The organism is Brenneria roseae subsp. roseae, from assembly GCF_003115845.1.
Lineage (GTDB): Bacteria > Pseudomonadota > Gammaproteobacteria > Enterobacterales > Enterobacteriaceae > Brenneria > Brenneria roseae.
Map to the genome: position 1 here is coordinate 115,343 of NZ_KZ819030.1, position 57,671 is coordinate 173,013.

The following is a 57,671-nucleotide window of genomic DNA, read 5'->3' on the forward strand; positions in this document are numbered from 1 at the left end:
TGCCGCGCGGGCGTCTGCGGCAGTTGCAAAACCCGCGTGCTGTCCGGAAATTACACCACGACCAGTATGATGACCTTAACGCCTGCGGAGATCGCTCAGGGCTATGTACTGGCCTGTAGCTGTCAACTACAGGGTGATACCGTTCTGGCCTGATCGTCGCCGCGAGCCATGATGGTGGTAGTGCCGCCATCATGCACATCCAAATCGCGTTGCTGCTGTTTTTCCCGTTCCCGGCTATAGTAATAAACCGCATCGTTATATGTACCGTGGAGCCTATCCGTGATGACATCCCAATCCGCTCCGATTCTGATTCTGGGCGCCAGTGGCTATATTGGCCGCCACCTGACCGAACGTTTCAGTCAGCAAGGACAGCCCGTGATTGCCGCGGCGCGTCAGGTAGAAGCCATTGACGAGCAACATTGGCCGGGGGTCGACTGTCGGCAGGTTGATTTGTGCCAACCGGATACGCTGGCAGAAGGACTCTGGGGCGCGGAAACGCTCTATTATCTGGTCCACAGTATGGGGGACGGTGAAAATTTCATCGCCAAAGAACGCATAGCAGCCATGAACCTGTTACTGGCGCTGTCCGCCAGCCGGATAAAGCAGATTATCTATCTGGGTTCGCTACAGGCGAAAAATGACAGTTCGCCCCACATGGCGGCCCGAAAAATCACCGGAGATATTCTGCGCAGCAGCGGCATTCCGGTAACAGAGCTGCGTGCCGGCATTATTATTGGCGCGGGTTCAGCCGCTTTCGAGATCATGCGTGATATGGTGTACAACTTGCCAGTGCTGACGCCGCCACGCTGGGTCCGCTCCAAATCCGCGCCTATTGCGCTGGAAAACCTGTTGGTTTATCTGACTGAAATCCGCCATCATCCGGCACCGGGAAATCGCATTATGGACGCGGTGGGCCCGGAATATATCAGCTACCAGACCATGTTTGAGCGTTTTATCGCGATCAGCGGCAAACGCCGCGTATTGATCCCCATCCCCATGCCGACACATCTGGTTTCCGTCTGGTTTCTGCATCTGATTACGTCCGTTCCTCCCACCATTGCCCGCGCGCTCATTCAGGGACTGAAACACGATCTTCAGGCGGATGGGGCCGCGTTGCAGGCGCTGATCCCGCAAACGCTGATTACCTTCGATCAGGCGGTGCGTATTACGCTGCAAGGCGAAATGGAAAGCACCCAGCGCGCCGGCTGGGGTAACGATACGGAAGTCCGCGCCCGCTGGAAACCGGACTACGGATTTTATCCCAAGCAGGCAGGACATACTCTCGATACCCCGGCGTCCAGTCAGGCGCTGTGGCAGGTTATCCAGCGGATCGGCGGCAAAGAAGGTTATTTCTATGCCAACATGCTATGGAATTTACGCGCCAGGCTGGACGATCTCAGCGGTAACGGCGTGACTTACGGACGCCCTGACCGGCCTACGCTGGAAATCGGCGATAAAATTGACGGCTGGAAAGTTATCTCCATCAAACCACAGCGGCAGCTGGTCATGCTATTTGGTATGAAAGCGCCGGGACTGGGTAAGCTCACGTTTACCATTACCGATCAAGGCACCCACCGCACGCTGGATGTCAGGGCCCGCTGGCATCCCGCCGGTTTTAACGGGCTGGTCTACTGGTTTTTGATGATGCCGGCCCATCTGTTTATTTTTCGCGGCATGGCTGCGCGAATTGCCGGACTGGCGGAAGAATCCGGCTGATATCACCGCGCCGCGCCATATTTTTCCAGCAGGGCATCCACAATGGCTTCGGTTTGCGCATCCGCATGTCCCTGATAGTTTTCCGGGCGGAAATGCATTTGAAACGCGGCAATGACCTGTTGTTTCTGGCGGTTCGTCATGTCATGGGACAGCGGATAGCCATAGCTCGCCAGCTTATCCAGTAAACGCCCGGCATCCACCGGCTGTGAAAACGGCCGGCCATCAAGATAAAACGATACCCTTGATTCATCCGGCCAGGCGCCAATCCCCGCCTGGGCCAGCGTTTTCCACGGAAAAAGCGGGCCGGGGTCCTGTTTACGCAGCGGAGCGATATCGCTGTGGGCCACCACATTTTGCGGCGCAATCTGATGACGTGCGACAATCTGGCGGGCTATCGCCGTCAGTAGCGCAATCTGCGCCGGAGGAAATGGCGTCCAGCGGATGCCGGTCAGCGTTCGCTGGTAACCCGGATTTTCCAGTTCGATGCCAATCGATGAATTATTCAAACGGGTAAATCCCCGCCAACTGCTGGCGCCGGCATGCCACGCAGCCTGTGATTCTGGCACCAGTTGCCAGGCGACGGGTTTCCCCTCCTCCAACGGCGGGTTAGCCGGGATCAGATAATGTGCACTGACCTGTGCATCCGTCAGAATATTCAGGGACATCGGGAAATCTTCCGCCGTATAGTGAATTACCAAAAAACGAACCCGCGATTCCTGAGCGCGGGACTCATGTGTCGTGACCAGGTGGTACTCACTCCGATCCCGCGGAGACATCGCTGATTGGCATCCTGCCAGTACAAACAGCATCAGCAGAGTGATGCATTTAATCATGGCGTTTCCCGTTGCAATTTATTTTCCTCCATCGGTGATTGACCAATGATTAACGGCGCACCTTCACCGCCGTGCCGCTGATGGTCACCATCAACATGCTGCTGTCCTTACCAACCGTTTCGTAATCAATATCAATGCCCACCACGGCATTGGCGCCCAGATCCTCAGCCTGCATCTGCAATTCCTTAAATGCTATCTGCCGCGCTTTACGCAATTCTTTTTCATAAGCACCGGAACGCCCCCCGACCACGTCGCGGATACTGGCGAAAAAATCACGAAAAATATTCGCCCCCAGAATGGCTTCCCCGGTCACCACGCCGCAATATTCCGTAATGGTAAACCCTTCCAGACTCGGTGTTGTAGACAATTGCATCATAGACTCCTCAGACCGTAAGCGACTATTTTGTGCTATTATTTAAGCAATAATTCGCTTGTTCACAAATTTTAACCCATGGCGATTGCATAACTATACTGCCGACGTTAACATTCGCCGCATCAATGTCTATTCAATTCTTACGCATGAGTATTCAACTAAACAGCATTAACTGTTTCTATGGCGCGCATCAGGCGCTGTTTGACATCACTCTCGATTGCCCGGCGGGTGAAACGCTGGTTCTGCTTGGTCCAAGCGGCGCAGGTAAAAGTTCCCTGTTGCGCGTGCTTAACCTGCTGGAAATGCCGCGTTCGGGCCAGTTGTCCATCGCCGGCAATCAGTTTGATTTCAATCATGCTCCCGCCGATAACGCTATTCGCGAATTACGTCAGAATGTTGGCATGGTTTTCCAGCAATATAACCTGTGGCCGCACCTGACCGTCGCTCAAAACCTGGCCGAAGCACCCTGCCGCGTGCTTGGATTAAGCAAAGATGAAGCCAAGGCGCGTGCTGACAAGCTGCTTACCCGTCTGCGTCTGAATGATTTTGCCGATCGTTATCCTCTCCATCTTTCTGGCGGCCAACAGCAACGGGTGGCCATTGCCCGCGCGCTGATGATGGAACCACAGGTTTTGTTATTTGACGAGCCGACGGCCGCGCTGGATCCTGAAATTACCGCGCAGGTCGTGAATATCATCCATGAACTGACGCAAACCGGGATCACACAGGTTATCGTGACCCACGAAGTCGAATTTGCACGCAAGACCGCCAGCCGGGTGGTCTATATGGAAAATGGGCGCATAGTGGAACAAGGGGATGCCGGTCATTTTACCCAGCCGCAGACCCCTGAATTCGCCAGCTATTTATCACATTGATTAATATCAGGAAAATTACAATGAAAAAATTGATCGTTGCAGCACTTTTGGCGGGTCTGAGCGCATCGGCCAGCGCCGCAGAGACTATCCGCTTTGCGACCGAAGCCTCTTATCCTCCGTTTGAATTCGTGGATGCCAGCAATAACATCCAGGGCTTTGATATCGATCTTGCCAACGCCCTGTGCAAAGAGATACAGGCAACCTGTACATTCAGCAACCAGGCATTCGACAGCCTGATCCCCGGCCTGAAATTCCGCCGTTTTGAAGCCGTTATCGCCGGCATGGATATCACGCCGGAGCGTCAACAACAGGTTGCTTTTACCCAGCCTTACTACGACAACTCGGCCCTGTTTATCGCGCAAAAAGAGAAAGTGGCTGATGTGACCGCGCTGAAAGGCAAACGCGTCGGCGTACAGAATGGCACCACGCATCAGAAATACCTGATGGATAAGCACAGTGAGATCACCACCGTGCCTTACGACAGCTATCAGAATGCGGTGCTTGATCTGAAAAACGGTCGTCTTGACGCCGTGTTCGGCGATACCGCCGTCGTGAATGAGTGGTTAAAGCAGAACGATAATCTGTCTGCCGTCGGCGAAAACGTCACTGACAAAGACTACTTCGGTATCGGTCTGGGCATCGCCGTGCGTCAAAACGACGATGAACTGGTGAAGAAATTCAACGATGCGCTCGACAAAATCAAGCAGGATGGCACCTATCAGACCATCTACAAAAAATGGTTTCAGCAGTAATCTGACGCTCAATGATTGAATTTCACCCTCTTGCAAGCGCCGCCGGGATGACCGTCGGCCTTGCCGTTTGTGCACTGGTGCTCGGGCTCATTCTCGCCATGTTGTTTGCCATTTGGGAAACCGCTCGCTGGAGAGTAGTAAGCTGGAGTGGCACCGTACTGGTGACGCTATTACGCGGCCTGCCGGAAATTCTGGTGGTGCTGTTTATCTATTTTGGTTCTTCCCAATTGCTGCTGATGCTGGCAGACGGTTTTACCCTGAATCTCTATCTGGTGCAGATCCCGGTAAAACTGAATATTGAGATGTTCGAAGTCAGTCCATTTTTGTGCGGCGTGATCGCCCTGGCGCTGCTGTATGCCGCTTATGCGTCTCAGACGCTGCGTGGCGCGCTGAAAGCCGTTCCACAAGGACAATGGGAATCCGGTCAGGCGCTGGGACTGAGTAAATCGGCGATTTTCATACGCCTGATTATGCCGCAAATGTGGCGTCATGCCCTGCCGGGGTTGGGTAACCAATGGCTGGTATTGTTGAAAGATACCGCGCTGGTTTCGCTGATCAGCGTGAACGACCTGATGCTGCAAACAAAAAGCATTGCCACACGAACACAGGAACCTTTTACCTGGTATGTGATCGCCGCGGCCATTTACCTGGTCATCACCTTGTTAAGCCAGTACGTTCTGAAACGCATTGAGCTGCGGACGACGCGTTTTGAGCGGAGGCCTTCCTGATGCTCGCTTATTTGCCTGATCTGTTAAAAGGCCTGCATACCAGTCTGACGTTGACGGTCGTGGCGATTGCCGTGGCGCTGATACTGTCACTGTTGCTCACCGTCGTTCTGACCTTGAAAACGCCGGTGATTGCCACCCTGGCGAAAGGCTATATTACGTTGTTCACCGGGACGCCGTTGCTGGTTCAGATTTTCCTGATTTACTACGGCCCCGGTCAGTTCACGTCTATCCAGCAAATTCCCTGGTTATGGAGCCTGCTTTCACAACCGTGGCTCTGTGCGATGGTGGCGCTGGCGCTGAACAGTGCGGCCTATACCACTCAGCTGTTTTACGGAGCGGTTAAGGCGATTCCTGCCGGACAATGGCAGTCCTGTGCCGCACTGGGCATGTCGCAGCCGCAGACGCTACGAATTTTACTGCCTTTTGCGTTTAAACGCGCCCTGTCATCTTATTCAAATGAAGTGGTCCTGGTTTTTAAAAGTACCTCGCTGGCTTACACCATTACGCTAATGGAAGTGATGGGCTACAGCCAGCTGATGTATGGACGCACCTATGATGTGATGGTTTTTGGCGCCGCGGGAATTATCTATCTGTGCGTCAATGGGTTACTTACCCTGTTAATGCGTTTAATCGAACGTCGCGCCCTGGTGTTTGAGCGCCGCAACTGATTCCTCATTATCAACATTCGCTATCAGGCAGGCTGACAACAGCCTGCTTTTTTTATGGAGCTATCTTTGCCCGCCTCCCTTCGGCAGGCCATTGCAAGCGGCGTTGAAAACTGCAGCATGACTATAGCGACCCGCTGTTTTATTAAGCAAGAAATCGATTTTTTACTCATTTTATTTGCATATAAATTCATTAACTGGCAAGGTAATCGTCGTGAAGCCGGAAACCATCCGCGCAATTATTCGTATGATTAAAAGAAAAAATCTGGAGCAGGTAGATGAAAAAATTATTGATCGCCACATTGCTGGCAGGGGTGACATTCAGTGCCACAGCGGCAGATAATATCCGTTTTGCGTCATCAGCAACCTATCCTCCTTTTGAATCGCTGGATGCAAATAACGAAATCGTCGGTTTCGATATGGATCTGGCGAAAGCGCTGTGCAAACAGATGCAGGCAACCTGCACATTCACCAATCAGGCATTTGATAGCCTGATCCCGGCCTTGAAATTCCGTCGCTATGACGCCGTTATTTCAGGCATGGATATTACCCCGGAACGTAGTAAGCAGGTGGCGTTCACTCAGCCCTACTATGCCAACTCTGCCGTGGTGATCGCGCAGAAAGGGAAATTCACCGATTTTGCAGCACTGAAAGGCAAACGTATCGGTATGGAAAACGGCACCACGCATCAAAAATACCTGCACGACAAGCACCCGGAAATACAGACCGTTTCCTACGACAGCTATCAAAATGCCGTACTGGATCTGAAAAATGGCCGTATTGATGGCGTATTCGGGGATACCGCCGTCGTTAACGAATGGATTAAAACCAATCCCAATCTGGCAACCGTCGGTGAACATGTCACCGATGCAGAATATTTCGGCACGGGGCTGGGCATTGCGGTCCGACCGGACGATAACGCCCTGTTGGAAAAGCTGAACAAGGCGCTGGATGCCATCAAAGCCGACGGCACCTATAAAGCCATTAACGATAAGTGGTTCCCGCAGTAATCTGCTCGCCGTTCAAACTACGCGGCCCCCGAAAGGCCGCGTCGTCATGACGCGTTGATCAGTCACTTCTTTTCAATAGCGTCAACACTTCATAATGTGCCGTATGCGGGAACATATCGAACAATTGAACGCGTAAAGCGTGATAGTTTTTCAACTCATCCATATCCTTCGCCATGCTCTCGGCATTACAGCTGGAATAAAGAATGTAGGCCGGCGCCATACGGCTTAGGTAAGCACACAGTTCGCTGCCTATACCACGACGCGGCGGGTTAACCACAACCAGATCGGGGATTTCCGCTTTAGCGGTGGCAAAACGCGTGGAATCCAGCGCCTGAAAATCGACCTGGGTTAACCCCAACTGCTCCGCAGAACGGCGCGCGCAGGCGATGGCTTCAGCACTGATTTCGATGCCTGTCAGGCGTATCCGTGGCGACGCACAGTGCAGGCCAAAGCCGCCCACGCCACAGAATAAATCCCACATGCTGGCAATGTTCAGTTCGGCTACCCAGTCGCGGGCGGTAGCATACAGCGCGGCGGCCACCTGCGGATTGGTCTGGAAAAAACTCTGTGGACGAATATACAAAGGCACCTGATTAAACTGCTCGGCCAATGACGACGAATCACTGAGAATAATCTCCGCCTTCCCTTCCATAACCGCCTGATGGACGGGCTGGATATTGGCAGAAATCACCTCAAGCTGCGGCAATTGCTGTTGCAACCACGGCAAGGCGGCTCGAAGTTGAGCGAGTTTGGTTTCCGAACGTAAAACGAAACGCAGCATAAACGTGCCACGAGAAACGCTCTCCGTCAGCAACAGGTATTTTAACTCCCCCCGACGACGCGCAACGTTATAAGGTGTCAGCCCCGCTTTGGCGATAAACGTTTTCAGAACCTCGAAAACCGGGAGAAAACTGGCGGGATAAAGCGGACAATCACAGAGATCGACAGCGGTGCCGTCGCGATGCAACATTCCTAATAGCGGGCGTTCAACGCTGCCACTGACCACCATTTTGGCTTTATTGCGAAACGCCGCCTGCGCCGAGGAACTGACGGGCAGCCACTGCTGAACGGCATACGGCTGCAACAGATCGGCAAGGTGCCGTTGTTTATCCGACAATTGCTGCGGGTAGGCTTTTTCCAGCCATTGACAGGAACGACAGGTTCCCATGCTGTATCGTGCACAATGCATAAAATCTAACTATCAGAATAAATACCCAATGTGAGGATTGTACCATCGCGGATGAATATCCCCCTCATCTTTCAGGTACGGCCGACCGGCCTGCGCGAACCCTGAAATCCGGCGGGTAACGCGCTTATTTCTGTCGCAGAAAAAAACGTTTGCTTCGGCGGGGTAAAAACAGCAACACGATAACCAAAAAGTCCGGTATTTTCTGAAGCATCAACTGATGCAGGACGGCGGTGTTATTCTCCCCTGAAATATGGAATATCGCGGGCAGAAACTCACTCAATGAGGCAAACAGCAAATACAGAGTCACCAGGCACTGACAGAGAACATACCCCCAACGTCCCCAATTATCCCCGGACAACACCACGAACCCACAGCGGATTTCAATACAGATAATAATAAGCGACAGCAGCAGCACCAGCGTTGAATCCCAGGCTTCGGCACTATTGCCAATCCACCCGCCCAGACCGCTCGGCCCCAACTCCCATATCAACAGTAAAATTCCCAGAAAACGGGTCGCAATAATAGCGATCCCCGCCACCATGACAGGAACCGGGGCGTACACTTTTCGCTGAGTCATTTCCTTCCTGGTGTACAGAATTTCAACGTTCTCCCTTCAAACGAAACCATGTTCTCTGTCGCTCACAGAGATCTTTTCTTTATAAAATCATTACGATAAAGTCGTTACCTTATAAAATCAACGCGCTTTCAGAACAGGTAACGCCCCCTTACGGCGGCGTTACCTGTTGCAGATTCACAGTGTGGCTGGTTTTCGTTGATGCTTCAAATCAGCCGCGCCTCGCTTTTTGCATATCGCGTTGACGCTGCTTCTCGGCCCTCGCCATAAACCACCAGGCAATAAAACCAATGATCCCTACCACTAACAATATCAACGAAGCCAAGGCGTTAATCTGCGGATTAACGCCCATTCTGACACTGGAGAACACCAGCATCGGCAACGTGGTTGAACCTGGTCCAGCCACAAAACTGGCGATAACCAGATCGTCGAGCGACAAGGTAAATGCCAGTAGCCACCCTGAAATCAGAGCCGGCGCGATCATCGGCACCGTGATGATAAAAAAGACCTTCAGCGGCGTAGCGCCGAGATCCATCGCCGCTTCTTCGATGGAACGATCGAGCTCTCGCAGGCGCGCGCTGATCACCACCGTGACATAAGCCGTACAGAAAGTCACATGCGCAAGCCATATGGTGAACATGCCTCGCTCAGCAGGCCATCCTATGGCATGCCCTAACGCGACAAACAGCAGCAACAGCGACAAGCCGGTAATCACATCCGGCATAACCAGCGGAGCCGTCAGCATAAAGGCAAAACCGTTAGATCCACGGAAACTGCCAAAACGCACCATCACCACCGCCGCCAGCGTCCCGAGAATCACCGCCATCGAGGCCGAAGCCGCGGCAATCGTCAGGCTGAGGACGACCGCACTGATCATGGCCGAATCATGGAACAGTTCGGTATACCAGCGCGTTGACCATCCCGCCCATACGGTAACCAGTTTCGAGCTGTTGAAAGAATAAATCACCAACATCAGCATCGGCGCATAAAGGAAGGTAAAACAAAGGACCAGAATCACAATGCGCCACGGTGAGCGAACGACCGGTAAATTATTCATACCGCATCCCCCGTTGCTTTGCTCTGATGCTTATGGAACCAGATAATCGGCATAATCAGCAGAAGCAGCATGATAATCGCTACCGCCGAAGCCACCGGCCAATCCCGGTTATTGAAGAATTCTTGCCACAGTATACGGCCAATCATGATGCTGTCCGGCCCACCGAGCAGTTCAGGGATCACGTATTCCCCCACCGCCGGTATAAAGACCAGCATGGAGCCTGCAATAATGCCGCCTTTGGTCAATGGCATAATCACGCTGAAAAAGGTTTTAAGCGGACGCGCGCCTAAATCCAGCGACGCCTCGACCAGAGAATAATCGAGCCGGGTAAGCGCGGTGTAAATCGGCAAAACCATAAACGGCAGATAGGAATAGACCACGCCGATATAAACCGCCAAATTGGTATGCAGAATCACCAGCGGCTCGTCGATAACGCCGATCCACAGTAAGAAATTATTCAGAATACCGTTGTTTTTCAGAATCCCCATCCAGGCATAGACGCGAATCAGGAACGACGTCCAGGACGGCAGGATCACCAGCAGCAACAGAATGTTGCGGGTGGAAGGCTGGCTGTGCGCCACCGCCCAGGCCAAGGGATAGCCGATAAGCAGACAACACAGCGTGGAGACGGCCGCCACCTGCAACGATTGCAGATAGGCTTCAAAATACAGCGGATCGTCCAACAGATGCAGATAGTTCCCCAGATTGAGGGAAATATCCAGTTTGTCATCCATCCAGGAAACCAGATCCGTATACGGCGGGATCGCCCGCGCCATCTCAGCCAGACTGATTTTGAAAACAATCAAAAATGGCAGCATAAAGAGCAAAAGCAGCCACAGGTACGGCAGTGCGATCACCAGCTTGCGCCCGTGATCCTGACGCCAGCGAGCCATCAGTAGTTGCAGACGACCCCTGGTTTTTCCAGGCGGTTCCGCGGTGTGTTGTTCAGGAAACATTGTCATGACGTCATTCCTCACTACACCGTCAATACCACACAGCTATCGGCATCCCAGCACAAACGCACTTCGTCGCCCCAGGTGGGCGCGCCTTTGCGGTAGCGGTAGGCGTTCTGTAGCTGCGCACTGATGATTTGTCCGCTGGCAAGGCGGACATGGTAGATCGACAGATCGCCCAGATAGGCAATATGCACCACCTCACCGACGGCGAAGTTACAGCCATCGGCCGGAATGGTCTCACACAGCATGATTTTTTCAGGGCGCAGCGCAATGTAAACCGGTACGCCGTCTACCACGGAAACGTCAGAATCCACTTTCAGCGGATGCACCAGTCCCGGACTTTGGATAATCAGCGCATCATCGCGACGTTCGGTCAGCATGCCTTCAAACATATTCACCGAACCGATAAATTCGGCGCTGAAACGGGTGTTCGGATGCTCGTAGATTTCTTCTGGCTCGCCAATCTGAACAAACTTGCCGCGGTTCATGATGGCGATACGCCCCGCCATGGTCATCGCTTCTTCCTGATCGTGCGTCACCATGACACAGGTCACGCCAACACGCTCCAGAATATCGACCACTTCAAGCTGCATACGGTCACGCAGCTTTTTGTCCAGCGCGCCCATGGGTTCATCAAGGAGCAACAGTTTCGGACGTTTTGCCAGACTACGCGCCAGCGCAACGCGCTGACGCTGACCACCGGAAAGCTGGTGCGGTTTGCGGCTGGCAAATTCCTGCATGTGTACCAGCGTCAGCATCTCTTCGACGCGATCCTTGATCTCTGAGCGCGACAGTTTGTCCTGCTTCAGACCAAAGGCAATATTTTTTTCCACCGTCATATGGGGAAATAACGCATACGACTGAAACATCATGTTAATGGGACGCTGATAAGGCGGCACCAGTGACAGATCCTGACCATCAAGAACGATTTGTCCCTGAGTCGGATGTTCAAAACCGGCCAGCATACGGAGCAGCGTGGATTTCCCACAGCCGGAAGCCCCCAGCAAGGCAAATATCTCACCTTTGTAAATCGTCAGACTTACGTCATCAACAGCAGCCTGACCATCAAACGATTTGGTCAGATTGCGCACTTCCAGCAACGGGGTAGCCGCTTTTTGAGGCTTGGGCTGGGGACGGGGAATAGCGTCATTCACTTAAGCATGCTCTCCGGCAAAAGCAGAACAAATCACCACTTTTAATGCCAAAACAAGCTGCTTTGTACATCCAAAAGCCGTGACACATATATAGCGCGAACAGGCGGGTATTAGCCGCCTGTTATTTATCACATAGAGTCAGAATGGAAAACGTTTATTTACCGCTTTTTACCCTCGTCCAGGCGCGCGTACGCGTACGGTCAATCTGCGGTGATTGAACTTTGAGCGTAAACAGTTTGGCGCGAACATCCTCTGGCGGATAAATGCCCGGATTAGTACGGATATCTTCGTTTACCAACGGCACCGATTCCTTATTCGCACTGGCGTAGTACACATGGTTGCTGATGTTCGCTATCACGTCCGGCTTCAGCAGATAGTTCAGAAACTGATAGGCTTCATCGACGTTTTTAGCATCGGCCGGAATGGCAAAGACATCAAAGAAAGCCAGCGCGCCTTCTTTCGGGATGCTGTAGTGAATATTGACCCCGTTTTTGGCTTCCTGCGCCCGGTTGGCCGCCTGCATGACATCGCCCGCCCAGCCTACGGCCACGCAAATATCGCCGTTCGCCAGATCGTTGATGTATTGTGATGAGTGGAAGTAACGGATGCTCGGACGCAGTTTCAACAGCAAATCGGTTGCGGACTTGGTGTAATCATCTGCTTGAGTACTATTGGGATCTTTACCCTGATAGTTCAGCACGGTGGCGAAAATCTCTTCCGGCGCATCCAGGAAGGAAACGCCACAGCTTTTCAGTTTCTCCAGGTTTTCCGGCTTCAATACCAGATCCCAACTGTCGACGGGCGCATCGGCCCCCAATACCGCTTTGACTTTCTCCACATTGTAGCCAATGCCGGTGGTCGCCCACAGGTAAGGCAGCGCATACTTGTTATCCGGATCGTGCTGGGCAATCAGTTTCAGCAATTCAGGATCCAGATTTTTGTAATTCGGCAGTTTACTCTTGTCTAAAGGCTGGAATACCCCGGCGGCGAGTTGACGTTCCAAAAAGCTGGCGGAGGGGACGACCAAATCAAACCCTGTGCTGCCAGCCATCAGTTTGCCTTCCAACACTTCATTGGAGTCAAACACGTCATAAACGACTTTTATGCCCGTTTCTTTCTGGAAATTCTGTAACGTGTCCGGCGCGATATAGTCAGACCAGTTATAGACATGCAGCGTTTTCTCTTCCGCAGATGCGGTGACGGACGCGGCCATCAGCAAGCCGGCAACAACACCCGAAAGCCATTTTTTACGTTGGGTGAACATCCGTTCCTTCCTCCATACAAGGGGGTGATTCATGGGAGTAAACTTGTATCATCTCGATACAGAACTTTTCCTGAGTGTGAACAGTCACGATAAGCACTGGTGAATGGCTATGCACTAAAGTCATAGTAGACACCGATATAAAGACGAATCTCACGCCCGACTGTCACTGAAATTAAGCATAACCGCAGCGCCTCACGCATACCATAGTCGGAAGTAAAAAATGGCTTTTATCGATTATTTATTCACAATTTATCTATGTGATACGGCCATTTAGCCTTAAATAACGGTAAATATCTGGTAATAAGAAGAAAATGCAGAATAAACCATGGATGACAGGAAATAAGTAAAACTGATTGCTGCCGTTGGCAGCAATAGCATCAATGCAGATTGGTGTAGTAGGTTCTTCCAGCAGAGGTGTCTTCATCGTCGCTGATAAACAGGAGATTATTGGCGCCCGCTTCCAGAATAATCATCGAAATTTGTTCTTCCGACTGCATCATAAAATGCCGGAATTGTTCCAGCGTCATGCCTGCCGCCACGCTAAATGACTGACAAACAATAAGTTTCGGCAGATTATCATCCTGAACATCAATAAACGCTTTGACGGTCAGGGAACTGGCATTAATTTGGCTTAAATCACCCACCAGAGGAATCAACGCACTGGGCTTCACTTCCGCCAACGCAGAAAACAGGATGACGTTATCCACCAGATCGACTTTCGCATCAAAGACGCCATCAAAATTCTGCATGTGGGGTAAATGTAGTGCCTGACAGGAATCACATTCGAAAAACAGAATGTTCAACTGATCCAGCCACCGCCGTAGCATATTCAGATCCGGCACGATGAGTGAATCCATGATTGTTTGCCTCATACTGGACTATTCTTAAAAAAGGGCTCATAGCTTACGGAATATTCGATTACGATACCATCGAATACCCTAAATAATTCAAGTTGCACGAAGACGGCATTGCCGGGCAAATTCGTCTGGAACAGATTTAAACGCCGCTGGCGGCGGCCCCGGCGAGGGGCCGAGTAGCAAAGCCAACGCACATGCAACTGCTAGGTTTTGCCTACTGGCGCGGATGACGCCGCCAACGAACGCACATGCTGCTCGATAAACTCAATCATCATACCGGCAATATCCAGCCCGGTAGTCGTTTCTATTCCTTCCAGACCGGGCGATGCGTTAACTTCCATCACCAACGGCCCTCGCTCGGCACGCAAAATGTCCACGCCGGCCACGTTCAGGCCCAGCGTTTTCGCCGCTTTGATCGCAATCGCACGCTCCTGCGCCGTAATCCTGACCTTGCTGGCTGAACCGCCACGGTGCAGATTGGAACGAAATTCCCCTGATTTCGCTTGCCGCTCAATCGCAGCCACAACCCGATTGCCGATCACCAGACAGCGAATATCCCTACCCTTCGCCTCCCTGATATACTCCTGAACCAGGATGTGGGCATTCAATCCCCGAAACGCATCAATCACGCTCTCCGCCGCCTGCCGGGTTTCCGCCAGCACTACACCGATCCCCTGCGTGCCCTCCACCAGTTTCACCACCAGCGGCGCGCCCCCCACCATTTCGATCAGATCACCGGTATCATCCGGCGAATGCGCAAACCCCGTGACGGGCAAATCAATACCTTCACGCGCCAGCAATTGTAGCGAATGCAGTTTGTCGCGGGCGCGAATCACCGCGACAGCGTTATTCAACGGATAGCTGCCCAGCATTTCAAACTGACGCAGCACCGCCGTGCCGTAAAACGTGATAAGCGAACCAATCCGTGGGATGACCGCATCGTATTTAACCAGTCGACGGCCACGATAATGAATGGAGGGGGCAGCCGAATTGATATTCATATAACAGGACAGCGGATCGATGATATCAATGCTGTGCCTGCGCTCCGCGGCCGCCTCACGCAGACGCTTGCAGGAATATAACGAACCGTCACGAGACAGAATGGCTATCTTCATAAATGTCCTATACCCAATAGATTTCGAGCTGCGGGACAAAACGTTATCGTTTTGAACAACGCCAAGCGTTGGCTCTTTCGCCCCTGCAACTTGAAAGATGGCGGGTATGCAGATACTAACGTATCGCCCATCCCTGTTGATGTAAGTAGTCCAGCATAAACGGACGCCGCTCTTTTTTCAGCGTACGCTGAACATGCTCACTCCAGCTATCGCGCCGATCACCGGTGCGCTGAAGATAATACTCGACCATTTGTCGATCATATTCCGCTAATTTCTCGCGATCGAGCGGCTGATAAACGTTTTCGTGCATCAGCATCGCCACTGGCATACGCGGTTTTAACAGCGGATCGGCATCCGGGTATCCCAGGCACAATCCAAACAACGGTAAGACATGGCGCGGCAATTTCAGCAATGTGGTGACATCGGCAATATTATTACGAATGCCGCCGATAAAAACCCCACCGAGCGCCAGGGACTCCGCCGCAACCAGCGCATTCTGCGCCATAATGGCGGTGTCTATGCAACCAATCAGCAACTGTTCAGCCAGTCCGGTTTCAGCCTGGGGGAAAATTTCCAGATGTCGGTGAAAATCGGCACAGAATACCCAGAACTCGGGAGCCTGCGCGACATACGTCTGTTCCCCCGAATAATGAACCAGCGTTTGACGCACATCCGGATCGGTAATACGAATGATTGAAGTACACTGCAAAAAACTGGAACTGGATGCACTCCGGGCAGCGGCGATAATTGCGCTACGCTGTTCATCCGTCAGCGGTTGGGAAGTAAAGGCGCGAATGGAACGATGGCGTTGTAGTAAATCAATGGTCGGCGTCACTCTGCATATCCTTCAGATATTAAGTCATATACCTACGGCTGACGATTATATGCCAGACTGTCGATCAGACCAACGCCCGCCTGCGTTTCGGTTTCGTCCCATCATAGATAAAACAAATCAGTACAACAGGTAATTACTACTTTTTTTCATCAAGGAATACGAGCATAGTAATTCTCAATAACGATAGGTATTACGCCAATAGTTTTAGAAAGAATTTTCTTAATTTTACTAAGGAGTTTACATGTTCGCGGTTATTTTCGGGCGTCCTGGTTGCCCTTATTGTGTGCGCGCTAAAGAATTGGCAGAAAAGCTGACAGAACAACGTGACGACTTCAAATTCCGCTATGTGGACATCCACGCGGAAGGGATTACGAAGGACGATCTGTCCAAAACTGTCGGTAAACCCGTTGAAACCGTACCGCAGATTTTCCTTGATGAAAAACACATCGGTGGTTGCACCGATTTCGAGGCTTACGCCAAAAAAAATCTCAGTCTGTTCCAGCAATAACCGACTCAATGACCAAAGGCGCAGCGCTGCGCCTTTGGTTTTTATCTACTTGCCGGCGCATTCTCATCATCTTTCCCGAATCTTGCCGTGAAAGTAGCGTCGATATATCCCATTCAGAAACAAGACCCCTAACGCGCCCAATACACTCCAGAATACAGCACTCAGGACATAAGCAAGCTCTTGCCAGAAAGAGTCCAACGGTGTACGCCATAAATGCAGAACCACCAGACACAGCGGCATAGCCGCCAACGCGCCAACCAGCGGATAGATCAAACGACCTTGAGCAGACAGACAGCTGGCAATCGCACCGGGCAGCAAAAAGAGCAACATACCGGGACCGCCAAGCAAGTTTTCGCCCGCCGCCACATCGGACACATCCATTTTCTGGCTCAAGAAAACCACGATAAACAATAAAAAACAGCAGGCGGCGCCAACCCAACCTTTATCGTTTGTCATACTTTGCCTCCCTTAACTAGGTACACACCTCCACGCCATACTTGTCTGACACCCAAGGTGGAAAACTGCCCATCGTTCAAGTTGCAAGCATCCTGGCTGCATTATTCCCGGTCCCTTTGGGTCTTGCCCTTTCGGGTCCGCTGCAAGCAGCGTTCGAATCTGCTCCGGCAGATTTATCGTCCGAATCACTTGACCGCCGTAAGCTCATCAGAATGAATGAGAGATATCCTGTCTCTCTCCGCAGGCCGGCCGCTGGCTGGTCAAATTCGTTCGCTTGCCGCGTTACGAGGCTCATGAATCAATTGGGTATAAAAAATATGGATGGCTGAATATCCCTGATATGACACAAAGTGAGGTCTTTTCACTATTTATTAACCACCAGATTTATTACATCTCTGAACGTTATTCACCGTCTACTGGTTGTAAAACCAACAAATTGCTAAAATAGCGATACCACAATCAGTTAACAAACAATTATTGACTGAACAATTTTGCTGAATAATTTATACTGAACGCGGCTGATTCCTTTCAGCTGACGGTTATTTAACAGCGCTAACGGAACCGCCGTAGCCAATGACTAAATTTAGCCTTTATAGTCATTTATATCAAGAACTTACTGGTAAACAACAAGTTACATGCCATGAATATAAACGTCGCTGATTTGTTAAACGGGAATTACATTCTGCTTTTATTCGTGGTTCTTTCATTAGGACTCTGCCTGGGAAAATTACGCCTGGGTTCAGTACAACTGGGTAATTCTATTGGTGTTTTAGTCGTCTCGTTATTACTCGGGCAACAGCATTTTTCGATTAATACCGAGGCCCTCAGCCTTGGATTTATGTTATTTATTTTTTGTGTCGGTATTGAGGCCGGACCTAATTTCTTTTCTATTTTTTTCCGCGACGGTAAAAATTATTTAATGCTCGCGCTGGTGATGGTGGGAAGCGCGCTGATTTTAGCGTTGGGACTAGGCAAGTTTTTTGGCTGGGGCATCGGATTGACGGCCGGGATGCTCGCCGGTTCTATGACTTCGACGCCCGTTCTGGTCGGTGCAGGCGATACGCTGCGCAATACGGCCAGTCTGGGATCGCAGCTTGGTATCGAGCAGGATCACCTCAGTCTCGGTTACGCCCTGACCTACCTGATTGGCCTGGTGAGTCTGATTTTCGGCGCACGCTACCTGCCCAAACTACAGCATCAGGACCTACCGACCAGCGCCCAGCAAATTGCTCGCGAGCGCGGGCTGGATACCGATAGCCAAAGGAAGGTGTATCTGCCCGTGATCCGCGCCTATCGTGTCGGACCGGAGCTGGTGGCCTGGGCCGATGGCAAGAATCTGCGCGAACTGGGAATTTATCGTCAGACCGGTTGCTATATTGAACGTATCCGCCGTAACGGCATTCTGGCGAGCCCGGATGGCGATGCCGTGCTGCAAATCGGCGATGAAATCGCGCTGGTGGGCTACCCGGATGCTCACGCCAGACTGAACCCGAATTTCCGCGATGGAAAAGAAGTATTCGACCGCGATCTGCTGGATATGCGCATTGTCACCGAGGAGATCGTGGTGAAAAACCATAATGCCGTCGGTAAACGCCTCAGTCAGCTTAAGTTGACCGACCACGGCTGTTTCCTCAACCGTATTATCCGCAGCCAGATTGAGATGCCCATCGATGATGGCGTCGTACTGAATAAGGGCGATGTGCTACAGGTCAGCGGCGACGCCCGCCGGGTAAAAAGCATCGCCGACCGCATCGGCTTTATTTCTATTCACAGTCAGGTGACCGACCTGTTGGCTTTTTGTGCTTTCTTCATCATAGGTATCATGATTGGCCTGATTACATTCCAGTTCAGTAATTTTACCTTCGGCATCGGCAATGCCGCCGGTCTGCTGTTCGCCGGGATCATGCTGGGCTTTCTGCGGGCCAACCACCCAACGTTCGGCTATATTCCGCAAGGCGCGCTGAATATGGTGAAAGAATTCGGTCTGATGGTATTTATGGCAGGCGTCGGATTAAGCGCAGGCAGCACGATTGGCAGCAGCTTTGGCGACGTCGGCGCACAAATGTTGGTATCCGGATTGATTGTCAGCCTGGTGCCCGTGGTGGTCTGTTTTCTGTTCGGGGCCTATGTGCTGCGCATGAACCGCGCGTTGTTGTTTGGTGCGATAATGGGGGCTCGGACCTGCGCCCCCGCCATGGACATTATCAGCGACACCGCACGCAGTAATATTCCAGCGTTGGGATATGCAGGAACCTACGCTATCGCCAACGTTTTATTGACGCTGGCGGGGTCACTGATCGTTATCATTTGGCCGGGGCTGTCAGGCTAATAAAAAATGTAAAAAATCGCCAACATTTCTCAGAAAAGGCAGAACTTTTTCTTAGCGTCGCAGTCTGAATAAGTGCCACTGCTTTTCTTTGATATCCCCATATTGAGGAGCCCGTCGTTCACGCCATTGAGGTTCAAGAACGATGGGCCTTTTCTTTTTCCAAGCCAGAATAAATTACACGCCGACGGCTAGCCGAACCAACTGCCAAACCATTGTTGCAGTTTCATCATCACCGTGTCCCATAATCGGCTGAAGAAACCGGACTCTGGGATATCATCCAGCGCCACAAGTTGACGCTGTCCGATGCTTTTGCCATCAAGTTGGAAATCAATGGTGCCCACCACCTGATTTTTTGTCAGCGGCGCAGACAGTCGAGGTTGCAGCAGGGTAAAACTGGCTTTCAGGTTTTTCATCTGCCCTTTGGGGATCGTCAAGGCCGCGTCATTAGCGACGCCCAGCCGGGCCTCTTTCTCTGTACCAAACCAGACACGCTGGGTGGTAAAAGTCGCTCCGGCCTTTATTGGCGTGACCGTTTCAAAGAAACGAAAGCCCCAGGTCAACAGTTTTTCGCTTTCACGGAAGCGAATGCCGTCTGTCGCAGCCCCCAGCACCACGGAAATCAAACGCATATCGCCTTCCGTCGCGGACGCCACCAGATTGTGTCCCGCCCCGCTGGTATGGCCGGTTTTGATACCGTCTACGTTAAGATTTGTGCTCCACAGCAGCCTGTTACGGTTGGGCTGACGAATATTGTTGAATGTAAATTCCTTTTCTTTGTGCAACGCATACTCTTCCGGCACATCACGGATCAGCGCCTGCCCCAACAGAGCCATATCACGGGCGGTACTATACTGACCCGGCGCATCCAGACCATGCACCGTGCGGAAATGGGTGTTGGTAAGCTGCAATGCGTTGACATAGTTGTTCATCAGATTGACAAACGCATCCTGACTGCCGGCAACAAAATCCGCCAGCGCGATACTGGCATCATTGCCGGACTGAATGATGATGCCTTTATTTAGCTCAGATACCGGGATTCGATCGCCTGGTTTGAGAAACATCAGCGAGGAACCGCGCAGGACCGGGTTACCTGTCGCCCAGGCATCCTTACCTACCGTGACTTCGTCCGTCGGGCTAATTTTTCCGCCTTTAATCGCCTGTCCAATCACGTAGCTCGCCATGATTTTTGTCAGGCTGGCAGGATCAAGGCGCTCATCGGCATTAGATTCCGCCAGCACCTGGCCGCTGTGATAATCCATTAAAATAAAGGCCTTAGACTCAATCTGAGGCGCGGCGGGCAATTGCTCCGCCTGCAATGTCGGGGACAGCCCCACGAGTAATACTGTTCCCGCCGTAAAGGATTTCAGCCTGGTTAGGAAAATAGTTGTCTTCATGAGATCGCCGCGATATCCATAAGTTGTTAAAAACACTTAATTTTCAATATGTTTTGAAAACCTTAGCAACATCTTAAGGTAACGTGTCATGCCCCTCAGGGAAACCATTTAATCTGTAAAGATAGTCAAAGAAATGAAAAGGCATCAAAAATCGCCGGGAGCGATTTTCAACGTCGCTTGCGACGGCCCGCAGGGTAAGCCCCAGGGATGGGGCGAATTAAAAATCGCCGGGAGCGATTTTCAACGTCGCTTGCGACGGCCCGCAGGGTAAGCCCCAGGGATGGGGCGAATTAAAAATCGCCGGGAGCGATTTTCAACGTCGCTTGCGACGGCCCGCAGGGTGAGCCCCAGGGATGGGGCGAATTAAAAATCGCCGGGAGCGATACATCAGACCGCAAGCTTATCGCCGTTCACGTTTGTCCGCGCGTTTTGACAGCCAGTCACCCAGCGTTTGTACAATCTGTACCAGCACTACCAGCGCGATAACGGTAATAATCATTACCTGGGTTTCATAACGGTAATAGCCAAAGCGAATCGCCAGATCGCCGACGCCGCCGCCGCCCACAATACCCGCCATCGCCGAATACCCGATCAGACTCACCAACGTGATCGTCAGGCCGCGTAATAAACCGGCTTTAGCCTCTGGTAATAACACAGTGCAGATAATGCGCAACGGACTGGCGCCAAACGCCTCTGCCGCCTCGACAATCCCCGGATCCACTTCACGCAGCGCACTATCCACCAGCCGGGCATAGAACGCGATGGCCGCGACAGACATCGGTACTGACGCCGCAATCGGGCCAATGGTATTACCCAGTAAAATCTGCGTCAGCGGTAACAACAGCACCAGCAAAATCACGAACGGGATAGAACGAATGATATTCACCAACACCGTGCTGAGCAGATAAATCGCGCGGTTCTCCCAGAACAGGTGACGATCGGTGACATAGATAAGAAATCCCAGCGGTAAACCACCAATAATAGCAAGCAGCGTTGAGATGCCCACCATCTGGAATGTCTCCCCGAAAGCGGCAATCAGATCGAGCCATAAATCAGCCATGCAGCACCTCCACGTTAGCCGTTCTTGCCTGAATGTATTTCACCGCTTCCTCAACCTTGGCCGGCTCGGCATTATGCGTTAACAACGCCACCAGAATGCCCAACGCGCGGGTGCCAATATATTCAATTTTACCATGCAGAATATTAACGGAGACGCCATAGCGGATCGCAACATCAGATAGCACTGGCTGCTCTGCGGATTCACCAACGAACAGAATCTTCAGCAGTGTGCCTTGCAAATCCTCCAGTAACCGGGAAGGCAATTCGAGATTCAGCGTATGTGATACCAACTGACGGGTAAACGGATGCTGCGGTGCGGCGAAAATATCGAAAACATCGCCCTCTTCCACCACCTTGCCTCCCGTCATCACCGCCACCCGATCACAGACCGATTTAATCACACTCATTTCATGAGAAATCAGCACGATTGTAATGCCCAGCTTCTGATTAATCTCTTTAAGCAAAATCAGAATGGAAGCAGACGTTTCCAGGTCAAGCGCAGACGTTGGTTCATCACACAGCAATACCTCTGGATGATTGGCAATCGCCCGGGCAATGCCGACTCGTTGCTTTTGCCCGCCACTCAGCTGCGACGGAAATGCCGCCGCCTTGTCGAACAGCCCGACCAGATTCAAGATTTCCGGCACTCGCCGCGCAATCTCATCCGAGGATTTCCCGGCGGCTTTCAGGCTGAAAGCCACGTTTTCCGCCACTGTTCGCGTCTGCATCAAATTGAAATGCTGAAAGATCATGCCGATCTTCTGCCGCTGTTCACGCAGGCTTTTGCCATTCAGGTCACTGACTTTGACCCCATTGACCCGCACCGTCCCCGCCGTGGGACGCTGTAGCAAATTGATGGTGCGTAACAGCGTACTTTTCCCGGCGCCGCTGGTACCGACAATACCGTAAACCTCGCCTTGTCGAATGTGTAATGTCACATTATCAACAGCGCGATTTCCCTGCTGTTTTCCCTGAGGGAAATCAACACATACTCCGTCTAACTGAATCATTATCCGCAAACTCCTGACCTACGCGGAAAAGAAGAAGGCCGGTCACAGACCGGCCAGACACCTTGCATCACCGGCAAATCGCCGTGACGTCTTGCGATATTACTGGGCTGCCGTCTGCGCTTTCATCCATTCCGGTTTCTGGAACTGGCTGAACATCGAATCAGGTTGATCGATCACCGCAGCATACGCCGGAGATTCAACAGCCGCCTTGATATCCTGCACAAATGGTTTGTCCAGATCGTCGGTACGCACGGCGATGACGTTTTTCAGGTTTTCGTCCAGCGTTTCCAGCTTAATCGCTGAAGAGAGCTTCAATCCGGCAGCAAACGCAAAGTTACCGTTAACCAGCGATGCGGTGACGCTATCCAGCGTACGCGGCAACTGTGCGGCTTCCAGCGGTTTAAATACCAACCCGCGCGGATTTTCAACAATATCTTTTTCTGATGCCTTGGTGGCATCGATATCGGCTTTAATCGTGATCAGCCCCAGAGACTGGAGAAAGCGCAGACCGCGAGCCAGATTGGTGGCATCGTTGGACAGGGTGATAACGTCACCTTTTTTCAGCTCATCCAGTGATTTAATCTTGTTGGAATACAGACCCATACTGGCCGTCGGTACGATGATCAGGCGGGATATTTTCAGTCCTTTATCGGCGGCGAACTTCTCCATATACAGCGTATGCTGGAACAGGTTGGCGTCAATACTGCCATTGGACAAGGCCAGATTCGGCTGCACATAGTCGCTGAATTCGCGCACCACCACTTTGTAGCCTTTTTTCGCCAATTCCGGTTTAATCGCCTGATTGACCATGTCGCCATACGGCCCCGGCGAGACACCGAAGACGATAGTTTTCGGGTCGCTATTGGCGGAGGCCAACTGGATCCCCGTAGCCAACAGCACAATGCTCAAAGCCGCTCTCATTGAATGAGTGAGTTTCATTACGTAACGTTCCTGTCTAAAGATAACTTGCGTCATTATTAAGAATGACAAGTTAAATCATAAAGACTAAAAAGGCATATCATTATTTCGCATCCGCCGATCGTTTTCCGGCCGGTGGGGTCAATGGCAGAATAGATTTTCTTCTCTCATCGAGTGGGGTTAGCTATGGTAACGATTTGGGGTCGTGAAAATTCGACCAACGTGAAGAAAGTTCGCTGGTGCGCCGCAGAGTTGGCGCTGCCTTATCAACATATTTTAGCCGGCGGTCAGTTTGGACGTAACCGCGATGCCGACTATCTGGCAATGAACCCTAACGGTTTGATTCCCTGCCTACAGGATGGCGACCTGGTGCTGTGGGAATCCAATACTATCGTGCGCTATCTGGCGGCACAGTACGGGCAGGATTCGCTGTATATTGCCGATGCGGGTGCCCGGGCGAGCGCAGAAAAATGGATGGACTGGACCAGTACGCTGGCGGCTTCATTTGGCGGCGTCTTTATCAGTCTGGTACGTACCGCGCCGGAAAACCGGGATATGGCGCTGGTGGAGAAGAGCAAAACCGAGTGCGAACGTTTACTGTCGATTGTGGATGCGGCGCTGGCAAAGCAGCCGTGGCTATCAGGAGAGTCGTTTGGTATTGGCGACATCCCGCTGGGGTGTATCGCCTATGCCTGGTTTAACATGGATATCGTTCGCCAGCCGCATCCGAATCTGGAACGGTGGTATCGGCAGCTCACTGAGCGCCCGGCCTACCGTGAAACGGTGATGATCCCCCTGACGTGATCGGCTTGACGCAGGCACCTTCCGGTGCCTGCGCTCCACGGCTACTCCAACCCCACTTTCAGCAACTTGCCATTATCATGATCGGTCAGCAAATAGAGATATCCGTCCGGCCCAAGCCGCACTTCACGAATACGCTCGCTGCGATCCTGCAATAAACGTTCTTCCGCAGTGACTGCGTCACCATCCAGCGTCAGACGGATCAGATTTTTCTCCGCCAGTGCGCCAATAAACAGCGAGTTTTCCCACTGTGGGAAACGAGCGCTGTTGTAAAACGCCATCCCGCTAATCCCTGGCGATTTCTTCCAGTAGAAATCGGGGTTTTCCATCCCGGTAACCTGCTCGCCTTTGGCCTCAGGAATTTTCAGTCCGGAATAATTGACGCCATAAGTCGCCACCGGCCAGCCATAGTTTTTACCAGCCTGAGGGATATTAATTTCATCGCCACCTTTCGGACCGTGTTCATTTTCCCACAACACGCCAGTCCACGGATTCATGGCCAGTCCCTGTGGATTGCGATGACCGTATGACCAGATCTCCGGGCGGGCATTGGCGGTATTCACAAAGGGATTGTCCGACGGCACCTGCCCCTCCTCGGTCAAACGCACTATTTTGCCTTGCAGTTTGTCCAGATCCTGCGCGGTCGGACGCTGATTATTCTCGCCCAGCGCAATGAACAGATGCCCCTGTCGATCAAATACCAGTTTGCCGCCAAAGTGATTACCGGTAGACAATTTGGGTTCCTGACGGAAGAAAACGGTGAAATTTTCCAGCCGGTTATAATCCTCAGACAGACGCCCATATCCTACGGCGGTTCCTGCTTTTCCATCGCTGCCCTCTTCGGCAAAACTCAGATAAATTCGTCGATTACTGGCGAAATCGGGAGAAAGCGTGACTTCCAGCAATCCCCCTTGCGATTTGGCGTACACTGTCGGCACGCCGGAAATGGGTTCAGAAAGTCCGCCGTCTGCTTGCCAACGGCGCAAATTACCCGCTCTTTCGGTAATCAAAATACCCTGTTCGCCCGGCAGAAAAGCCAATGACCACGGATGATCGAGCTTATCCTGCAATTCCGTCACCTTGGGCTGCGCCGCCAGCAAATAGCCGGAGAACAATAAAGAAATCCCGATCAATAGCCAACGGATCTGGCTTGTCCATGATAAAGACAGGAACGTATGACGTATCGCGCTGTGAGGCACCGAGTGATCAAGCATAACGTTGTCTCCATTCAACAAAAGTTCTGTAAATTTAGGTGCCGGACAATATTTGTGCAAAAAAACCGGGGCAGGTTTACATTTGTTGAAAGAAAAGTGGAGACCCTGACCCGAAATCCTGCTCCATTCAGAAACAGATTCCGGCATGATAAACACTCCCCCTTGAACGGAGGTTGTGCCGATAAAAAAGTCACGATTCATCGAATGAGCAGATTGTCTTTACCCTGAAGCAGGCAGAACCGGGTATGTTTATACTACTGCCAGAATAATGAGTTAATTTATCCGCATAAAATAAATAGCACACTATCAATATAAAACACATCTATTCCATTCATTAGCGGATTACAATACAATCATAATGTAATCATGTAGCTCACGGATGAACTCACAATGACCGAATCAGATTTGGATGCATTGGCTGACCGCATAATTAAAATGTTAACGACACCGGATTTCTATGAAGGGATGGGATCTGGAATATCAGAAATCGGGAAGAATTTCGGATATCTTGCATATGGATATATTGATACAGATTCCCGTTCATCCAGATCCAGAGAAAAGGAAAGAGTAATTAAAGCAATTCATAAAGGTATTGTTTCAAAGGATAAAGTCATTAAAGCAATAACACGTGTTTTCAACGTTTTTAACCGTCATGTTTCTGAGGCAAAAAAAGAAGCAATTTATAACAAAATAGTTGGTGATTTAGTTGGTGGTTTTATCGTTTCTCAGGCAGTGATGATCACGTCAAAACGTATTGGTAATATACCTAAAGTTTCTACTGCCATTGCATATTATCTATTGCTATTGGGAGGAATGATGGATAGGTCAATATATAGATCTCAATATCTGAAAAACCATAACCCAGAAATATATTCAGAGTTAAGAAGAGATGATTTAGACCTTCTTTTTTTTCTGTTTGAAGAACAGGTTGAACCATTAACCGAAGCGATAAAAATGAGAAGAACATATGGCGACGGTATGTTTAACAAACTGATTGACAAAATCGAACATCGGATTAAATAACATGCTTAAATTATTAAAAAAAACACTTTCCTTTCTATTTAAAAACCTTATATTTGCTCTTTTTAGCATATGTTTTTTTTGGATCCTTTATATTTTATTTGTTGGGTATGCTCCGTGGAGTGAAAAAATAGTTCATCTCATTATAGCTATTGTAGTTTTCATTGGATTAGGAAAATTATTTACATGGCTTGATGAAAAATAAATGCAGGGTTTCCCCTGCACACTATTTAGTTCATGAATTTAGTCATTTCCCATAACGCATAACCAGATGTTCCGGCTTTATGATGCGTCCATGTAACGTCTTTATATCTGACAGAGATATGTTCCAGTATCAACCCAGCCCCATCATCTATGATATTCGGCATGACGAGATTGATATCTGAGATAAGTCCATCATTGATCTGAATTGAGAAAAACTTCTCTTGCTTGTTTTTTCCCTTAAGCGCACTCACAACGAGTTATAATCCATTTGGGCGGGCGAATGTCCCCCTCCTCGCACTTGTCCTCCCGTCATCCTGAGGTTCAAAAAACCAACGGATGTAGCTGTATAGTTTAGTCACAGGTATACTCCTACCGTTTTTAATCGTTAAAATACTGGATTGTTCAAAAAATGCCAAAGATTGGATTTGTTTCCCTCGGTTGCCCGAAGAACCTGGTGGATTCCGAGAGGATCCTGACCGAATTACGTACTGAAGGTTATCAGGTCGTTCCACGCTATAATGATGCCGAGTTGGTGATCGTCAATACTTGTGGTTTTATTGACAGTGCGGTGCAGGAATCACTGGAGGCCATTGGCGAAGCGCTGAACGAAAACGGCAAGGTAATTGTTACCGGCTGCCTGGGCGCCAAAGAAAACCAAATCCGCGAAGTACACCCAAAAGTTCTGGAGATTACCGGTCCTCACAGTTATGAGCAGGTGTTGTCACACGTGCATCAATACGTGCCCAAACCCGAGCATAACCCGTTTACCAGCCTGATCCCGGCGCAGGGGGTGAAGCTGACACCACGTCATTACGCCTACCTGAAGATTTCTGAAGGCTGCAACCATCGCTGCACCTTCTGTATCATTCCGTCTATGCGCGGCGACCTGGACAGCCGCCCGATCGGTTCCGTACTGGATGAAGCAAAACGTCTGGTCGATGCCGGCGTAAAAGAGCTGTTGGTTATTTCCCAGGATACCTCCGCTTACGGTGCCGATGTGAAGCAACGTACCGGTTTCTGGAACGGGCAACCGGTGAAAACCAGCATGGTGAGCCTGTGTGAGCAACTGTCTTCATTGGGGATATGGGTGCGTCTGCACTATGTTTATCCTTACCCGCATGTAGATGATGTGATTCCGCTGATGGCCGAAGGGAAAATCCTGCCGTATCTGGATATCCCGCTGCAACATGCCAGTCCGCGTATTCTGAAACTGATGAAACGCCCCGGCGCGGTTGAAAGAACGCTGGAGCGCATCAAACGCTGGCGGGAAATTTGCCCGGATCTGACGCTGCGTTCCACCTTCATCGTCGGTTTTCCCGGCGAAACTGAAGAAGACTTCCAGATATTGTTGGATTTCCTGAGGGAAGCCAAGCTGGATCGCGTCGGCTGCTTCAAATACAGCCCGGTGGAAGGCGCAACCGCGAATCAGCTACCGGATCAGGTGCCGGAAGACGTTAAAGAAGAACGTTACCATCGCTTCATGCAGCTGCAACAAAGCATTTCCGCCCAGCGTCTGCAAGACAAAATTGGTCGCGAACTGTTGGTTTTGATCGACGAAATCGATGAAGAAGGCGCGATCGGACGCAGCATGGCCGATGCCCCGGAAATCGACGGCGCGGTCTATCTGAATGGGGAAACCGGTGTCAATGTGGGTGACGTCGTGAAAGTAAAAATCGAACACGCTGACGAATACGACCTATGGGGTAGTCGGCTTTAACCGATACTCCAGCCATCATCCGGTCGCTTGATGATTCAAACGACCGGCATTTTTGTCCCGCCATTTGTGCATCATCGTTGAAAAATCAATCAATAGACGCCGCCCGTGCTGCCTGCGCCTTGCTTCCCCCTTTCAGGTAAAGTAGCCTTGGGATATGACTATCCCAATAGCCTTGCCTGAGGCATAAGCATGTGGAAACGCCTGATAATCGGCCTGTTACTTACCATTGGCGTGCTGATGCTGTCTGCTGTTGCCCTCGATCGCTGGATCAGTTGGAAAACCGCTCCTTTTATTTATGATGAGCTGCAAGAGCTGCCGCAGCGGCAGGTCGGCGTGGTGTTGGGAACCGCGAAATACTACCGGACGGGTGTCATCAATCAATATTATCTGTTCCGTATTCAGGGTGCATTGAATGCCTATAACAGCGGCAAAATCAGCTATTTGCTGCTGAGCGGCGATAATGCGCTGCAAAGCTATAATGAGCCGATGACCATGCGCCGCGATATCATCTCCGCCGGCGTTCCCCCTGCCGATATCGTGCTGGACTATGCCGGATTCCGGACATTGGACTCCATCGTCAGAACGCGGAAAGTATTCGATACCAATGATTTCACAATCATCACCCAGCGTTTCCACTGTGAGCGGGCATTATTTATCGCGTTGCATTTGGGTATCCAGGCGCAGTGTTATGCCGTCCCCTCTCCCAAAAATATGATGACGGTGCGCCTGCGGGAATTTGGCGCCAGATTAGGCGCGTTGTTTGATCTGTATATTCTGAAGCGGGAACCTCGTTTTCTGGGACCGCAGATTCCTATTCCGGCAGAGCATAAAATCCCGGATAACGCGCCTGATTACCCTGCGGTACCCCCCGAACAAGTAATCAATCTGGCCCCTTCGACATCCAATAACGGCAAAACGCCGGAAAAACCGCAACCGACAACAGAAAAAACCACGCCTTAGCCAAAGTCCATTTACACATCTTCCACCGGCAACTTTCGCTATGCCGTCCGGGCAATGATAGCGGTGAGTTTGCGCCAGAGCCATTCAATCGGCCCCTGCTGAAAATAACGTAACCAATAGTGGGAAAAAACAAGATTCACCACCCAAATGCATGGAACGATAGCCACCAGCTGCAAACGGTCGAAATGCATAAAGAAGCCCAGGTGATTAAACAGCGCGGTACACAAGAGGGTTTGCAGCAAATAGTTGGTCAGCGCCATGCGGCCAATATCACGAATCCAATACGTTATGCGCCACTGACACAGCGACGGCCAAAAGCCATAGCACAGAGCGAGATAACCAACCGCCTGTAACGGCGCGCTTAGCTCCCGAGGGATTTGCAGCAGCAGGCCGCTCCACTGATATTCCCACTGCACCAGCCACTGCGCGACCACGCCGATACTGTTGATCGCTAACGCCAGAGGAATAAGCCACAGCGCGACTTTACGGTAATGGTTCTGGCTGAATTCCCCTTTCAACCAGCCGCTGCGCATCAACCCGGCGCCCAACAACATCGAACCGGCCAGCAGCCAGCCATACTGTACGCCTAACGACAGGAGACTTTCCGTCAGTAAACCGACCCGATTACTCCAGGCTTCCGCGCCTCCCGACGTTTGCCAATAAACCTCATAAGCGATATCGGCCGCGCTGGGCAGCCAGAAACGCCCCGGCTGCAGGCTGAGCAATTGACTTAGTACAAACAGAATACCAATGCCGGCCAGATACATGACAGCACCGGTGCGCAGTAAAGCGCGACTGTCATCAGCAAGGCGGATCATGCCGTAACACACCAATCCTATCAGGCCATAATCCAGCAGAATATCGCCATCCCAGAAGAAAATAGAATGTGCCAGCCCAATCAGCATCAGCCAGAAAAGCCGGGCATGGACCCAACGTTTTCCGCGCGGCAATAGCAACTGTAAGCCCGCCCCAAACAGAATGGAAAACAGGGTCAAAAATTTTGCCTGCACCAGAAGATCCATCACCGCCCATGTCCAGACATCGCTCAGGGAAGGCAGTCCGCGATAGGCCGGGTTAAGGTAAGCCGCTTTAGGCAAACCAAATGCCGTGATGTTGAGTAACAGAATGCCGAGTACGGCAACGCCCCGGGCGAAATCCAGCGTGGCAATGCGTGATGGCAGCATGGGTTGAGAAGGCATAGCGCTTATGTCGTTAAATCACCGGAATATCGATTGTATTAACAGAACGCCAGAAATCATACGCATTTTCTGCATATTCGACCGATTTCTCGCCGGCAAAAATATCCGTATGCCTATCAGATAGCCAGACTCAGAGAATGCCCGGTAAAGAAAATATTAAAGCAGCGGGGGATTAGAATGAAATAAACGCGGGATATGCCGTCCCAGCGTTTATTCCAGAAGACGCGCGATCAGTTGTGGTGACGTACCGCGCGCAGAAACTCCTGACGGGTATTCTGACTGGATTTGAACAATCCGCCCAGTGATGTCGTGGTCGTGGCGCTGGTGGCATCACGAATGCCCCGGGCCTTGACACAATAATGAACGGCATCGATCGAAACAGCCACATTACTGGTGCCCAGCAATGTTTGCAGCGCAATCAGGATCTGCTGCGTCAGACGCTCCTGAACCTGAGGCCGCTGTGAGAAAAACTGTACAATGCGGTTAATCTTCGATAAACCAATCACACCGTCTTTCGGAATATAAGCGACGGTCGCTTTGCCATCAATCATCACGAAATGGTGTTCACAGGTGCTGGTCAATGTGATGTCACGCACGGTGACCATCTCATCCACCTTCATTTTGTTTTCAATGATGGTAATTTTCGGGAAGTTGGCATAATCCAAACCGGAGAATATTTCATCGACATACATTTTAGCAATGCGATGCGGTGTCTCTGCCAGACTGTCATCCTCTAAATCGAGGCTTAACAGATTCATGATTTCCGTCATATGTTCGGTAATACGCTGTTTACGCGTTTCCCGATCCAATAATTGTCCACGCAGCGGCGTTTCAAGACCACGCGCCATCAGCGCCTCGTGCACCAAGACGGCTTCTTTACTCAATGATGACATTATTATTCTCCTGCAGGTGTTACTTAGAACCGATCTCGTTAGGTGCTCGGACGACTATCAGAATCAATTCCTATAGTGGCGTTGTTGGTCCAGCCCAAACGCCGTCAACACTGTAGTTGAGAGAGAAACGATTATCCAGTGATTGTATGTCATGATTGTTGAAATAGATTCAGGTTATCATCCGGGACGGGTTCGCCTGATACCAGTTTCGCTACGAACAACAAAGGCACTGAGCCTGCGCCCAGTGCCTCCCCGATTCCGATTTAATGGATGATGTTCACCATCGGCTTAATCAGAATGTTTCCCAGTTAGCATTGTCATTCTTACTTTTCTTGCTGCTGCCCGTTCCGACCCCCAGCAGCGCCGGTTTCAACGTTGGCGCAGGTTTACCTGGCTGTTGGATTTCACTATGTTGGCGTTTTTCGCCAGCGGCAAGTTGGAAGACGGAGACCGCTTCGGTCAACTGACGGACCTGATCTTCCAGAGACGCCGCTGCCGCAGCAGATTCCTGAACCAGAGAAGCATTCTGTTGCGTCACCCCGTCCATTTCCGTCACCGCCTGACCAATCTGGCTGATACCGCGACTCTGTTCATCCGACGCCGACGCAATTTCACCCATCAAGTCATTCACTCGCGTAATGGCAATAATGATGGACTCCATTGCTTCGCCGGTTTGCGTAACCTGGTGTGACCCCACATTGACACGCTCAACCGACTCGGCAATCAATCCTTCAATCTCTTTGGCCGCTTGCGCACTGCGCTGCGCCAGATTACGGACTTCCCCGGCGACAACGGCAAAACCGCGCCCTTGTTCACCTGCTCTTGCCGCTTCAACTGCTGCGTTCAACGCCAGAATGTTGGTCTGGAAAGCGATGCCGTTAATGACGTTGGTAATATCCGCGATTTTTTTAGAACTGGTGGTAATACTTGCCATCGTTTCCACCACCTCGGTCGTGACCTCTCCTCCTTTCTTCGCTGCAATCGAGGCATCCTGAGCCAGTTTGCTTGCCTGATGCACATTTTCGGCGTTTTGTTTCACGGTTGCCCCCAACTGCTCCATGCTGGCCGCCGTTTGTTCCAACGCCGCCGCTTGTTGCTCGGTACGGGCCGACAGATCGTTGTTACCACTTCTGATTTCACTCGCGCCCTGATAAATGGAACCGGAGCTATCGCGGATGGTGGTGACCGTGTTGATCAGACTTCTTTGCATGTCTTTCAAATAGGGAATCAGTTGGCCAGCGCAGTTCCGACCGAACTCTTCCAGCGGATATCCCAGTTGACCGTCGGCCAATACCTGGAAATGTCCCTTGATCATATTCAGCGGTTTGACCAAATAGTTAACCAGGTAACGGTCTGTAAGCAGCAGAATCAGTAACCCAATCACCGCCGCAGCCAGCAGGATGTTTTTATTCCAATTGACTAATGCATACACCTGGGATAGCGATGCGCCGGAAAACACGATCGCACTTTCCTGATATTTATCCATTTTGTCGCCGAATGCGATACTCAGAACAGGATAAACGTCCCGGAAGAGATGCCGAAATTCATCAGGACGATTATCGCGAACCGCGACAAGCAACGGTTTTAACCCGTCATCAATCACCTGTGCCCAGGCTTTTTCCATGTTTTCGACGGTGGCCTTATCAATGCCGCCATGATCGGCCGTTTTAAATTCCACCAGCCTATCCGAAGTATCTTTTATCCCCGCTTCCGCGGAGGCAAGCCACTTCCCAACCTCGGCCGTTTCGCCAGTCTGGGTATAATCCATTGCCCGAACCAAACGGATCGCGGCACGAAAATATTGATCATTACCATCGGCTAACGTGTTAGCGTTCTTTTTCTGTACCTCCCCAGATTCTAATAATCTTGTCATTTCACTCAGCGACGATGACATATAGAAGGATACGCCTCCCCACAAGAGTAAGAATATTCCCAATATTGTTAAAAGCATGGCCCTGATGGTGATATTTTTTAAAAAGTTCACAGCAGACTCCTATAAATTATTTAGCGATTTTCATATGCGTTTTTTTAAACCTGAGTGCACACTTTTTATTGAAAACCGACTGGCATTGCATAATTCCATGATGAGTGAATAACCTCACCGGTTTAAATACCTCCCTTTGTGACAGAAAATATACATTTCTTACACAATTGGCACACTTCTCTGTTACGCATCTATATTATCGGCCAACAAAGCCGGTACTTTACTTATTTTGATCACTAAATACGATAGAAGAAGACATAACAATAGCCAGTAGCTATTGCTTGATGGCAGTCATTCGGCTTCTATGTAACTAATTATTTTGCCTATTTATTTTTAACTATGCCTATCTGCGCCTTCTAACTTATTCGACATGCATTTTTCTGGGAAAATTCTTATATTGCGTCGCGTACGAAAATGACCTCATGGAAGCGAAGAATCCTCCCCGTTTTTCTTTTTTGTTTGTAAAAAAACGTCTATCAAATAGATAGGCAACTATTAATAATCAATGCCATCATCGTTAATTTACAGCGTTATTATTTCCATGCCGCAATAAACACATGCTCCTGACGCCAGCGGAAACAGCGCTTCCACTTATCGTCAATGACAATATTCAGAATAGATGATTCCGTTCTTCAATTTTTATTAAACGTCCTCACAGGAGGCTTAATATTAAATATCAAAACTTAAACCAGGATTAAACCAAAATTGTTTCTATTAATTTCATTGATAGGCAAAAACAAAATAATTTATGTATATGATTTTATTGTATTTTTAATAAAAAAGAAATTCATGAAATGACTTGCTATAATCGCTTTTTCCTTTTCCCATCGGTTGATTAATGAAAAAGGTTACTCCCTATCGTTCCGCTTTGTTTGCCAGACTAATGCCCCCGCCATAACCAGTCCGACGCAGGCAATATACAACGCAGGCTCAAGACGGTGCGTTAATGCAGCAGATATCGACGAAACCAATGGCCCAACCAATTGCCCAATGGCATAGCCCGTCGTCAGTAACCCCGCCATATAGCGCACATGCTGCGGCGCCAGTTCACGGCCATATTGTAATGCCAGTTGTACAACGCTCAGAAATCCACCGCCCGTAAGCAATGAGGCGATGATCAAACCACTGATATCGGAAAAGCTGACCGCGCACAACACGCCGATAGCCTGCGCCCACAGCGTCAACGCCAGACGTTGATGCGTCGTCGAAACCTGACGGGTGGCAATGCCAATCACAATGCCTAATACCGCCGCGCCGCCAAAAAGCGGCCAGACAAACTGTGCAAACAGGCTGCCGGGAAAGCGCTGAGCCGCCATCTGTGAAAGAAAGGTCGCGGGTAAGATATAGCCAAATCCTGCCAGGCTGTAGCTCCAGACCAAACGCTTTAATCGCGGTGTCAACGTCAACGGTTCGACAGGCATCGCCTGTCGGGCTGATTTCCCGCCACGCGGCAAATTACCACTCACGGCACTGACGACGATGAGCGCCAGTGCGCCATAAACCAGCCAGGCCTGTGACGCACTCAATGCCAGCCCGTGAGCACCAACCGCCAGCATGCCGCTGATAAATATCCCCACGCCCGGGCCAGCGAAGACCGCGGCACTGAGAGCAGGCCGACCATAATGTGCCAGACTTTCGTTCGTCCATGCCGCAACCAGCACCATCGCCCAGCCACTCGCCCACCCGATCAGAAAACGAATCAGGCTGTGCCACCAGACATCGTCAACGGCCGCGGACAGCAATGTCAAAAACACGGCGCCCCATACTCCGCCCCACAACCGTAGCGTGATTCGGGTTTTTGCCCGCATGGCATCAAAGGCACCTGCCAGATATCCCAGATAATTTAACGCCGCTACGATGCCGGCACTGGTAAGCGTCAACTGATGTTCAGCTATCATTAATGGTACTTGTGGCGTGAAAGCAAAACGTCCGATGCCCATCGCAACGGCCAACATCAAAAATCCGCTTAACGCTATTCTTAAAGCCATCACTTTCCCTTACGTGTTACATAAAAGTTGCGAACAGAGTGACTTATCGCTAAACTCACAAAAAGTGAATAATTAAAACAAAGTTAGTCACAAAAAGAGAAAATCATGGACCTGACTCAACTACGCATGTTTTGTCTTGTTGCCGAAACGGGTTCAGTCGTTCGGGCGGCAGAGCAGTTGCATCGCGTCCCCTCAAACCTGACGACCCGTCTCCGGCAACTTGAGCAGGAGCTGGGAGCCGCTCTCTTTATCCGTGAAAAACATCGCTTGCGGTTGTCCCCTATCGGGCACAACTTTCTCTGCTATGCACAACGTATTCTGGCTCTCAGCGAAGAAGCCATCAGCATGACCCGTACTGGTGAACCCGCCGGTAATTTTGCGTTAGGCTCAATGGAAAGTACGGCCGCGACCCGATTACCGGGCCTGCTTGCGGCCTATCATCAGCGTTATCCTGGCGTAGCGCTTTCACTGACGACCGGTACATCCGGGGAAATTGTCGATCGGGTTCGCGCCGGAACGCTGGCGGCGGCGTTTGTCGATGGCCCGGTTTCCTACGATGAACTGAACGGCTGCAAATCATTTCCTGAACATCTGGTGCTGATTTCGGATATCAATCATTCCCCCATCCACCACGCGCAGGATGCCAAAGACGACACGTTGTTCACTTTCCCACCACGCTGTTCATACCGTTCTCGTCTGGAAAAATGGTTCAGACAGGATGGAATCACGCTCGGCAACATCATGGAAATCCAGTCCTATCATGCCATGATTGCCTGTGTTGCCAGCGGAGCCGGATTGGCGCTCATCCCTGCCTCCGTACTTGAATTATTACCCGCTCATGAGCGGGTACAAAGACATGCGCTGCCCAAAGAAATCGCAGATACCGCCACCTGGTTAATATGGCGGCGTGATGCTTTTGGCCCCAATGTTGAAGCGCTGAAAAAGCTCATCATTGAACAATCGTCAACCTGACATCATGCTTATTGAGATTAATCAATAACCAATTTTAAACGTTTACGCAACATATTGCCGCTAGAGGAGTTACACCATGCAAATGATCAAAACCCGCGCCGCTGTCGCCTGGGGCCCGAACCAGCCATTAACGATTGAAGAAGTCGATTTGATGCCGCCTCAGAAAGGTGAAGTTCTCGTGCGCATTGTTGCCACCGGTGTTTGCCATACCGATGCTTATACCCTGTCGGGTAAAGATCCCGAGGGCGTTTTCCCCGCGATTCTGGGTCATGAAGGCGGCGGTATCGTTGAGGCGATCGGCGAAGGCGTAACCAGCGTGGCCGTTGGCGATCACGTTATTCCGCTATACACCCCTGAATGCGGCGAATGTAAATTCTGTCGTTCCGGGAAAACCAACCTGTGTCAGGCTATTCGCGCCACACAAGGTAAAGGTCTGATGCCGGACGGCACCACCCGTTTCTCTAAAAACGGCCAGCCTATTTTCCACTATATGGGCACCTCGACGTTTGCAGAACACACTGTCGTACCGGAAATTTCATTGGCCAAAATCAGTAAAGAAGCGCCGCTGGAAGAAGTCTGCCTGTTGGGCTGCGGCGTGACTACCGGCATGGGCGCGGTGATCAATACGGCCAAAGTGAAAAAAGGCGATACGGTAGCGATTTTCGGGCTCGGCGGCATCGGGCTGTCAGCCATTATCGGCGCACAAATGGCCGGCGCCAGTCGTATCATCGGGATTGATCTCAATACCAGCAAATTCGAGCTGGCACGCAAGCTGGGCGCCACCGATCTGATTAATCCCAAAGACGATGACAGGCCGATTCAGGATGTGATCGTCGAACTGACCGACGGCGGCGTTGATTTCTCATTTGAATGTATCGGAAACGTGAACGTTATGCGTTCCGCTCTGGAGTGCTGCCACAAAGGCTGGGGCGAATCGGTGATTATCGGTGTTGCCGGCGCGGGTGAAGAAATTTCCACACGCCCCTTCCAGTTGGTTACCGGCCGCGTATGGCGCGGATCCGCTTTCGGTGGCGTAAAAGGCCGCAGTCAATTGCCGGGCATTGTACAACGCTATATGGACGGTGAATTCCAACTGAACGATTTCATCACCCATACCATGAGTCTGGACGAGATCAATACCGCATTCGATTTAATGCATGAAGGTAAATCGATTCGTTCGGTTATCCATTTCAGCTAACGTCGTCATTACCCCTGCCCTGTTGATTTCAAGGTACCGCCATACGCTTTCCCAGTTTCCCCGCCGGATCGGGTGACTGGGATAGCCACCCACATACTGGCGACCTGGATGATGAGGGTTATAGCCAATATAAGGAGGCAGCACAAAGATGATCCCGTCACTGGAACTTCTGGAAGAACACCGCATGTTTGGCGGTTGGCAGCAGCGCTATCGCCATCTATCTGACACGCTGAACTGCAACATGACATTCAGCATTTACCTGCCGCCAACGCCCGATGATATCCCGCCGCCCGTGCTTTACTGGCTGTCCGGCCTCACCTGCAACGACGAGAACTTCACCATCAAAGCCGGCGCCCAACGCGTCGCGGCAGAGTTGGGATTGGTTCTGGTCATGCCGGACACCAGCCCGCGGGGAGAAGACGTTGCCAATGATGCAGGATACGACCTTGGACAAGGCGCGGGATTTTACGTCAACGCCACCCGGCAGCCCTGGGCCGCGCACTATCAGATGTATGATTACATCCATCAGGAATTACCCGCCATCATTAAGCAACACTTCAATGTGAACGAACGGCAATCCATCTGCGGGCATTCGATGGGTGGACATGGCGCGCTGATGCTGGCCCTGCGTAATCCAGCACAGTATCTCTCCGCATCGGCTTTTGCCCCGATCGTCAATCCTTGCCAGGTGCCCTGGGGACGCAAGGCGTTCGAGAACTATCTGGGCAAAGATGAAACTCAATGGCGGCAGTACGACAGTTGCCATTTACTGGCCAGCGCCCAACATAAGCTCCCCATACTGGTGGATCAAGGCGACTGCGACCAGTTTTTACCAGACCAGTTACAGCCGGCGAAACTGGCTGAATTGGCTCGGCAACACGCGTGGCCGCTGACGTTGCGTACGCAGTCTGGCTACGATCACAGCTATTTCTTCATTGCCAGCTTTATTGAGGATCATCTGCGCTTTCACGCCCAGTATTTATTGTCGTCCATCCCTGATCACCCTCACAAGTGAGGGTGAAAAACGCTTCCAGCGTTTCAGCCCAATGACAAGTTGCGGGAAGAATATGACTGGTTTACTGGAGATCGGCTCACCGGTGCCGATATACAAATTGCGGTACCGCTGATATTGGTGAAGATGCGAGTCAGTTCTGCCTGGCGGCCAGTATATCGAACGGATTGAGCGGTTAACGGCGTATCAACGCGCTTATATTCAGGATGAACAGCGAACCCAATCACGGCAACCCCGCCGGGTCGACAAATTTGCTCATTACCCGGCAACCGTTGCCTATAAATATCGCACTTTTCTTGATGAACGAGTAGCGTATTATACCGGACCAGAATTAAAGGGCTGGAAGACGGTAACTTCACGCTGTAAGGCGTCTAATAAAAATAGGCTGTTTCACCGTCTGGAATGTGGCATTGATCTTTTAGGAGTGATTGATTTTGCAAAGAAAACGGGTTTCATCATCAGAATTGTTTGCTATCGGATACGATGCGGAAAAGAGTCTATTGGAAATTGAACTGCTGAATGGCAGCATATATCAATACTCAGGCGTGGCGCGGATGATCTATGAAGAGTTAATGTCGAGCACGAACAAATACCGATATTACTCACGTTATATCAAAAGTTCGTTCGCCTACGAAAAAATACAGTAATCATCAGTCCGGTAGAGTTATGACGGGCATCCTGCCCGCCTTGCGGTGGGTCGAGTCGTTCAGTCATGAAAGATGATGGGTATGGCCATTGGGCGGATAATCCGCCCGTTACCTTTCCGTCAGCCAGCCAACGCCTCGACCTTTTTCAACGCGTCCAGCATGACATGCTCATCAAGTGCCAGTGGCAAATAGTGAATTGACTCGCCTTGTTTCAGCGTTCGTGCAATCACCGACTGAATCGCAGCGCGATCGTTGATATCCACTTCCAGCTCTGCCAGCGATGTCGGCAAACCCAACCCTTTGAACGCGTCGTGGAGTTGACGCAGCGTGGCGTCATCGCCCAGCAGGGCACTTTGAACCAGAATGCCGTAAGCGACTTTTGTGCCATGCAGGAATTGTTCAGTCTGTGGCAGAACCGTCAGCCCGTTGTGTACAGCATGTGCAGCGGCCACCCGGGTATAGCGCTCACCCAGCCCGCCGACCATACCGCCACCCGCGATGATGGCATCCACAACATCAAGAAACGCCGGCGTCAGTTCGCCGCGAGCGACAGCTTCCATTGCCGAAACGCTCTGCTTCAGTAACACATCCCTGATATCCAGCGCAGTTTGCAGACCAAGACGAACCGTCAATGGTAACGTATCAGGCTGCGGGCTGAGCACCATCGCTTCATACCACTTCGCCAACGTGTCACCGATGCCGGCCAGTAGATATTCTGGCGGTGCGGCCAGAATAATGCGGGGTTCAACCAGTACCAGATGGTTGGCATCGGTAAATATTTCAAAATTCAGCGCCTGCCCGGCATCGTTGTACCAAACAGACAGCGGCGTCCAGGCCGCGCAAGTCGCCGCAATCGTCGGGATGGCGACCAACGGAACACCGACCTGCCGGGCCACCACTTTGGCGGTATCCAACACCGCGCCGCCGCCAATGCCGATCACGACCTGACAGTTATCTCCTGCCTCCGCCGCCAACCGGGCCACTTCGCTTGCGCTACAGTGTGCGCCACACAGTGCGCGCCGGGCAGTAGCGGCGTTAAATTCCGCGGGTAAAAATGGCTTCGCCGCCGCCAGGGCGCGTTCCCCGTATATCCACAGGGCATGGTTCAAAACAGCCGGAGGATAGAACGCCAGTAATTTATCGATGGCCCCGGGAAAAGAAAAATAGTTGGCCGGACCGACCTGTACACGGATTGCCGTTGTGTTCATTTGCTGAAATTCCTATGCTTTTTATCATTGTGCAACCATTGATAGAAACCGACGGAGGCAGGCGTTCTGCATGCTCGCCCCTGAGTTACGCCATCTTATTCACTTACCTGATGCGGTTTAAGAATTTTTTTACTTATCTTATGCTTTTAAATTCATATCCCAGGGCTTTCGCTGCCCTTAATCTGTATTAAATTCTGTTAGTTATGTGATACCTTTCACACCCGTTTTCTGACGATATTTACCGCCAAGAGCGCTACCGAACCATGACGTCTACCACCCAACGAACCCGATTGGAAATGCGCAACATTTCTATCTCATTCTCTGGCTTTAACGCATTAAAGCAGGTTAATTTCACGCTGGAAGGTGGATCCATTCATGCATTAACCGGCGCAAACGGCGCGGGCAAATCAACACTGATGACCATTTTGTCCGGCGCCTACAGTCACTACCGTGGCGACATCATGATTGATGGCGTACAGGTGGATATTCACTCGCCGCGCGCCGCCAAACGATACGGCATTCATCTGGTACAGCAAGAGGTGGATGTGGCGCTGGTTCCCACACTGTCCGTTGCTGAAAATATCATGCTGGATACGCTGGCGCAGACGGGCCAAGTGCTCAACTGGTCCCAGCTGTACCAACAGGCACAGGCACTGCTCGACCAGCTCGGCGTCGCTCTGAATGTACGCCAGCGTCTGGATAACTGTTCTCTCGCCGAAAAACAGCAAATCCTGCTCGCCAGGGCACTGTCTCACGAATGCCGTTTTTTAATTCTGGATGAACCCACCGCCCCACTCGATCAGGCGGAAAGCACGCGCCTGTTTCAGGTTGTTCGGCGTTTACAGGCCGACGGGATCGGCATTGTTTTTATTTCCCACCGTATCCATGAGCTGAACGAAATCTGCGATACGTTAACCGTACTGCGTGACGGCGAATTTGTCAGTAGCGGCCCGATGCAGGGCTTAAGCGGTGAACAGATCGTCGAACGGATGCTCGGCCATCGGCTGGATGATATTTTCCCGCCCCGCCGGGCGACACAGAGCCAGGAGGTGTTGCTGCACGTTACCGGTCTGCATGACGAAACCCTGCTACGCGATATTTCTCTGACGCTGCGCAAAGGCGAAATTCTGGGCATTGCCGGACTGGCCGGCGCGGGTAAAACAGAACTGTGTAAGGCCCTGTTCGGCGCAACCGCCAGCCGGGTCGCCAATGGCGAATACCGTGGTACGGCATGGAAACCCCATTCCCCTCATCAGTCGGTTGAACAAGGTATTGCGCTGGTGCCGGAAGAACGGCGCAAAGAAGGGATTTTTATTGACGAATCAGTCACGATGAATCTGAGCGTCAGTGCCAGCGACAGCTTTTCCCGCTGGGGAATATTCAGCCATAAACAGGCATTCCGCTGGGCCAGGCACATCATTGCGCAATTGACCATTCGGACAACCGGCCCGATGCAAAAACTTGCCCGCTTGTCTGGTGGTAACCAGCAAAAGGTCGCTATCGGTAAATGGTTACGCAGCGAAGCTCAAGTGCTGATTTTTGATGAACCCACCAAAGGGGTGGATATCAAGGCAAAGCAGGATCTGTTCACACTGATCGATGGTCTGGCGCAGCAAGGCAAAGGCATTATTTACGCCTCAGGCGAATTTTCCGAACTGGTCGGTTTGTGTGACCGGATCTGCGTGCTATGGGACGGCCGTATCGTCGCCGAACTGAATGCATCAGATATTGATGAAGAAACATTACTATTGTATTCAACTGGAGGAACTCCCGCGTGAGTCACCAACTTTCACCTAACGGGGTGCTCCCCTTTCGCCATCGCTTCTTCGAGTTTCTGTACAAGTGGGGCATGCTGATTACCGTTGTGGCCCTGATCGCACTATTCGGACTGGCCTCGGATAATTTTTTGGATCCTTACAATATCATCAACATCTTGCGTTCGATTGCCATCGTAACGGTGATTGCCATCGGCGTGTCCATTTCGCTATCCGTCGGCGGGTTTGACTTATCTGTCGGCTCAACGGCGTCATTGGCCAATGCATTGGTGATCTCCCTGTTCGTCTGGCATGGGTTGGGGACGACGGGCGCCATTGTGTTGACACTGCTGCTCTGCACGCTGGTCGGGTTGTTCAACGCGTTTCTGATTGTCGTACTCAAGATCCCGGATATGTTGGCGACACTTGCCAGTCTGTTTGTGATTCAGGGCGTTGCGATGACCTACAGCTACGGCGGCTCCATCACCCAAAACATGGTGCTGCCAAACGGCGAAATGGCTGAAGGCATCATTCCTGAATTCTTTGCCACGCTGGGGCAGGTTCCGGTTATTGTCGTGATCATGCTCGTCGTCACGCTGCTTGTTCAGTTGTATTTGTCACTGACCAAACACGGACGCAGAATGTATGCCATTGGCGGCAACCCGGAAGCCGCACGGCTGGCAGGCATCCGCACGGCTCGCTATCGTGTTCAGGCCTATATCTTTTCATCGCTGCTGGCGGCGCTGGGCGGCATTCTGCTGGCTTCCCGTATTGGCTCCTCTCAGGTCAATGCAGGCGGTGGCTACCTGATGGATGCCGTCGCGGCGGCCTATATCGGTTTTTCATTAGCCGGATCTGGCAAGCCGAATGCGCTGGGTACATTGGTAGGCGCGGTTATTCTCGGAGTATTGCAAAACGGGCTGGTTATGCTCTCAGTGCCTTACTATGCCATGGACATCATCAAGGGGCTGGTATTGGCGCTGGCGCTGGCGATAACCTATATTCAAAAGCGTTGATTTCATTACGTTCACTCACCGCCTGCAAAGGTGGTGAGATAGAGAAACTCGTTTTTATTTATTATTAACCGCCTATTATTATCAAAACAACACTATCACAATAATACATTTCCCGGTTCCTGCTATTTTCCTGCCTGAAAAAATAACAACAATAACGCTATTTCCCCTGAGCTATAGAAACGATTGTTTCAATCGCTCAGGATTTCAATGCGATATCAGACATAAGCCATAAATATCCATACCCGATAAAAAAACAATCGCAATGCAACAGCAGCGGAATCATCAAGGTGTAAATAATAATATTAGTGACATATTAATCCTGCTTATTTAACATCATTTCCGTTTATTAATATCTGTGGATATCCTTGTTGCTGAACAAACTCGTCAATGTTTTCAATTGTTTTTTCCATCAGCGTTTGCAGGGCCGATGCGGAGGTCCATGAAATATGTGGTGTAATCAATAGATTAGGTAACGTTTTTGCCGCCAGCATCAGCGGATTGTTTTTAGCTGGCGGCTCCTGGGTCAGACAATCCAGCGCCGCACCGGCAATACGGCGCTGATTCAAGGCCAGGAGTAAAGCCGCTTCATCAATCAGTCCGCCTCTGGCGGTATTAACAACAAACGCGGTCGGTTTACACAGCGCCAATGTTTGTGAATTCAGCAGATACCGGGTCTCATCCACTAACGGACAATTCAGCGAAATAATATCCGCAGACTGTAAAACTTGTTCAAACGGCAAATACCCCGGACGACACTGCGCACTTTCTTTATGTTCGGAAAAAACGACTTTTATTCCCAGCGCCGTCGCCAGGCGAGCCACTTCACGTCCGATCGTCCCGGCGCCGATAATCCCCAGCGTTGAACCGGCAATGTCCTTAACCGGATAATCAAAGTAGGAAAACTGCGTCTGACTCGTCCATCGATCGCCGAGCTGATCCCGATGCCATCCCATCAGGCTATGTTTGAGCGCAAAAATCATGGCAATCACATGCTCGGAAACAGCCTGAGTCGCGTAGTTGGGCACATTCTTCACCGCGATCCCCAACTCAGCCGCCGCCACGGTATCAATGTTATTCGTCCCCGTGGCCGTTACCGCAATCAACTTTAAATCAGGCAACGCCGACAGCGTTTCCCGCGTCAATATGGTCTTATTGGTAATAATAATGTCGCTATTTTTCGCCCGGGCAATAACCTGCTCAGGAGCCGTGTAACTATATTCAATCCATTCATGGCGGCACTGTGGCCGCCTGAAGCTATTCTTTTTCAGGAAAATAGTTTCAGGCAGCGCGCCTTTATCCAAAAAGGTAATTTTTAGCATAGTCTTTAACCTGATTACTATTTATACACCGAAGTCTGGCTTTCGTTAGTAACAAATTCTATACATTGGAACGGAGTACAGAAATCCTCATCCCTAAAATAACTTATTAAACTTTATGTGTGTCTCTAAAAAAGATAGCAGAACAATTAATTAATTAACACGTACACCTCATCCAATTAACAATCAGACGGTCAATTATAAAATACAAGGATCCGCCAAGCATTCAGCGTAGACAGCATTAAAGTAATTAACAACTTTTAATAGGATGAATTTCATTCATTATCACGCCGCTAGTCGATAATAGAAAAAGAAACGCAGTTTTGATTTTTAATCAGTCCCTGTTCCAATCCCAAACATTGACACTTCGGGGAAAATAGCGAATACCGGCACTGACAGCACGACGCCGTATCAATTGGCGTCCAAAGCGGGAGAAAAACGCAGCAAACTAACGAGATGATGATTACCATCCGGATAAACATCGGGTTCGGTAAAATCGTTAAGGAGAGATAAAAAAGTTGCTCCATCTGAATGAAGCAACCTGATAAAAACGTATAACTTCGTCGCGGAAACGGCGGCGGCCAGCCCGCTTACTGTTTGTAATCGGGGAAGGTCATATCCTGATATTTGATAAAGCGAGAACCACGATACAATTTGTAGCCAAACCAAATCAGTAAGAACAGCGGAATACCGATATACGTCGCCGTGACGCCATACCAGTCGATTTTATCTTCCAGAAACGCCTGATAGTTCTGCCCCAGTGTAATCACCAGACAGAGTACAAAAGCAAAAATCGGCCCCAGCGGGAAGAAACCCGACTGATAAGGTAAGCGATTCAGGTCATGTCCCTGCATCACATAGCCGCGGCGGAAACGGTAATGGCTGATCGCAATCCCCAACCAGGCAATAAAACCGGTCATCCCTGATGTGTTCAATAGCCACAGGTACACCGTCTGGTTGCCGAACATCGATGACAGGAAGCACAACGCCGCCACCACTGTCGTTGCATATAGCGCATTGCGCGGCACACCTCCTTTTGACAGCCGGGCAAAAATACGCGGTGCCTTACCTTCCGAGGCCAGCGTAAACAGCATGCGCGTCGAAGCGTACATACCGGAGTTACCCGCCGACAGCACGGCCGTCAGGATCACGGCGTTCATCACCGCCGCCGCCGACAGCAAACCTGCATTCCGGAAGACCAGCGTGAACGGGCTGACGGTAATATCTTTAACATCATTACGCAGCAGGTTAGGGTCAGTATATGGAATGATCAGGCTGATGATCAGAATGGCGAAAATATAGAACAGCAGAATACGCCAGAATACCTGACGGATCGCCCGCGGAATATTTTTACCCGGATCCTGGGACTCACCGGCGGCAACCCCAATCAGCTCCGTTCCCTGAAATGAAAAACCGACAATCATCGCGACCCCGATCATCGCGGAGAAACCACCCGCAAAAGGCGCATCGCCAATCTGCCAGTTATGGAAACCCGCATTTTCAGCACCGCGCAGAATGCCCGCGATCATCAGGACACCCACGGCGATAAAGATAATAACCGTCGTCACCTTGATCAGTGAAAACCAGTATTCCGCCTCACCAAATCCTTTTACGGAAATGTAATTCAACAGAAACATCAGCGCCAGAAACAGCGCGCTCCAGATCCAGCCGGAGACTTCAGGGAACCAATACCCCATCACCAACTGTGCGGCGACAAGGTCAACGGCAATGGTGACGGCCCAGTTGTACCAATAGTTCCACCCCAGCGCGAAACCGAATCCTTCTTCTACATAGCGCGCACCGTAGGTTGAGAAAGAGCCGGAAACCGGCATAAAAGCCGCCAACTCCCCCAGACTCGTCATCAGGAAGTAAACCATCAAACCAATCAGAGCATAAGATAACAGTGCGCCGCCCGGACCGGCCTGTGAAACCGTTGCGCCAGAGGCGACGAATAATCCGGTGCCAATCGAACCGCCAATGGCGATCATGGTTAAATGCCGTGCTTTAAGCTCACGGCGCAGGGTCGGTGTTCCCTGAGATTGAATATCTTGCTGAGCCATTATTGTCCTGCGTGCTCTTGCCAAAAAAATCGAGGCGGGATTGTAGCAAATCGTTTTCAACAGGATAGATAAGATCGTCGAGTTATAAGAGAGGTTCATAACTCGGGCCCGATCATTAGCAACAGAAAATAGGTTCTCTATAACGTTTCGCGGCAATAACTCAGGAAACGCTGTAAGACATTTGAAATATGCTTCTGGCGATGATGAACCAGATATAACGTACGAGTGAGCCTGGGCAGCGGCACCGCCAACTCCACCAGCGTTCCCGCTGCCAGTTGTTCGGCAATCACATGGCGGGACAGGCAACTGATGCCAATACCGTGTCGCACCGCGTGTTTAATCGCCTCCGAGTTCCCTAATTCCATCACCAGATGGAAGTGTGGCAGCTGAGTCAACAGCAAATGATCCAGCACTTCACGCGTACCTGAACCCTGTTCACGTAAAATCCATGGCGCATCGGCCAACGCCTGTAGTGAAACATCCTGCTGGCAGAGCGGATTCGCCGGCGAACAAAAAACCACCAGCTCATCTTCCAGCCAGGGTTGAGTCACCAGATCGGTATGATGGCACGGTCCCTCAATCAGCCCAAGATCGACGTTGAATCCCGAAATCCCCGCAATCACGTCCTGAGTATTCCCAACGTGCAGTTCCAGTGGAATTTCAGGAAAATCCTGTCGATAACGGGCAATCATAGCCGGTAAGAGGTAGTTGCCGATGGTACTGCTGGCATAAATACGCAATGCGCCATTGTCATGACGAAAAAGTTGTTCAATTTCCACTGATTGTTCAAGCAACGCCAACGCTTTTGGATAGAGCAATCTCCCATGCTCATTCACAACAAGTCGCTTGCCGACGCGGTCGAACAGCTGAACGCCCAATTGCCCTTCCAAATCGGCCAATGCTGCGCTAACGGCAGATTGGGAAAGTGCAAGTACAACCGAAGCCTGGGTGGTTGAACCACTTTTCAGAACTTCTGCAAAAACTTCCAACTGGCGTAAGGTAATATGCATAATGGGTTCTTTATCGAAAATACCTATAGTTAGGAGAATATTAATAAATTTATCAGGAGATTTCACGGGATCAACCATCTTATGAGCGCCATCATATGCAGGAAAGCGTATTAAGAGGATACATGTAGACCGAAGTTCTGGAGAATTGAACCGCTCGTCAGGACGTATGCAAAAACGTTTAACCGCCGTAAAGCATCGTTCCTATATCTAAAATATAGATAGGTTATAAATATATAATCAATTTTTCTTTTATACCTTCTGATTATAGGATGAGCCCTCAGCTCGGTATTCTCAGAACAGGTATACAAAATGATTGCTCTTTCTGCGGTGCAACAACGCATCAAACCTCATTACAGAGTGATAACGCTACTCCCCGGCTTATCCGCGGTAAGTTTAATGACTCTTTTTATTCTCTGGCTGGCAACTATTCCGCAAGTGTCGCAGTGGGGGCCGGGATCACTAACATTAGCGATCGTGGCAGGGATTTTACTCGGCAATACCCTCTATCCCCGACTACATACTTACTGCGATCCGGGTGTGCAGTGGGCAAAACAGCATCTCTTACGCTGGGGCATCATGCTTTACGGATTTCGCATCAGTTTTCAGCAAATTACTACCGTTGGCACCGCGGGTATCATCATTGATCTGGCGATCGTCGCGTCTACTTTTCTACTCGCCTGCTGGCTGGGGCGGCGTGTATTTAAACTCGATAGCGAAACAACTATCCTGATCGGCGCTGGCAGCAGCATCTGCGGCGCGGCCGCCATTCTGGCGACGGCGCCGGTGGTCAACGCCTCCGGCGAGAAAATCGCCGTCGCTGTCTCTACCGTCGTCATCTTTGGTACTGCGGCGATATTTCTTTATCCGTGGCTATACCAACTTAACCTTGATTATCACTGGATAACATTAACGCCACAGACGTTTGGCATGTATCTGGGCTCAACCATTCATGAAGTGGCTCAGGTCGTGGCGGCCGGACACGCCATTAATGCCGAGACGGAAAATATTGCCGTTATTGGTAAAATGCTGCGCGTCATGCTGCTGGCCCCTTTTCTGCTTGCCCTTGGTCTTGTTTTGAAAAACAGACAACAGACACACTCGTCGGCGGCACCGGTTTCCCTGATGTTTCCCTGGTTTGCCTTATGGTTTGTCGCCATCGCGGCGTTCAATTCCTGCCAGCTTCTCTCCACCGGCGTGGTCAACGAATTGATCAAGCTGGATAACATTCTGCTGATGATGGCCATGATCGCCCTGGGGCTGACTACCCGTCTGAGTGCGATACGTCAGGCAGGTGTAAAACCGCTGCTGCTGGCGCTGATCTTGTTTCTCTGGCTGCTGGCGGGCGGCGCCGGAATTAATCTGGCCGTTGAACAATTATTCCGCTAACCGCAATAATTTATTCGTTAACGTCTCATTAACCCACCGGACAATGCCATAATACCTCTGTCATCAAGAGGAGAAGAACATGAAATACGTAGGTGCCCATGTCAGCGCTGCCGGTGGCGTCGATCAGGCCGTCATCCGTGCCCATGAACTGAACGCAACAGCGTTCGCGCTGTTTACCAAAAATCAGCGTCAATGGGAGGCCGCACCGCTCAATCAGGAAACTATCGAGCGTTTTAAAGCAGCTTGCGAACGCTATGCCTACACCCCGGCACAGATCCTGCCTCATGACAGCTATCTGATTAATCTTGGTCATCCCGAAGAAGCCGCGTTGGAAAAATCGCGCGCCGCCTTTATTGACGAAATGACCCGCTGCCAGCAACTCGGACTGAGTTTGCTTAATTTCCATCCGGGTAGCCATCTGAAGCAGATAGATGAAGACCGGTGTCTGGCGCGGATCGCAGAATCGATTAACATCGCGCTGGCACAGACGGATGGCGTCACCGCCGTTATCGAAAATACGGCCGGACAGGGAAGTAATCTGGGCTTTCGCTTTGAACATCTGGCCGCGATCATTGAGGGGGTGAAAGACAAAAGCCGCGTTGGCGTATGTATCGATACCTGCCATGCTTTCGCGGGCGGTTACGATTTACGCACCAAAGAAACCTGCGCATCGACGTTTGCCGAATTCGAACGCGTTGTCGGATTCCGTTATCTGCGGGGAATGCACCTGAATGATGCGAAAAGCGAATTCAATAGCCGCGTTGACCGCCATCATAGTCTGGGGGAAGGTAATATTGGCAGGACAGTCTTCAGCTATATCATGAAAGACCCGCGTTTTGATGGTATCCCGATGATTCTGGAAACCGTTAACCCAGACATCTGGGCAGAAGAGATAGCCTGGCTGAAATCTCAGGCTTGAATACACGCTTCCTTTATATGACCTGAAATAGAAAAAAGCGCCAGCAGGCATAATGTCTACTGGCGCTGTCTTTACAATAGGGCTCAGCCCTTTTTATGCGGCTTTCACCATTTGCTCATCAGGACGTTTCAGCAGGGCATACAGCACACCCGCCGCGGCCGTTCCGGCAATGATTGCCAGCAAATAACCGATAACCGGCGTAATCGCACCTGGGATCATCAGAACAAACAGACCACCGTGCGGCGCCATCAGTTTCGCGCCAATCGCCATGGACAGCGCGCCGGTCAATGCTCCACCAATGATACAGCATGGCAATACGCGCATCGGATCGCGGGCGGCGTAAGGAATCGCCCCTTCGGAAATAAAGCACAGCCCCAGAACCAACGCCGCTTTACCACCTTCACGCTCTGTCGCATTGAATTTCTTACGCGCCAGAATCGTTGCCAACCCCATCGCCAACGGCGGAACCATACCGGCCGCCATAACCGCGGCCATCGGTGCGTAAATCTGACTGCTGAGCAACGTGGTGCCGAATACATAGGCCACTTTGTTTACCGGGCCGCCCATATCCGTACACATCATGCCGCCCAGAATTGCCCCCAGAATCACCGCGTTCGCGGTTCCCATGGATTGCAGCCAGTCAGTCAGCCCCGTCAGGATTTTTGCCACCGGCGTACCGACGATATAAATCATGACCAGACCGGTAATCAGCGTGGCAAACAGTGGAATAATCAGAATGGGTTTAAGTGCTGCCATACTCTGCGGCAAATTCACCTTGTTGCTGATGAATTTGGCCACATAGCCCGCCAGGAAACCTGCGATGATCCCGCCCAGGAACCCCGCCCCCGTACTGACAGCCAGCATCCCGCCGACCAGACCCGGCGTTAACCCCGGACGATCGGCAATCGAGAACGCGATGTAGCCGGCCAGTACAGGCACCATCAGAGCAAACGCCGAACCACCACCAATCTTCATCAGTGCGTCGGCCAACGTTCCTTCCTGTTTAAACGCCTCGATGCCGAACACAAACGACAGCGCGATACACAGACCGCCCGCCACCACCATCGGCAACATGTAAGATACGCCCGTCAACAGGTGACGATAGGGACCCGTTCCGCCTTTCTGACCGGATTCGCTGCTTGCTGACGACGCACCGCCGGCCGGTTGATAAACCTGGGCTTCAACTTGCGCCTTGTCCAGTTCCTGAGCGGTTTTTTTCAATGCCAGTCCCGTTGAGGTACGGTACATTTTCTTACCGGCAAACTTGCTCAGATCGACTTCGATATCCGCGGCGACAATAACCAGATCGGCCTGTTCAACCTCTTCCGGCGTAATCGCATTCCCGGCGCCTACGGAGCCGCGAGTTTCAACTTTTACCCACCAGCCGCGTTTTTTAGCCTCGGTTTCAATCGCTTCCGCAGCCATAAACGTATGGGCCACGCCCGTCGGACAGGCCGTTACCGCGACAATACGCTTGGCTGCCGTACTTTGCTGAACGGGTGCTGACGCCGTTGCCTGATACAGTGTGGCTTCAGCCTGAGCTTTCGTCAGAAATGCTTCCGGCTGGCTGGCGGCCAGCTCCACATCGCCCACAAAGACTCGTTTACCATTCAACGCGCTATCCGCCGCCGCAGTCGCGCCCAGAATGATCACCAATTCAGACTCGCCAGCCTGTTCTGTAAATGTCAGCCCTGCTTTCGCAGCGGCAGCGCCGAGTAGGTTCTTCACCAGATGGCTTCTCGCCAGACCCAGTGATTTATCTAAAATCAGCAGCGTTTTCATTGTTTGTCTCCTGCTGTCAATTAAAGGGTTTCAGATCGACACGAGCCATCATTGCGGCCAACTGAGGACGATCGGTAATACCAACATTGCTTTGACTCACGGCCAGTGCAGATACCGCCGTTGCCAGACGCAAAGTATGTTCACTGGACTCACGCATTAATAAGCCATAAATCAGTCCCCCAACCATGGAGTCACCCGCACCTACCGTACTTACCACTTCACAAGCAGGCGGTTTTGCCAACCACGCACCAGAGGCATTTACCCACAAGGCGCCTTCCGCCCCCAGTGAGATCACCACATGCGCGATACCCTGCTCACGCAGCGCGTGTGCAGCATCAACCACATCGGACAGCGCAGGCAATTTACGCCCCGCCCAGATTTCCAACTCCCGACGATTGGGTTTCACCAACCAGGGGGCCGCTTTCAAACCTGCCACCAGCGCCTCACGGCTGCTGTCAAAAATAATGCATGGACAATGGCTACGCAGACGGGACATCCAGTCGGTAAATGCATCAGGCTCGACGCCGGCCGGCAGACTGCCGCTAACCGCGACCATATCGAACTGCCCCAGCCAACTCAGCGAATCATTGACAAAACGCTGCCAATCTTGCTGTGTGACTTCAAAACCAGAAAAATTGAAGTCGGTAACATCACCGTCTTTTTCCGTTAATTTCACGTTGATTCGCGTGCGTCCCGGCACAACCTGAAAGCGGTTTGCAATGCCCAGCTCGCTGAACAATTGCTGGAAACCGTCCTGATTGTCTTTGCCCAGGAATCCACCCACCGTGACATCAATCCCGAGGTCTTTCAGCACCTTGGCAACGTTAATACCTTTGCCTGCGGCATGCAGACCTGCTGTTTGAACCAGATTCACTTCGCCCCGTTCAATTTCCGGGCAATAGCCAACCAGATCGTAAGCCGGATTCAGGGTAATGGTGGCAACTCGCCTGCTCATGCTGCCCCCTCGCCTAAACCAGAAGTAATCGCTTCGCCAATCGCGGCCAGCGCCTGCTCGGCATCACTGCCGCTCGCGGTAAAGCGCAGTCTGTGACCTTTTTTCACCCCCAGCGCGACAACTTTCATCAGGCTGCGACCATTCGCTGGCTTACCCGTGCCATCAAGGTTCGTGACAGTAATTTCGCTGCTGAACTGCTTAATAACATTAACCAGCATTGTGCCGGGACGCGCATGCAGACCATGTTCGTTGCGGATGGTGAATTCTGCCGTCAGCACTTCACTTTCTTCCGGGACATCGCTGGTCAGCAACGCCAGCAGCGTTGCTGCGTCGGCCGTCAGCAAGCGTTCAGCTTTCCGGGCGATCAGCAGTTTGCTCAGGTAATCAATCGGCGCCAGCGCCTGATCATCCGCGGCGGCTACCGTTACCAGCAATGCCACGGATTCATCATCGACGCTGAACGGCGCGGCAGGACGGGCAACCGCGGCCGCGCTGCTGAGGTTCCCCTCGGCGCTGGCGCTAAACCAGACGCCTTGTCCTAGATTCAACGGCTTGTTGCTGACAGCCGCGCTGACGAAACCGGCATCGACAGCGCCAATCTGTTGCAGACGTCCGGCGTTCAGAGCCTGTAGCGTCAGCAGATTGTCCGTTGCCACATCCAGTGAGATCAGCGAAGTATCGAAACGGAAATCGGCCAGTTGCTGCTCGCCCATCAGCAGGCTGCGCAATTCTTCCGCCGAGTCGGTGCTCGCCAGACGGGCGGCAACGCGATCGTCGCTGAGCACATGCGTAAGCTGGCGTAACAACGCCAGATGCTCATCGGAACGCGCGGCAATCCCCAGAACCACGTAAGCCGTCTGGTCTTCACCCCAGGCAATGCCCTGAGGAAATTGGAAAACCTGTACGCCGGTTTTCAATACCAGATCGCGGGTATCGGTTGTACCGTGAGGAATCGCAATACCGCTTCCCAAATAAGTGGACGTCTGCTGCTCGCGCTGTAGCATGCCATCGACATATGCTGCGCTAACACATCCGGCGTCGGTCAGCGCAGAAGCAACAAGCTGTATGGCTTCCTGCTTGCTGCCGGCCGTCGCGCCCAAATGAATATCTTGCTGTGACAACTGGAACATGGCTCTCCTCTCCTGCTGAAATTGAATCGTTTCAGCTTTTATGAGAAAAAAATGTGTCTATTGTGGGGGGTGTTTCAAAAAAACATCGCTGAAACGTTTCAATGAGTCTGTTTCCATTACGACATTTATGCAAGTATTCTGCACAATCGGCATAACAGAATTTTGACATCACGCACATTTTAATCCCCATACGCCGCTGTTGTGCAATAAAAATGGTTTGTGGCTGAAGCGGTGCTGAAGAAAAATAAACAAACAGGTTTTCTGTTTTTTGACAAAGCGGCGTAATATGGCGCGTCCAATTTTATCCTCTGCCTGTTTTCCAAACGCTATCAACTTATGCATACACCCGTTGACACACCCCGACGTCAGCTTGATCTGACTTCGTCCGCGTTTTTAGTCATCGCCTTCCTCACTGGAACTGCCGGTGCATTACAGCTCCCTACGCTCAGCCTTTTCCTGTCGAACGAAGTACAGGTACGGCCGTTTCTGGTTGGCATGTTCTATACCGGCAGCGCGGTCATCGGCATTATCGTCAGCCAGTTACTGGCGACGTATTCAGATCGCCGCGGCGATCGCAAGGCACTGATTTTTCACTGCTGTTTGCTGGGCGCCCTGGCCTGTGTGCTATTCGCCTGGAACCGTAATTACTTTATTCTGCTGTTTGTGGGCGTGCTGCTCAGCAGCTTTGGCTCAACTTCCAACCCGCAACTGTTTGCTCTGGCACGCGAACATGCCGATCGAACCGGACGTGAAGCGGCAATGTTCAGTTCCATTCTGCGGGCACAGATTTCCCTATCGTGGGTTGTCGGGCCACCAATCGCTTTTGCGCTTGCGCTGGGATTCGGCTTTACCTCCATGTACCTGACGGCCGCCGTCGTTTTTGTGCTTTGCGGCACCCTGGTCAAACTGTTTCTGCCTTCCATGCCGAAAGTCATGGTGAAAACAAGCGCGACGCTTGAATCCCCGCGCAGCAATCGCCGGGATACGCTGCTGCTGTTTACCGCCTGTACGCTGATGTGGACCTGTAACAGCGTCTACATTATCAACATGCCGCTCTATCTGGTGCATGAGCTTCAGCTACCTGAAAAGCTGGCGGGCATCATGATGGGAACCGCGGCCGGGCTGGAAATTCCCACCATGCTGATCGCGGGATACGTAGCCAGGCGCTATGGCAAACGCTTTCTCATGCGGCTGGCTATTTCCATGGGACTGCTGTTTTATGTTGGTCTGCTGTCTTTCGACAGTGAAATAGCCTTGCTGGCATTACAGCTGCTGAATGCCATTTTCATCGGTATCCTTGCAGGAATCGGCATGCTGTACTTTCAGGATTTAATGCCCGGTCAGGCTGGAGCGGCCACCACGCTGTTCACCAACACCACCCGCGTGGGTTGGATTATTTCTGGCTCGCTGGCTGGTCTTGTTGCGGAAATCTGGAATTATCACGCCGTATTTTTTATTGCACTGGTGATGACTCTGGGAGCGGGATATTGCATGTGGCGCATCAAGGACGCCTAGTAAAACAGAGACCCCATATCAAGGAGCCGTATCCACTTCCAGTTTGATAAGATAAATCAGCGCCGCCTCCCGGTTGCTGAAACACATGTCGGCTCGTGCCTGCAACCCCGAGCACACCGCCGGTCGGAGCGGGGAATGAAACAGCTCGCAACGCATATCGGGCGCCAGGTGAAGACATCGGGTATTGGCGGGCTTGCCATTTGGCATTCCGGGCAACGGGCTGGATATAGACGGTGCGATACAGCAGGCGCCGCAATCGGGTCGACAGTCCATCAGCAAACACTCCGGTGGGCTGACCAAAACAGAGAAGGTGGAGCCACCATAACAGCCCGCCAGGGAAACACCAATGCCTAATTCCCCACGTATACGATAATTCCCGCTTGCCTGAATCCTGCGGCGCGAGTAACTTGTCGCCACAAAAACCTCACTCCTTCTAATCAGGTACTTTTTATGGCAAGAGCGAACGAAATTAAGCGCGGTATGGTCGTGAACTATAACGACAAGCTGTTATTGGTAAAGGATGTTGATATCCAGAGTCCCAGCGCCCGCGGTGCCAGCACCTTGTACAAAATGCGTTTTTCTGATGTCCGTACAGGGCTGAAGGTTGAAGAGCGTTTTAAAGGCGATGATATTCTCGACACCATCACCCTGACCCGCCGTTCGGTCACCTTCTCTTATATTGATGGCGACGAATATGTCTTTATGGATGATGAAGACTACACGCCTTATAACTTCAAGAAAGATCAGATCGAAGAAGAGCTGCTGTTCATTCCTGAAGGCGGTATGCCGGGAATTCAGGTGCTGACCTGGGACGGCCAGATTATTGCGCTGGAACTACCGCAAACGGTGGATATGGAAATTATCGACACGGCCCCCGGCATTAAAGGCGCATCCGCCAGTGCCCGCAACAAACCGGCAACCATGAGCACCGGCTTGACCATTCAGGTTCCAGAATACCTGAGCGCAGGTGAAAAAATCCGTATTCATATTCCTGAGCGTCGTTACATGGGACGCGCAGAGTAATAGCAAACAGACAACACCGCTATCTCCCGGCGGTGTTGCTTCCTTCCCCGTTCACATCATCAACCATCGCCCACATAAATTAACCTTCGCGCTTATCTCCTATATAGTGTAACGGTTTACTTTCCGGCTACGCTTTCGTTTGGGAGTTCATGTTGCTAACTAAAGTTAATCTCATCACCGGCTTCCTGGGAAGCGGCAAAACCACCACCATCCGCTACCTGTTATCACAAAAGCCCGAAGATGAAATCTGGGCGGTACTGGTCAATGAATTTGGTGAAATCGGTATTGATGGTGCCTTGCTGAATGGCAGCGGCGCATTCGTAAAGGAAATTCCCGGTGGCTGTATGTGCTGCGTGAATGGATTGCCCATGCAACTCGGCCTGAACATGCTGTTGCAGCAGAAAAAACCTCATCGTCTGTTGATTGAGCCCACCGGCCTCGGTCATCCCAAACAAATTCTCGCCCTGCTCACCGGAGAAAGTTATCAACCCTGGCTGACATTGCAGGCGACGCTGTGCCTGCTGGACGCGCGTCAACTGAGCGACGCCCGTTATACCGGGAATGAAAACTTTCGCGATCAGTTGGCCGCGGCCGATATTATTATCGCCAACAAGCAGGAAACCTATCTGGATGCCGATGTCGCCGCCCTGCGACAATGGCAACGGGCAAACGCCGACGGTCGTCCTGTCGTCAACGCCCGTCAGGGGCAGATAGACCTGCAACTGCTCGATCGGTCGCGGCATAACCTCCGCGAACTCCCCGACAGCGCACACCACCATTCCCACAAGTCGACCCAGGGACTGGCCGCGCTGAGACTGCCTGGCGGGGAACCCTGGCGTCGCTCGCTGAATCAGGGTCAGGGTTATCACGCCTGTGGCTGGATTTTCTCTCCGGACACCACCTTTGACACCGCGGCCCTGCTGGATTGGGTGCGACTATCGCCGGTCAATCGGGTGAAAGGCGTGATGCGAATCCGGGAGGGAACGCTCATCGTCAATCGCCAGGGCGATGATCTGCATATTGAGACAAAATCCGTGGCGCCGATCGACAGCCGCATCGAAGTCATTCACGAAGCACCGGCTGAATGGAACACGCTGCAAGCCGCTTTGTTAAAGGCTCGTTTAACTATGCCCGGATAAACTGTAAGCCTCATTTCACTAT

General features: G+C 51.4%; 54 protein-coding genes (1 of these 54 cut by a window edge). 24 read left to right on the top strand and 30 right to left on the bottom strand.

Annotated features, from left to right (window positions below; genetic code table 11):
- Window positions 1–153, top strand: partial view of an NADH oxidoreductase gene (gene hcr, locus DDT52_RS13525; protein WP_136156809.1) — the 3' portion only. The gene continues 855 nt to the left of window position 1, outside the view; the window shows 153 of its 1,008 coding nt (coding positions 856–1,008); the start codon falls outside the window, past its left edge; it ends in the stop codon at window positions 151–153.
- Window positions 154–282: 129 nt separating this feature from the next.
- On the top strand, window positions 283–1,716 hold the full coding sequence (locus tag DDT52_RS13530; protein ID WP_136156873.1) for a DUF2867 domain-containing protein: 1,434 nt from the start codon (window positions 283–285) through the stop codon (window positions 1,714–1,716).
- A gap of 2 nt (window positions 1,717–1,718) precedes the next feature.
- Here DDT52_RS13530 and DDT52_RS13535 read toward each other — a convergent pair whose 3' ends face one another.
- Window positions 1,719–2,549, bottom strand: coding sequence for an N-acetylmuramoyl-L-alanine amidase (locus DDT52_RS13535; RefSeq protein ID WP_136156810.1), 831 nt, complete (start codon window positions 2,547–2,549; stop codon window positions 1,719–1,721).
- A gap of 49 nt (window positions 2,550–2,598) precedes the next feature.
- Complete coding sequence (locus DDT52_RS13540) at window positions 2,599–2,922, bottom strand: heavy metal-binding domain-containing protein (protein ID WP_109055513.1); 324 nt, start codon at window positions 2,920–2,922, stop codon at window positions 2,599–2,601.
- 146 nt (window positions 2,923–3,068) lie between these two features.
- Between DDT52_RS13540 and artP the strand changes: the two genes are divergently transcribed.
- The 5 genes from artP to artJ (DDT52_RS13565) all read left to right on the top strand — a co-directional run bounded on the left by artP (window position 3,069) and on the right by artJ (DDT52_RS13565) (window position 6,952).
- Window positions 3,069–3,797 carry an arginine ABC transporter ATP-binding protein ArtP gene (gene artP / locus DDT52_RS13545; RefSeq protein WP_281728909.1) on the top strand — a complete coding sequence of 243 codons (729 nt, stop codon included), beginning with the start codon at window positions 3,069–3,071 and terminating at the stop codon, window positions 3,795–3,797.
- A gap of 20 nt (window positions 3,798–3,817) precedes the next feature.
- Window positions 3,818–4,549 (top strand): arginine ABC transporter substrate-binding protein, encoded by a 732-nt coding sequence (artJ, locus tag DDT52_RS13550; RefSeq protein WP_136156812.1) that lies wholly within the window; start codon window positions 3,818–3,820, stop codon window positions 4,547–4,549.
- A gap of 11 nt (window positions 4,550–4,560) precedes the next feature.
- Window positions 4,561–5,277 carry an arginine ABC transporter permease ArtQ gene (gene artQ, locus DDT52_RS13555; RefSeq protein ID WP_136156813.1) on the top strand — a complete coding sequence of 239 codons (717 nt, stop codon included), beginning with the start codon at window positions 4,561–4,563 and terminating at the stop codon, window positions 5,275–5,277.
- Entirely contained in the window at window positions 5,277–5,945 is a 669-nt protein-coding gene (gene artM / locus DDT52_RS13560) for an arginine ABC transporter permease ArtM (RefSeq protein ID WP_136156814.1), read from the top strand. Before artQ ends, artM begins: the two co-directional genes overlap by 1 nt.
- Before the next feature lie 275 nt (window positions 5,946–6,220).
- Entirely contained in the window at window positions 6,221–6,952 is a 732-nt protein-coding gene (gene artJ / locus DDT52_RS13565) for an arginine ABC transporter substrate-binding protein (RefSeq protein WP_136156815.1), read from the top strand.
- Window positions 6,953–7,010: 58 nt separating this feature from the next.
- On the opposite strand, the gene rlmC is transcribed toward artJ (DDT52_RS13565), so the two are convergent.
- The 9 genes from rlmC to nfsA form a co-directional block, all read right to left on the bottom strand.
- Window positions 7,011–8,141 carry a 23S rRNA (uracil(747)-C(5))-methyltransferase RlmC gene (gene rlmC / locus DDT52_RS13570; RefSeq protein WP_136156816.1) on the bottom strand — a complete coding sequence of 377 codons (1,131 nt, stop codon included), beginning with the start codon at window positions 8,139–8,141 and terminating at the stop codon, window positions 7,011–7,013.
- Window positions 8,142–8,265: 124 nt separating this feature from the next.
- Window positions 8,266–8,718: a YbjO family protein gene (locus DDT52_RS13575; protein ID WP_136156817.1), complete on the bottom strand. Its 453-nt coding sequence runs from the start codon at window positions 8,716–8,718 to the stop codon at window positions 8,266–8,268.
- 208 nt (window positions 8,719–8,926) lie between these two features.
- Window positions 8,927–9,772, bottom strand: a complete 846-nt coding sequence (potI, locus tag DDT52_RS13580; protein ID WP_136156818.1) for a putrescine ABC transporter permease PotI — start codon at window positions 9,770–9,772, stop codon at window positions 8,927–8,929.
- Window positions 9,769–10,734: a putrescine ABC transporter permease PotH gene (gene potH, locus DDT52_RS13585; RefSeq protein ID WP_136156819.1), complete on the bottom strand. Its 966-nt coding sequence runs from the start codon at window positions 10,732–10,734 to the stop codon at window positions 9,769–9,771. The genes potI and potH overlap by 4 nt, the downstream gene beginning before the upstream one ends.
- A gap of 14 nt (window positions 10,735–10,748) precedes the next feature.
- Complete coding sequence (gene potG, locus DDT52_RS13590) at window positions 10,749–11,882, bottom strand: putrescine ABC transporter ATP-binding subunit PotG (protein ID WP_136156820.1); 1,134 nt, start codon at window positions 11,880–11,882, stop codon at window positions 10,749–10,751.
- Between the two features lie 154 nt (window positions 11,883–12,036).
- Window positions 12,037–13,146, bottom strand: a complete 1,110-nt coding sequence (gene potF / locus DDT52_RS13595) for a spermidine/putrescine ABC transporter substrate-binding protein PotF (RefSeq protein ID WP_136156821.1) — start codon at window positions 13,144–13,146, stop codon at window positions 12,037–12,039.
- Window positions 13,147–13,523: 377 nt separating this feature from the next.
- Window positions 13,524–14,003 carry a type III secretion system chaperone family protein gene (locus DDT52_RS13600; protein ID WP_136156822.1) on the bottom strand — a complete coding sequence of 160 codons (480 nt, stop codon included), beginning with the start codon at window positions 14,001–14,003 and terminating at the stop codon, window positions 13,524–13,526.
- Window positions 14,004–14,206: 203 nt separating this feature from the next.
- Window positions 14,207–15,118 carry a 30S ribosomal protein S6--L-glutamate ligase gene (rimK, locus tag DDT52_RS13605; protein ID WP_136156823.1) on the bottom strand — a complete coding sequence of 304 codons (912 nt, stop codon included), beginning with the start codon at window positions 15,116–15,118 and terminating at the stop codon, window positions 14,207–14,209.
- A 115-nt stretch (window positions 15,119–15,233) separates the two neighbouring features.
- Window positions 15,234–15,953 carry an oxygen-insensitive NADPH nitroreductase gene (gene nfsA, locus DDT52_RS13610; protein ID WP_136156824.1) on the bottom strand — a complete coding sequence of 240 codons (720 nt, stop codon included), beginning with the start codon at window positions 15,951–15,953 and terminating at the stop codon, window positions 15,234–15,236.
- A 241-nt stretch (window positions 15,954–16,194) separates the two neighbouring features.
- Here nfsA and DDT52_RS13615 point away from each other — a divergent pair, with 241 nt between their 5' ends.
- The gene (locus DDT52_RS13615) at window positions 16,195–16,461 is read left to right on the top strand and encodes a GrxA family glutaredoxin (protein ID WP_136156825.1); all 267 of its coding nucleotides are present in this window, start codon (window positions 16,195–16,197) and stop codon (window positions 16,459–16,461) included.
- A 66-nt stretch (window positions 16,462–16,527) separates the two neighbouring features.
- Here DDT52_RS13615 and DDT52_RS13620 read toward each other — a convergent pair whose 3' ends face one another.
- On the bottom strand, window positions 16,528–16,917 hold the full coding sequence (locus DDT52_RS13620; RefSeq protein WP_136156826.1) for an inner membrane protein YbjM: 390 nt from the start codon (window positions 16,915–16,917) through the stop codon (window positions 16,528–16,530).
- Between the two features lie 640 nt (window positions 16,918–17,557).
- Here DDT52_RS13620 and DDT52_RS13625 point away from each other — a divergent pair.
- Window positions 17,558–19,246: an aspartate:alanine antiporter gene (locus DDT52_RS13625; protein ID WP_136156827.1), complete on the top strand. Its 1,689-nt coding sequence runs from the start codon at window positions 17,558–17,560 to the stop codon at window positions 19,244–19,246.
- Between the two features lie 188 nt (window positions 19,247–19,434).
- On the opposite strand, the gene DDT52_RS13630 is transcribed toward DDT52_RS13625, so the two are convergent.
- From DDT52_RS13630 to DDT52_RS13645, 4 genes are all read right to left on the bottom strand, one after another.
- The gene (locus DDT52_RS13630) at window positions 19,435–20,640 is read right to left on the bottom strand and encodes a serine hydrolase (protein WP_136156828.1); all 1,206 of its coding nucleotides are present in this window, start codon (window positions 20,638–20,640) and stop codon (window positions 19,435–19,437) included.
- A gap of 400 nt (window positions 20,641–21,040) precedes the next feature.
- Window positions 21,041–21,700: a methionine ABC transporter permease gene (locus tag DDT52_RS13635; RefSeq protein ID WP_136156829.1), complete on the bottom strand. Its 660-nt coding sequence runs from the start codon at window positions 21,698–21,700 to the stop codon at window positions 21,041–21,043.
- On the bottom strand, window positions 21,693–22,709 hold the full coding sequence (locus DDT52_RS13640; protein WP_136156830.1) for a methionine ABC transporter ATP-binding protein: 1,017 nt from the start codon (window positions 22,707–22,709) through the stop codon (window positions 21,693–21,695). Before DDT52_RS13640 ends, DDT52_RS13635 begins: the two co-directional genes overlap by 8 nt.
- Before the next feature lie 99 nt (window positions 22,710–22,808).
- Window positions 22,809–23,648, bottom strand: coding sequence for a MetQ/NlpA family ABC transporter substrate-binding protein (locus DDT52_RS13645; protein WP_136156831.1), 840 nt, complete (start codon window positions 23,646–23,648; stop codon window positions 22,809–22,811).
- Window positions 23,649–23,813: 165 nt separating this feature from the next.
- Here DDT52_RS13645 and DDT52_RS13650 point away from each other — a divergent pair, with 165 nt between their 5' ends.
- Window positions 23,814–24,431, top strand: coding sequence for a glutathione S-transferase family protein (locus DDT52_RS13650; RefSeq protein WP_136156832.1), 618 nt, complete (start codon window positions 23,814–23,816; stop codon window positions 24,429–24,431).
- A 41-nt stretch (window positions 24,432–24,472) separates the two neighbouring features.
- Here the strand turns inward: DDT52_RS13650 and DDT52_RS13655 are convergent, their stop codons facing one another.
- Window positions 24,473–25,642, bottom strand: coding sequence for a PQQ-dependent sugar dehydrogenase (locus DDT52_RS13655; protein WP_136156833.1), 1,170 nt, complete (start codon window positions 25,640–25,642; stop codon window positions 24,473–24,475).
- Between the two features lie 390 nt (window positions 25,643–26,032).
- On the opposite strand from DDT52_RS13655, the gene DDT52_RS13660 reads away from it, so the two are divergent.
- Window positions 26,033–26,665 carry a hypothetical protein gene (locus tag DDT52_RS13660; protein WP_136156834.1) on the top strand — a complete coding sequence of 211 codons (633 nt, stop codon included), beginning with the start codon at window positions 26,033–26,035 and terminating at the stop codon, window positions 26,663–26,665.
- A 227-nt stretch (window positions 26,666–26,892) separates the two neighbouring features.
- On the opposite strand, the gene DDT52_RS13670 is transcribed toward DDT52_RS13660, so the two are convergent.
- Complete coding sequence (locus DDT52_RS13670; RefSeq protein WP_210732712.1) at window positions 26,893–27,117, bottom strand: Hcp family type VI secretion system effector; 225 nt, start codon at window positions 27,115–27,117, stop codon at window positions 26,893–26,895.
- Window positions 27,118–27,275: 158 nt separating this feature from the next.
- On the opposite strand from DDT52_RS13670, the gene rimO reads away from it, so the two are divergent.
- The gene (rimO, locus tag DDT52_RS13675) at window positions 27,276–28,583 is read left to right on the top strand and encodes a 30S ribosomal protein S12 methylthiotransferase RimO (protein ID WP_136156836.1); all 1,308 of its coding nucleotides are present in this window, start codon (window positions 27,276–27,278) and stop codon (window positions 28,581–28,583) included.
- A 189-nt stretch (window positions 28,584–28,772) separates the two neighbouring features.
- Window positions 28,773–29,543 carry an outer membrane permeability protein SanA gene (gene sanA / locus DDT52_RS13680; RefSeq protein ID WP_136156837.1) on the top strand — a complete coding sequence of 257 codons (771 nt, stop codon included), beginning with the start codon at window positions 28,773–28,775 and terminating at the stop codon, window positions 29,541–29,543.
- A gap of 38 nt (window positions 29,544–29,581) precedes the next feature.
- Here the strand turns inward: sanA and yeiB are convergent, their stop codons facing one another.
- From yeiB to DDT52_RS13700, 4 genes are all read right to left on the bottom strand, one after another.
- Complete coding sequence (yeiB, locus tag DDT52_RS13685; RefSeq protein ID WP_136156838.1) at window positions 29,582–30,742, bottom strand: DUF418 domain-containing protein YeiB; 1,161 nt, start codon at window positions 30,740–30,742, stop codon at window positions 29,582–29,584.
- A 230-nt stretch (window positions 30,743–30,972) separates the two neighbouring features.
- On the bottom strand, window positions 30,973–31,635 hold the full coding sequence (gene folE / locus DDT52_RS13690) for a GTP cyclohydrolase I FolE (RefSeq protein WP_109055484.1): 663 nt from the start codon (window positions 31,633–31,635) through the stop codon (window positions 30,973–30,975).
- Window positions 31,636–31,927: 292 nt separating this feature from the next.
- Window positions 31,928–33,619: a methyl-accepting chemotaxis protein gene (locus DDT52_RS13695; protein ID WP_136156839.1), complete on the bottom strand. Its 1,692-nt coding sequence runs from the start codon at window positions 33,617–33,619 to the stop codon at window positions 31,928–31,930.
- 848 nt (window positions 33,620–34,467) lie between these two features.
- Complete coding sequence (locus DDT52_RS13700) at window positions 34,468–35,607, bottom strand: YbfB/YjiJ family MFS transporter (protein WP_136156840.1); 1,140 nt, start codon at window positions 35,605–35,607, stop codon at window positions 34,468–34,470.
- A gap of 105 nt (window positions 35,608–35,712) precedes the next feature.
- Here DDT52_RS13700 and ptrR point away from each other — a divergent pair, with 105 nt between their 5' ends.
- The 4 genes from ptrR to DDT52_RS13720 all read left to right on the top strand — a co-directional run bounded on the left by ptrR (window position 35,713) and on the right by DDT52_RS13720 (window position 39,436).
- Window positions 35,713–36,579 carry a putrescine utilization regulator PtrR gene (gene ptrR, locus DDT52_RS13705; protein ID WP_109055481.1) on the top strand — a complete coding sequence of 289 codons (867 nt, stop codon included), beginning with the start codon at window positions 35,713–35,715 and terminating at the stop codon, window positions 36,577–36,579.
- Between the two features lie 76 nt (window positions 36,580–36,655).
- Window positions 36,656–37,777, top strand: coding sequence for an S-(hydroxymethyl)glutathione dehydrogenase/class III alcohol dehydrogenase (locus DDT52_RS13710; RefSeq protein WP_168709780.1), 1,122 nt, complete (start codon window positions 36,656–36,658; stop codon window positions 37,775–37,777).
- A 148-nt stretch (window positions 37,778–37,925) separates the two neighbouring features.
- Window positions 37,926–38,792 carry an S-formylglutathione hydrolase gene (gene fghA / locus DDT52_RS13715; protein ID WP_136156841.1) on the top strand — a complete coding sequence of 289 codons (867 nt, stop codon included), beginning with the start codon at window positions 37,926–37,928 and terminating at the stop codon, window positions 38,790–38,792.
- 431 nt (window positions 38,793–39,223) lie between these two features.
- A complete protein-coding gene (locus DDT52_RS13720; protein ID WP_109055563.1) occupies window positions 39,224–39,436 on the top strand; it encodes a KTSC domain-containing protein in 213 nt (70 codons plus the stop codon).
- A 119-nt stretch (window positions 39,437–39,555) separates the two neighbouring features.
- Here DDT52_RS13720 and DDT52_RS13725 read toward each other — a convergent pair whose 3' ends face one another.
- On the bottom strand, window positions 39,556–40,644 hold the full coding sequence (locus DDT52_RS13725) for an oxidoreductase (protein WP_136156842.1): 1,089 nt from the start codon (window positions 40,642–40,644) through the stop codon (window positions 39,556–39,558).
- A 263-nt stretch (window positions 40,645–40,907) separates the two neighbouring features.
- On the opposite strand from DDT52_RS13725, the gene DDT52_RS13730 reads away from it, so the two are divergent.
- Together DDT52_RS13730 and DDT52_RS13735 are read left to right on the top strand one after the other, a co-directional pair.
- Window positions 40,908–42,422 carry a sugar ABC transporter ATP-binding protein gene (locus DDT52_RS13730; protein ID WP_136156843.1) on the top strand — a complete coding sequence of 505 codons (1,515 nt, stop codon included), beginning with the start codon at window positions 40,908–40,910 and terminating at the stop codon, window positions 42,420–42,422.
- A gap of 71 nt (window positions 42,423–42,493) precedes the next feature.
- Entirely contained in the window at window positions 42,494–43,414 is a 921-nt protein-coding gene (locus DDT52_RS13735; protein WP_247595531.1) for an ABC transporter permease, read from the top strand.
- A gap of 323 nt (window positions 43,415–43,737) precedes the next feature.
- On the opposite strand, the gene DDT52_RS13740 is transcribed toward DDT52_RS13735, so the two are convergent.
- The 3 genes from DDT52_RS13740 to yieE form a co-directional block, all read right to left on the bottom strand.
- Window positions 43,738–44,733: a 2-hydroxyacid dehydrogenase gene (locus DDT52_RS13740; RefSeq protein WP_136156845.1), complete on the bottom strand. Its 996-nt coding sequence runs from the start codon at window positions 44,731–44,733 to the stop codon at window positions 43,738–43,740.
- Window positions 44,734–45,320: 587 nt separating this feature from the next.
- The gene (locus tag DDT52_RS13745; protein ID WP_136156846.1) at window positions 45,321–46,790 is read right to left on the bottom strand and encodes an amino acid permease; all 1,470 of its coding nucleotides are present in this window, start codon (window positions 46,788–46,790) and stop codon (window positions 45,321–45,323) included.
- Window positions 46,791–46,927: 137 nt separating this feature from the next.
- Window positions 46,928–47,800: a DNA-binding transcriptional regulator YeiE gene (gene yieE, locus DDT52_RS13750; RefSeq protein ID WP_136156847.1), complete on the bottom strand. Its 873-nt coding sequence runs from the start codon at window positions 47,798–47,800 to the stop codon at window positions 46,928–46,930.
- A 309-nt stretch (window positions 47,801–48,109) separates the two neighbouring features.
- Here yieE and DDT52_RS13755 point away from each other — a divergent pair, with 309 nt between their 5' ends.
- Both DDT52_RS13755 and nfo read left to right on the top strand, forming a co-directional pair.
- Window positions 48,110–49,186, top strand: a complete 1,077-nt coding sequence (locus DDT52_RS13755; RefSeq protein WP_136156848.1) for a YeiH family protein — start codon at window positions 48,110–48,112, stop codon at window positions 49,184–49,186.
- 79 nt (window positions 49,187–49,265) lie between these two features.
- Entirely contained in the window at window positions 49,266–50,105 is an 840-nt protein-coding gene (gene nfo / locus DDT52_RS13760; protein WP_136156849.1) for a deoxyribonuclease IV, read from the top strand.
- Between the two features lie 93 nt (window positions 50,106–50,198).
- Here the strand turns inward: nfo and fruA are convergent, their stop codons facing one another.
- From fruA to fruB, 3 genes are read right to left on the bottom strand one after another with little or no spacing between them, the layout of a single operon-like run.
- The gene (gene fruA / locus DDT52_RS13765; protein ID WP_136156850.1) at window positions 50,199–51,887 is read right to left on the bottom strand and encodes a PTS fructose transporter subunit IIBC; all 1,689 of its coding nucleotides are present in this window, start codon (window positions 51,885–51,887) and stop codon (window positions 50,199–50,201) included.
- A gap of 16 nt (window positions 51,888–51,903) precedes the next feature.
- Window positions 51,904–52,842: a 1-phosphofructokinase gene (gene fruK / locus DDT52_RS13770; protein WP_109055471.1), complete on the bottom strand. Its 939-nt coding sequence runs from the start codon at window positions 52,840–52,842 to the stop codon at window positions 51,904–51,906.
- On the bottom strand, window positions 52,839–53,972 hold the full coding sequence (gene fruB, locus DDT52_RS13775; protein WP_136156851.1) for a fused PTS fructose transporter subunit IIA/HPr protein: 1,134 nt from the start codon (window positions 53,970–53,972) through the stop codon (window positions 52,839–52,841). The genes fruK and fruB overlap by 4 nt, the downstream gene beginning before the upstream one ends.
- A gap of 336 nt (window positions 53,973–54,308) precedes the next feature.
- On the opposite strand from fruB, the gene DDT52_RS13780 reads away from it, so the two are divergent.
- Window positions 54,309–55,487 (top strand): sugar efflux transporter, encoded by a 1,179-nt coding sequence (locus DDT52_RS13780; RefSeq protein ID WP_136156852.1) that lies wholly within the window; start codon window positions 54,309–54,311, stop codon window positions 55,485–55,487.
- Window positions 55,488–55,505: 18 nt separating this feature from the next.
- On the opposite strand, the gene DDT52_RS13785 is transcribed toward DDT52_RS13780, so the two are convergent.
- Entirely contained in the window at window positions 55,506–55,760 is a 255-nt protein-coding gene (locus DDT52_RS13785) for a YkgJ family cysteine cluster protein (RefSeq protein ID WP_136156875.1), read from the bottom strand.
- A gap of 177 nt (window positions 55,761–55,937) precedes the next feature.
- Here DDT52_RS13785 and yeiP point away from each other — a divergent pair, with 177 nt between their 5' ends.
- Window positions 55,938–56,510 (top strand): elongation factor P-like protein YeiP, encoded by a 573-nt coding sequence (yeiP, locus tag DDT52_RS13790; RefSeq protein WP_136156853.1) that lies wholly within the window; start codon window positions 55,938–55,940, stop codon window positions 56,508–56,510.
- A gap of 152 nt (window positions 56,511–56,662) precedes the next feature.
- The gene (locus DDT52_RS13795) at window positions 56,663–57,649 is read left to right on the top strand and encodes a CobW family GTP-binding protein (protein ID WP_136156876.1); all 987 of its coding nucleotides are present in this window, start codon (window positions 56,663–56,665) and stop codon (window positions 57,647–57,649) included.
- Window positions 57,650–57,671 lie beyond the last annotated feature (22 nt).

What these genes read in the sequence shown, in the direction of transcription:
- DDT52_RS13530 (WP_136156873.1), top strand. Translation starts at nt 283, where the DNA reads ATGACATCCCAATCCGCTCCGATTCTGATTCTGGGCGCCAGTGGCTAT.
- DDT52_RS13535 (WP_136156810.1), bottom strand. Translation starts at nt 2,549, where the DNA reads ATGATTAAATGCATCACTCTGCTGATGCTGTTTGTACTGGCAGGATGC.
- DDT52_RS13540 (WP_109055513.1), bottom strand. Translation starts at nt 2,922, where the DNA reads ATGCAATTGTCTACAACACCGAGTCTGGAAGGGTTTACCATTACGGAA.
- artP (WP_281728909.1), top strand. Translation starts at nt 3,069, where the DNA reads ATGAGTATTCAACTAAACAGCATTAACTGTTTCTATGGCGCGCATCAG.
- artJ (WP_136156812.1), top strand. Translation starts at nt 3,818, where the DNA reads ATGAAAAAATTGATCGTTGCAGCACTTTTGGCGGGTCTGAGCGCATCG.
- artQ (WP_136156813.1), top strand. Translation starts at nt 4,561, where the DNA reads ATGATTGAATTTCACCCTCTTGCAAGCGCCGCCGGGATGACCGTCGGC.
- artM (WP_136156814.1), top strand. Translation starts at nt 5,277, where the DNA reads ATGCTCGCTTATTTGCCTGATCTGTTAAAAGGCCTGCATACCAGTCTG.
- artJ (WP_136156815.1), top strand. Translation starts at nt 6,221, where the DNA reads ATGAAAAAATTATTGATCGCCACATTGCTGGCAGGGGTGACATTCAGT.
- rlmC (WP_136156816.1), bottom strand. Translation starts at nt 8,141, where the DNA reads ATGCATTGTGCACGATACAGCATGGGAACCTGTCGTTCCTGTCAATGG.
- DDT52_RS13575 (WP_136156817.1), bottom strand. Translation starts at nt 8,718, where the DNA reads ATGACTCAGCGAAAAGTGTACGCCCCGGTTCCTGTCATGGTGGCGGGG.
- potI (WP_136156818.1), bottom strand. Translation starts at nt 9,772, where the DNA reads ATGAATAATTTACCGGTCGTTCGCTCACCGTGGCGCATTGTGATTCTG.
- potH (WP_136156819.1), bottom strand. Translation starts at nt 10,734, where the DNA reads ATGACAATGTTTCCTGAACAACACACCGCGGAACCGCCTGGAAAAACC.
- potF (WP_136156821.1), bottom strand. Translation starts at nt 13,146, where the DNA reads ATGTTCACCCAACGTAAAAAATGGCTTTCGGGTGTTGTTGCCGGCTTG.
- DDT52_RS13600 (WP_136156822.1), bottom strand. Translation starts at nt 14,003, where the DNA reads ATGGATTCACTCATCGTGCCGGATCTGAATATGCTACGGCGGTGGCTG.
- rimK (WP_136156823.1), bottom strand. Translation starts at nt 15,118, where the DNA reads ATGAAGATAGCCATTCTGTCTCGTGACGGTTCGTTATATTCCTGCAAG.
- DDT52_RS13615 (WP_136156825.1), top strand. Translation starts at nt 16,195, where the DNA reads ATGTTCGCGGTTATTTTCGGGCGTCCTGGTTGCCCTTATTGTGTGCGC.
- DDT52_RS13620 (WP_136156826.1), bottom strand. Translation starts at nt 16,917, where the DNA reads ATGACAAACGATAAAGGTTGGGTTGGCGCCGCCTGCTGTTTTTTATTG.
- DDT52_RS13625 (WP_136156827.1), top strand. Translation starts at nt 17,558, where the DNA reads ATGAATATAAACGTCGCTGATTTGTTAAACGGGAATTACATTCTGCTT.
- DDT52_RS13630 (WP_136156828.1), bottom strand. Translation starts at nt 20,640, where the DNA reads ATGAAGACAACTATTTTCCTAACCAGGCTGAAATCCTTTACGGCGGGA.
- DDT52_RS13635 (WP_136156829.1), bottom strand. Translation starts at nt 21,700, where the DNA reads ATGGCTGATTTATGGCTCGATCTGATTGCCGCTTTCGGGGAGACATTC.
- DDT52_RS13640 (WP_136156830.1), bottom strand. Translation starts at nt 22,709, where the DNA reads ATGATTCAGTTAGACGGAGTATGTGTTGATTTCCCTCAGGGAAAACAG.
- DDT52_RS13645 (WP_136156831.1), bottom strand. Translation starts at nt 23,648, where the DNA reads ATGAAACTCACTCATTCAATGAGAGCGGCTTTGAGCATTGTGCTGTTG.
- DDT52_RS13650 (WP_136156832.1), top strand. Translation starts at nt 23,814, where the DNA reads ATGGTAACGATTTGGGGTCGTGAAAATTCGACCAACGTGAAGAAAGTT.
- DDT52_RS13655 (WP_136156833.1), bottom strand. Translation starts at nt 25,642, where the DNA reads ATGCTTGATCACTCGGTGCCTCACAGCGCGATACGTCATACGTTCCTG.
- DDT52_RS13660 (WP_136156834.1), top strand. Translation starts at nt 26,033, where the DNA reads ATGACCGAATCAGATTTGGATGCATTGGCTGACCGCATAATTAAAATG.
- rimO (WP_136156836.1), top strand. Translation starts at nt 27,276, where the DNA reads ATGCCAAAGATTGGATTTGTTTCCCTCGGTTGCCCGAAGAACCTGGTG.
- sanA (WP_136156837.1), top strand. Translation starts at nt 28,773, where the DNA reads ATGTGGAAACGCCTGATAATCGGCCTGTTACTTACCATTGGCGTGCTG.
- yeiB (WP_136156838.1), bottom strand. Translation starts at nt 30,742, where the DNA reads ATGCCTTCTCAACCCATGCTGCCATCACGCATTGCCACGCTGGATTTC.
- folE (WP_109055484.1), bottom strand. Translation starts at nt 31,635, where the DNA reads ATGTCATCATTGAGTAAAGAAGCCGTCTTGGTGCACGAGGCGCTGATG.
- DDT52_RS13700 (WP_136156840.1), bottom strand. Translation starts at nt 35,607, where the DNA reads ATGGCTTTAAGAATAGCGTTAAGCGGATTTTTGATGTTGGCCGTTGCG.
- ptrR (WP_109055481.1), top strand. Translation starts at nt 35,713, where the DNA reads ATGGACCTGACTCAACTACGCATGTTTTGTCTTGTTGCCGAAACGGGT.
- DDT52_RS13710 (WP_168709780.1), top strand. Translation starts at nt 36,656, where the DNA reads ATGCAAATGATCAAAACCCGCGCCGCTGTCGCCTGGGGCCCGAACCAG.
- fghA (WP_136156841.1), top strand. Translation starts at nt 37,926, where the DNA reads ATGATCCCGTCACTGGAACTTCTGGAAGAACACCGCATGTTTGGCGGT.
- DDT52_RS13725 (WP_136156842.1), bottom strand. Translation starts at nt 40,644, where the DNA reads ATGAACACAACGGCAATCCGTGTACAGGTCGGTCCGGCCAACTATTTT.
- DDT52_RS13730 (WP_136156843.1), top strand. Translation starts at nt 40,908, where the DNA reads ATGACGTCTACCACCCAACGAACCCGATTGGAAATGCGCAACATTTCT.
- DDT52_RS13735 (WP_247595531.1), top strand. Translation starts at nt 42,494, where the DNA reads ATGCTGATTACCGTTGTGGCCCTGATCGCACTATTCGGACTGGCCTCG.
- DDT52_RS13740 (WP_136156845.1), bottom strand. Translation starts at nt 44,733, where the DNA reads ATGCTAAAAATTACCTTTTTGGATAAAGGCGCGCTGCCTGAAACTATT.
- DDT52_RS13745 (WP_136156846.1), bottom strand. Translation starts at nt 46,790, where the DNA reads ATGGCTCAGCAAGATATTCAATCTCAGGGAACACCGACCCTGCGCCGT.
- yieE (WP_136156847.1), bottom strand. Translation starts at nt 47,800, where the DNA reads ATGCATATTACCTTACGCCAGTTGGAAGTTTTTGCAGAAGTTCTGAAA.
- DDT52_RS13755 (WP_136156848.1), top strand. Translation starts at nt 48,110, where the DNA reads ATGATTGCTCTTTCTGCGGTGCAACAACGCATCAAACCTCATTACAGA.
- nfo (WP_136156849.1), top strand. Translation starts at nt 49,266, where the DNA reads ATGAAATACGTAGGTGCCCATGTCAGCGCTGCCGGTGGCGTCGATCAG.
- fruA (WP_136156850.1), bottom strand. Translation starts at nt 51,887, where the DNA reads ATGAAAACGCTGCTGATTTTAGATAAATCACTGGGTCTGGCGAGAAGC.
- fruK (WP_109055471.1), bottom strand. Translation starts at nt 52,842, where the DNA reads ATGAGCAGGCGAGTTGCCACCATTACCCTGAATCCGGCTTACGATCTG.
- fruB (WP_136156851.1), bottom strand. Translation starts at nt 53,972, where the DNA reads ATGTTCCAGTTGTCACAGCAAGATATTCATTTGGGCGCGACGGCCGGC.
- DDT52_RS13780 (WP_136156852.1), top strand. Translation starts at nt 54,309, where the DNA reads ATGCATACACCCGTTGACACACCCCGACGTCAGCTTGATCTGACTTCG.
- DDT52_RS13785 (WP_136156875.1), bottom strand. Translation starts at nt 55,760, where the DNA reads ATGGACTGTCGACCCGATTGCGGCGCCTGCTGTATCGCACCGTCTATA.
- yeiP (WP_136156853.1), top strand. Translation starts at nt 55,938, where the DNA reads ATGGCAAGAGCGAACGAAATTAAGCGCGGTATGGTCGTGAACTATAAC.